The following is a 51,616-nucleotide window of genomic DNA, read 5'->3' as shown; positions in this document are numbered from 1 at the left end:
ACGCTCGCGGCCTCGGGCCTGACGAACAAGGCGATCGGCGAACGGCTGCACCTGTCCGCCCGCACGGTCGGCGGACACCTCTACAACGTGTTCCCAAAACTCGGCGTCACCGCCCGCGCCGGCCTGCGCGACGCACTCACTGCCCTCACGGCAAACGAGGAGCTGCCGCCTTGACGTCTCGCCGGACAAGTCCCGGCCCAGACCAGTCTCCGTCGAATCACGCCAAGACATCCGCACCTGTCCCATCGGGGCGGGCGAGAAGGTGGTTGATCCGCCTGAGCATCCAGCAGGATCTCGGACATCGCGTCAGTGTCGGCACCGTCGTCGCCGAACCATTCAGGCGCTGGCCCGACTTCGCCGGAGGCGGGCCGGCAGAGGCCGAGAAGGTCTGCCAGGGCCAGCAACCAAACGAGGGGCAGTTGGAACGCCTGATTGTCGGGTCGGCACAACAACCGTTCCCCTGCGGCCCCCAGTTGCGCGGCCGAGCGGGAGCCCGTTTGCATGGCGGCTCCACGCTTGGCCACCAAATGGCCACCACGTCATTCCGAACAAAGCGAGGCAGATCGACAGCAGGCGACAAAAGGCCAGTTCAAAGCCTTGCAGGGCGGAATCGCCACCGACCGTCAACCTGGAACCTACGCATTACGATGCACAGACCGCACGCGTCCGTTTAGCCCGAATTCCAAGGTCAACGAAAACAAGAAACCCCAGGTCACGGCGAGTGAGTCCTGGGGTCCCTCAGAGCCGCCTTCGGGATTCGAACCCGAGACCTACGCATTACGAGTGCGTTGCTCTGGCCATCTGAGCTAAGGCGGCGCGCTGTCCGCACCATGGTGCGATCAGCAACGTCGGAAAGTCTACACAGTTTCCGGGGGTGCTCCGTACACCCCCGGGCCGCACCCCCACCCCCAGCCGCGCCGACGCTACGAGCAGCGCTTTCCCTTCGTCGGCGCCGTCCCGCGGAGCAGATACGTGTCGATCGCGGAGTCGATGCACGTGCTGCCGCGGCCGTACGCGGTGTGGCCGTCGCCGACGTAGGTGAGGAGGCGGGCGGAGGAGAGCTGGCGGGCCAGGGACTGGGCCCAGCGGTACGGGGTCGCCGGGTCGCGGGTCGTGCCGACGACCACGATCGGGGCGGCGCCCTTCGCCTCGATGCGGTGGGGTTCGCCCGTCGCCCTGACCGGCCAGTACGCGCAGTTCAGGGAGGCCCAGGCGAGGCCCTCGCCGAAGACGGGGGACGCCTTCTCGAAGGAGGGGAGCGCCTTCTCGACCTGGTCGGTGGTGGAGAAGGCGGCCGGGAGGTCTAGGCAGTTCACGGCGGCGTTGGCGAACATCAGGTTCGAGTAGCGGCCGTCGGCGTCGCGCTCGTAGTAGCTGTCGGAGAGGACCAGCAGGCCGGCGCCGTCGTTCTCCTTCATCGCCGACGTCAGCGCCTCGCGCAGTTGCGGCCAGGCCGCCTCGTCGTACATCGCCGCGATCACGCCGGTGGTGGCGAGCGCCTCGCCGAGCTTGCGGCCGTCCGCGTCGCCGGTGGGGATCGGATGTGCGTCGAGTTTCCGGAAGAACGCCTTCAGGTTCGTCCCGACCCGATCCGGCGTCGTACCCCTGCCGCCGAGCGGGCAGTCCGGCTGCCGTACGCAGTCCTTCGCGAAGGACTGGAACGCCGTCTCGAAGCCCGCCGTCTGGTCGAGGTTCATCCGGCGCGCGGGGAGGGAGGGGTCCATCGCACCGTCCAGGACCACGCGGCCGACCCGGTCGGGGAACAGCCCCGCGTACGTCGCCCCGAGGAACGTGCCGTACGACGCCCCCACATACGTCAGTTTCCGGTCCCCCAGTACCGCCCGCAGGACGTCCATGTCCCGGGCCGCCTCGACCGTGGAGACATGGCGCAGCACGTCGGGCGAGTGGGCGCCGCAGCCCTCCGCGAACTTCTTGTACTCGTCGACGAGTCGGGTGGTCTCCCGCTTGTCGTCGGGGGTCGTGTCGGTCTGCGTGAACGTGTCCATGGCCCGCCCGCCGAGGCACTCGACCGGCTCGCTGCGGGCGACGCCCCGGGGGTCCATCGCGACCATGTCGTAGCGGGCGCGGACCGACGCCGGGTAGCCGATCCCGGCGTACTGCTGGAGGTAGCCGACCGCCGAACCGCCCGGCCCGCCCGGGTTCACCATCAGCGAACCGAGCGGCTTGCCCTTGCCCGTGGCCTTCTTGCGGGCGACCGCGAGCCGGATGTCCCCGGCGGTGGGCTTGGCGTAGTCCAGCGGCGCCTTCATCGTGGCGCACTCGAAGCCGGGGACCCCGCAGGTGCGCCAGCTGAGCTTCTGCCCGTAGTACCGCGTGAGCGTGGACGGTGTCGACTGCGGCAGCGCGGCCAGGACCACGGCCGCGGCCGGACTCGCCGCTGTGGTCGAACTCCCCGAGGAGCACGCGGAAGACGCGGACACGAGGAGCGCGGTGACGGCGAGCAGCGTGCCGCCGGTCCGACGGCTTCGGCGGGCCCGACCGGGCCGACTGGGTTGGCGGAGGGAGCGCCTGATGTACATCAGGCGATCGTAACGTTGCGCAATCGACTGAATGCTCTGTGCGCACAATCCGCCTCGGACGAGTTACGTCGTCAACCTCATGCCCGAAACACCCGAAGGATCAGCCCGCTCTGAGCGCCAAGGTCATCGCCTCCACCGCGAGCAGCGGCGCCACATTCCGGTCGAGCGCCTCTCTGCACGCGCCGATCGCGTCGATACGGCGCAGCGTGGACTCCGGGGAACCGGCGCGGGCCAGCCGCTCCAGGGCGTCCTCGGCATCCATGTTGGCGATCGCCACCCGCGAGCCGAGCTGGAGGGCGAGGACGTCACGGTAGAACGCGGTCAGGTCGGTCAGCGCGAGGTCGAGGCTGTCGCGCTGCGTACGCGTTCTCCGGCGCTTCTGCTTGTCCTCCAGGTCCTTCATCACGCCCGCCGTGCCCCGCGGCATCCGGCTGCCCTGGCCGCCGCCCATCGCCGCCTTCATCTCCTCGGTCTCCTTGCCGTCCACCTCCTCGGCCAGTTGCTTGGCGTCCTCCGCGGCGGCGTCGACCAGCTCCTGGGCGGCCTTGAGGCAGCCTCCGACGTCCTCGACGCGCAGCGGCAGTTTCAGCACGGTGGCCCGGCGCTCGCGCGCGGCCGGGTCCGTGGCGAGGCGGCGGGCCCGGTCGACATGGCCCTGGGTGGCGCGCGCGGCAGCCGCGGCCACGGCCGGTTCGATGCCCTCCCGGCGTACGAGCATGTCGGCGACGGCGTCCACGGAGGGCGTCGTCAGGTTCAGGTGGCGGCAGCGGGAGCGGATCGTGGGGAGGACGTCCTCGATCGAGGGGGCGCAGAGGAGCCAGACCGTGCGGGGGGCGGGTTCCTCCACGGCCTTGAGGACGGCGTTGGCCGACTTCTCGTTCAGCCGCTCGGCGTCCTCGACGAGGATGATCTGCCAGCGGCCGGTCGCCGGTGAGGTGAACGACTTGCGGACCGTGTCCCGCATGTCGTCGGCGAGGATCTGGGTGCCCACGGCGGCGACGGTGGTGACGTCGGCGTGGGTGCCGATCAGCGCCGTATGGCAGCCGTCGCAGAAGCCGCAGCCGGGGCTGCCGCCGAGCGCGCGGTCGGGGCTCACGCACTGCAGCGCGGCGGCGAAGGCCCGCGCCGCCTGGTTGCGTCCCGCGCCGGGCGGGCCCGTGAACAGCCAGGCGTGCGTCATCTTCGACGCCTCCGGCGGGGCCGTGCCGGTGGTCGCCGCGGTGACGAAGGCGTCGGCGTCCCGAGCGGCGGCGTCGAGCTGCTCGCTCACCTTCTCCTGACCCACCAGGTCATCCCACACGGTCATGGGTCACCGACCCTTTCGTCACGCTTCGGGTTACGCGATCCATTGTGCGGGCCACCACTGACAACGGGAGCCGGAGGCAGTCAACGGGAGCCAGGGGGCCGGGAGTACGAAGCCGGCCCCACCCCGTCGCCGTCAGCCCCCGCCCCGTCGCCGTCAGCCCCTGCGCCCCCGGCCGCGGCCCCGCCCGCGACCCGTGTCGTCGTCCGGGTCGAAGTCGCCGGCCTCGTGCGGGCCGAGCAGTTCGTCGGCCAGTGAGGGCAGGTCGTCCAGCGGAGTCTCCTCGGCCCAGTCGGGGCGCGGCCGGCGTCGCGGGGTGCCCTGTTCGTCGACCTGGGGCAGTTCGCGGGTGCGGTCCTCGGTCCGGTCGGCCCGACCGGCCGGACGCTCGTCGCGGAAGAACCCTTCGGGTACCCGGTCCGACGGGTTCTCCCCGCGCACCGGCGGCAGCACCGCGGTCTCGTCGGCGGCACCGACCGGCGGCAGCACGGCCGTCTCGTCGGCCGCACCGGACGGAACGGGCGGCAGTACGGCCGTCTCCTCGGCGGCGGACACCGGCGGCAGGACCGCCGTCTCGTCCGCGGCCCCCGCGGGAGCGGGCGGCTGCGGCAGCTCCGCCGTCGTCTCGGAGTCGGGCGCCTCGGAGTCCCCGGACACCGACCGCAGTACGGCCGTCTCGTCCCGGGAACCGGAATCAGAGCCGGAACCGGAAGCCACCGGCCGCAGCACGGCCGTGTCGTCCGCCGACCGCCCACCGGTACCCGCGCTCGCCGCCCCCGGCGGCTTCACCAAGGGGGTCTGCACGGTCGACGCCTCGGACCTGACCTCCGGGGCGGCGGGGATCACCGGAGCCGTCGGCTGCCGTGCGGCCACCTCGGCGGCGGCCGCCGCCTCCGCAGCCAACCGGCGTGCCTCCTCGGCCGCGAGCAGTGCCGCCTCGGCCTTGCGCTGCTTCTCGCGGCGCCGCTCCTCAGCCTCGGCGCGCAGCCGGGCCTCCTCCTCGGCCTGCTTGCGCAGCCGGTCCGCCTCGGCCCTGCGGCGGGCCTCCTCGGCGGCGCGGGCCTCTTCCTCGGCGAGGAGGCGGGCCTTCTCCTCCTCGGCACGCCTGCGGGCGTCCTCGGCACGCTGGCGGGCCTCCTCGGCCTGGCGTTCGGCCTCGCGGCGCTGTGCCTCCTCCAGCTCGCGCCGCTTGCGCTCCTCCTCCTCGGCGCGCAGCTGGGCGAGCCGCTCCTGGCGCTCGCGCTCCAGACGCTCCTCCTCCGCCTTGCGGGCGGCCTCTTCCTCGGCCTTGCGGCGGGCCTCCTCCTCGGCGGCCTTGCGCGCCTCCTCCTGGGCCTTGATCTCGGCCTCGGAGAGCGGCAGGACCGTGTCGAGGCGGTGCCTGATCACGGTGGTGACGGCCTCGGGCTCCTGGCCGGCGTCGACCACCAGGTAGCGGCCGGGGTCGGCGGCGGCCAGCGTGAGGAAACCGGACCGTACGCGCGCGTGGAACTCGGCGGGCTCCGACTCCAGTCGGTCGGGGGCCTCCGTGAACCGCTCGCGGGCGGTCTCCGGGTCGACGTCCAGCAGGACGGTCATGTGCGGGACGAGACCGTCGGTCGCCCACCGGTTGATGCGGGCGATCTCCGTCGGGGAGAGGTCCCGTCCGGCGCCCTGGTAGGCGACGGACGAGTCGATGTAGCGGTCGGTGATGACGACCGCGCCGCGCTCCAGGGCGGGCCGTACGACGGTGTCGACGTGCTCCGCGCGGTCGGCGGCGTAGAGCAGGGCCTCCGCGCGGTGGGACAGTCCCGCCGACGACACGTCGAGCAGGATCGACCGCAGCCGCTTGCCGACCGGGGTCGCTCCGGGCTCGCGGGTCAGTACGACCTCGTGGCCCTTGCCCCTTATCCACTCGGCGAGGGCCTCGGCCTGGGTGGACTTCCCGGCGCCGTCGCCGCCCTCCAGGGCGATGAAGAAGCCGCTGGTCGCGGGCACGGTGTCGGGGTCGTCGCCGCCGAGCAGCGCGTCCCGCAGGTCGTGCCGCAGGGGTACTCCGGAGCGGTCGTCGACCTTGGCCAGCACCAGGGCGGCGACGGGCAGCAGCAGTGCGCCGACCAGCATCAGCGTGAACGCGGCACCGCCGTGCGCGAACACGAACTTGCCGTTCTCCAGGCGGTGCGGGCCGATCAGCGCCGCCACCAGGGGGGCGATCAGCGCGCCGAGCGCCACGGAGACCCGTACGACCGCGTGCAGGTGCTCGGTCGTGCGGGCCCTGCGGTAGTCCTCGGCCTCCTGGTCCAGGAGGGTGTGCCCGGTGTTGGCGGCCACGCCCGCGCCGATGCCGGCCAGGGCGACGATCAGCAGCACGGTGGTGAGGTCCGGGACCAGGCCCGCGGCGAGCAGCGCGATGCCGGTGAAAGCGATCGCGAGCGTCAGCAGACGGCGGCGGGACAGCGTGGGCAGCAGGGCGGGCGCCGTACGGATGCCGACCACGACCCCGCCGGTCAGCCCGAGCACCAGCAGCCCGAAGGTCACCGGGCCGCCATGGAGGTCCTTGGCCTGGAGCACGGACACGGCGACGGCGGCCGAGATCGCCCCGGCGACGGCCGCGCAGGCGACCACGAGCAGCGCGATCGCGCCCGTACGGCCCTTGTCGACACCGGTGCCCGTCCTGGGGCGGCGCAGTCCTTCGAGCGGGGACCGCGCGCGCGGGGTGCGGATTCCGGGCAGTTCCAGGGCGGTCAGCACGGAGAGGGACGCGGCGAACAGTCCGGCGGCGACGTACGAACCGAGGGCGGCCTGGTGCTGGGCGAACCAGGCGACGCCCGTGCCCAGCAGGTTGTTGAGCAGCGCGGCCACGACGAGGGCGGCGGCGGCGAGGGGGATCGACACGAAGCTCGTGCGCAGCGACAGCCGTCGTAGGGCGTCCATGTGGTCGGGCAGGGGCCGGACCGTGGCGCCCTCCGGCGGCGGGGCCGGCAGCAGGGCGGGGGCCGCGCTCTCACGGCACACCGTCCAGAAGCGCTCGGCGACTCCGACGACGAAGGCGGTCACCAGGAGCAGGGCCAGCGCGTTGTCCGGAGTCCAGTCGATCCACAGGGGGGCGACGATCAGCAGCGCGGCCCGCAGACCGTCCGCGCCGACCATGGTCCAGCGCCGGTCGAGGGGGCCGTCCTGCGCGGTGAGCGAGGTGAGCGGGCCGAGCAGCACCGCCCCGAAGAGCAGTGTCGCCAGGATGCGCGCCCCGAAGACGGCCGCCACCGCGAACGCCACACCTCGATAGCCACCGCCGAACGAGCCCTGGGCGATCGCGGATTGGAGGGCGAGCACGACCAGGACCAACAGGGCGAGGGTGTCACCGACACCCGTCACCAACTGCGCGCTCCACAACCGCTTGAGCTGCGGCCGGCGCAGCAGGGCGCGGACGGCACGCTCGCGGGAGTCCGCGACAAGGGCGTCGTCGGGGGCCGGCTGGTGGGCCGTTGGCTGCTCGGCTGGCGTCATGCTTTCAGCCTATCGGCAGCCACCGACATCGAGCCGCGCCCGCCCGGACCTGCGCACACCCCGACACCAAAGTGATGCCGGGGCATTCGTTTCGAGACCTTGCGGTGCAGGAAGCGTGCGCGCCTCAAGGGCTCGGGCAACGGCTCGTCAGTCCTCGGACGCCACCTTGGAGGTGGCCGTCTTCTTGGCCGTCGCCGTCTTGGCGGCCGTGGTGGTCTTCTTCGCGGCCGTGGTCGTCTTCTTGGCGACGGTCTTCTTGGCCGTCGTCGTCTTCTTGGCGGGCGCCTTCTTGGCCGCCGTCTTCTTCGCCGGGGCCTTCTTCGCCGTCTTCTTGGCGGGCGACTTGGCCCGCTTCTCGGCGAGCAGCTCGTAGCCGCGCTCCGGGGTGATCTCCTCGACGCTGTCGCCGGAGCGGAGGGTCGCGTTGGTCTCGCCGTCGGTGACGTACGGCCCGAAGCGGCCGTCCTTGACGACGACGGGCTTCTCGCTGACCGGGTCGGTGCCCAGTTCCTTCAGCGGCGGCTTGGCGGCGGCCCGGCCGCGCTGCTTGGGCTGGGAGTAGATCTCCAGCGCCTCTTCGAGGGTGATCGTGAAGAGCTGGTCCTCGGTCTGCAGTGAGCGGGAGTCCGTGCCCTTCTTGAGGTACGGCCCGTAGCGCCCGTTCTGCGCGGTGATCTCCACGCCCTCGGCGTCCTTGCCGACGACACGCGGCAGCGACATCAGCTTGAGGGCGTCGGCGAGCGTCACCGTGTCGAGGGTCATCGACTTGAACAGCGAGGCCGTACGCGGCTTGACGGCGTTCTTGCCGGTCTTCGGGGTGCCCTCGGGGAGCACCTCGGTGACGTACGGGCCGTAGCGGCCGTCGCGGGCGATGATCTGGTGGCCCGACTCGGGGTCGGCGCCCAGCTCGAAGTCGCCGCTCGGCTTGGCGAGCAGTTCCTCGGCGTGCTCGACGCTCAGCTCGTCCGGGGCCAGGTCCTCGGGGACGTCGGCACGCTGGTGGTTCTCGGAGTCCTTCTCGCCGCGCTCCACGTAGGGGCCGTAGCGGCCGACGCGCAGCATGATGTCGTTGCCGACCGGGAAGGACGACACCTCGCGGGCGTCGATCGCGCCCAGGTCGGTGACGAGCTCCTTGAGGCCGCCCAGGTGGTCGCCGTCGCCGTTGCCGGCCTCGGCGGCGCCGCGCGCGTCACCCTCGCCGAAGTAGAAGCGCCGCAGCCACGGCACGGCCTGGGCCTCGCCGCTGGCGATGCGGTCGAGGTCGTCCTCCATCTTGGCGGTGAAGCTGTAGTCGACGAGCCGCCCGAAGTGCTTCTCCAGGAGGTTGACCACGGCGAAGGACAGGAAGGACGGCACCAGGGCGGTGCCCTTCTTGAAGACGTAGCCGCGGTCGAGGATCGTGCCGATGATCGACGCGTACGTCGACGGGCGGCCGATCTCCCGCTCTTCGAGCTCCTTGACGAGGCTGGCCTCGGTGTAGCGGGCCGGGGGCTTGGTGGCGTGCCCGTCGACCGTGATCTCCTCGGCGCTGAGCGCGTCGCCCTCGGCGACCTGGGGCAGGCGGCGCTCGCGGTCGTCCAACTCGGCGTTCGGGTCGTCGGCGCCCTCGACGTAGGCCTTCAGGAAGCCGTGGAAGGTGATCGTCTTGCCGGAGGCGCTGAACTCGGCGTCCCGGCCGTCGGAGGAGGTGCCCGCGATCTTCACGGTGACGGAGTTGCCGACCGCGTCCTTCATCTGGGAGGCGACGGTCCGCTTCCAGATCAGCTCGTAGAGCCTGAACTGGTCGCCGGTCAGGCCGGTCTCGGCCGGGGTGCGGAAACGATCACCCGACGGGCGGATCGCCTCGTGCGCCTCCTGGGCGTTCTTGACCTTCCCGGCGTACACACGCGGCTGCGCCGGTAGGTAGTCGGCGCCGTACAGCTGCGTCACCTGGGCGCGGGCGGCGCTGACGGCCGTCTCGCTCAGGGTCGTGGAGTCCGTACGCATATAGGTGATGTAGCCGTTCTCGTACAGCTTCTGCGCGACCTGCATGGTGGCCTTCGCGCCGAAGCCGAGCTTGCGGCTGGCCTCCTGCTGGAGGGTCGTCGTACGGAACGGGGCGTACGGCGAGCGTCGATACGGCTTCGACTCGACGGACCGGACGGCGAATTCGGTGTGCTCCAGGGCGGCGGCCAGCGCGCGGGCGTTGTCCTCGTCCAGGTGGAGGGTGTTCGCGCTCTTGATCTGCCCCAGGGAGTCGAAGTCGCGGCCCTGGGCGACCCGCTTGCCGTCGACGGCCTGGAGGCGGGCGACGAGGGACGACGGGTCGCTCGCGTCACCTGCCCGGCCGGTCCCGAAGGTGCCGGTCAGGTCCCAGTACTCGGCGGAACGGAACGCGATGCGCTCGCGCTCCCGCTCCACCACGAGCCGGGTGGCGACGGACTGGACCCGGCCGGCCGACAGCCGCGGCATGACCTTCTTCCACAGGACCGGCGAGACCTCGTAGCCGTAGAGGCGGTCGAGGATGCGGCGGGTCTCCTGGGCGTCGACCAGGGGCTGGTTGAGGTCGCGCGGGTTGGCGACGGCGGCGCGGATCGCGTCCTTGGTGATCTCGTGGAACACCATGCGCTTGACCGGGACCTTGGGCTTCAGGACTTCGAGGAGGTGCCACGCGATGGCCTCGCCCTCGCGGTCCTCATCGGTGGCGAGGAAGAGTTCGTCGGAGTCCTTGAGGAGGTCCTTGAGCTTCTTGACCTGGGCCCGCTTGTCGGCGTTGACCACATAGATCGGCGCGAAGTCGTGGTCGACGTCCACACCGAGGCGGCGCACCTCGCCGGTGTACTTCTCGGGCACCTCCGCGGCGCCGTTGGGAAGGTCGCGGATGTGCCCGACGCTCGCCTCGACGACATATCCGGGGCCGAGGTAGCCCTTGATCGTCTTCGCCTTGGCAGGGGACTCGACGATGACGAGTCGGCGGCCGCCGTGTGCGGTCTCGCTGGTCGGGGACAACTTCGCTCTTCTCTCCGGTCGACGCTGGGGCCTCCCCTGGGGCAAGCGGGGCCGCTTGCCCCAGGGTCGGGTCATGGTGACGCTGCGGAGTGTGACGGTACATCCCGCCCCCGTGTCAAACGGGAAAAGCCCGCAACGGCCACTCGAACGGTAACCCGACTACCGCCATTCCTGCCGCCCGGAGTCCCCACCGGCCTTTTCGGGGCCATCCGGAGGGTGATCCCCCGGTTACCCGTGCGCCGGCCCGGCCGCGGTGCTCAGACGTGCAGGAAGCACCAGGTTCCGAGGAGGAGCGCGGCGAGCGCGACGACGCCCGCGAGGGTCGCCGATGCGACCGGGTTCACACCTTGGGCCACGGGTTCGCGGTGCCGCACCCTCACCACGGTCCACAGCAGCAGCGCACCTCCGAACAGGGCGAACACCAACCCCGCGAAGATCGCCGGCCCACTCTCCATGTGTGTCCCCTCCCGACCCGGATACCCCGGTCCGGGAGGCTGGCAGCCGTGGGCGACGGGCGGGCCAACCCCCGGTGAATTCCCGGTGCACAGCCCTCAGGCGGCCGTGCCGGAGGACGATATCGCCCCGGTCGTCCTGGAGTGGTCCGCCTGGCCCACCGTGCATACGACCGAGTTGAATCCGGCCTTCCAGTTGTTCTCGTCGGACAGATATCCGTAGACGGACCGGTCGCTTCCGGGCGCCCAAGTCGACTCGAACTTGTTGCCGCACAGCTTGTTCCCCTGCTGCAGCGCCTCCTCGAACGCCATCGTCTTCGGGGCCGTCACGAAACCGATCACCTGGTCGGTGTGCTCGTCGGCGCAGTCGGTCAGGGTCGCGGTGAAGTACGTCTTGTGGTCGACGTACAGCCAGCAGTCGCCGACGCTCATCTCGGTGGTCCACACGTTCGCCCCGGTGTCGCGGAAGCGCCCTATCTCGCCGCCTATCGGCACATGACGGCCGAGTACGAGACACGCCGTACCGCCCCCGGCCGCCCCGAAGCCCGCCTGTGTCGGCGTGAGGGCGTAGACGTCCGCGTCGGCGAGGGAGTCGGCCGCCGCCTTCGCCTTGCCCGCGCAGCGCTCGGCCCCGTGGTCGCGGGCGTCGGCGAAGTCGCTCGCCGTGTCGACCGCCATCACCTGGCCGTCCGGAACGTCGTGCGCGCAGCTCACCACCCCGAGGTTGGGCCGCGACCGGAACGCCGTCCCGGTCCACACCGCGTGCACGCAATCGCCGGTCTGCAGCGCCTTCTTGAGACCGACCTCCTGGCCGTACGGATACTCGGAGCCGGTCGGCGACGCCGACACCGACGGGGATGCCTTCTTCGTCGCCGCGGTGTCCTTGCCGCCGGTCAGCGTGGTCACCGCCCACACCCCGCCGGCGACCACCAGCGCGACGGCCACCACGAGGGCGACGACCGCCGCGACCGGTTTCCGCCGTCGCGGCCCACCGCCCGGCGGACCCGCCGCGTGCCCCGGGCCGCCCGGATACATCGGCCCCTGACTGCCCCCGTACGGCGGCGGCACCGCGCCGCCCTGGTAGGGCTCCTGTCGGGCACCCGGATAGGCCCCCTGGTAGGACATCGTGGGGCTGTTCGCGTACGGATTCCACTGCCCGTACGCCCCGCCCGAACCGGCCTGCCCCTGCGGGGCGTACGGCGACGCGGGGCCGCCCGGAGTGTTCGGCGTGTTGGGGGTGTTGGGGGTGGGCGGCGCGCCCGGGGTCTGGGGGACGCCCGGGGTGTTCGGGGTGCCCGGAGTGGGCCGGCCAGCGGGCGTGAAGCCCCCGAAGGCGGCTGCGGGCCGGTCGCCGTACGGCGCGGGGCTCTGCTGGGTGGCCCCGGGGCCACCGCCTCCCGGTGTCCAGGAGTCGTAGGGACCGCCGCCCACGGCGTATCCGGGCGGCCCGCCCTGGACTTGACCCGGATGTCCGCCCTGGATCTGGCCCTGGGGTCCGCCAGGGACGTGACCCTGAGGTCCGGCGGGGACGTGGCCCGGCGGCCCGAAGTCGCTGCTGCCCGCAGGCCCGAAGTCGGCGTTGCCCGGCGGCCGTTCGGGGGTGGACCAGCCGACCGGTGCCGGGCCGAAGCCCTCCGGCACCGGCGTGTGCCCCGGGATCGGACCGGCCGACAGCGCGACCCGCTCCAGTCCGTGTGCCGCCGTCTCCGGTGTCGACCTCAGCACCGGGTCCTTGACCAGCAACCCCTGGAGCACGGGCGCCAGTTCGCCCGCGCGGACGGCGGGCGTGGGCTCCTCGCCGAGCAGGGCCGTGAGGGTCGCGTAGTCGCCGTGGCGGTCGAAGGGGCCGCGGCCCTCGACGGCGGCGTACAGCGTGGCGCCCAGGGAGAACAGGTCGGCGGCCGGAGTGGGCGGCTCGCCGCGGGCCCGCTCGGGGGCGAGGTAGCCGGGCGTGCCGAGGATGCCGGCGGTGGCGGTGAGCCGGGGTTCGCGGGACTCGGGCTGGAGCGCGATGCCGTAGTCGGTGAGCAGCACGCGCGCGTAGGGATCGCCCGAAGCGTTCGGCGCCAGAAGGATGTTGGCCGGTTTCACATCCCGGTGCAGGATGCCGATGCGGTGTCCGGCGGTGAGCGCGTCGAGGACGGCGAGGCCGATGCGGGCGACCTGTGCGGGCGGCAGCGGGCCGGAGCGCCGGAGGACCGCCTGGAGGTCGACGCCGTCGGGGACGTACTCCATGACGATCCACGGCAGACCCTCGTGGATCACCACGTCGTGCACGGTCGCCACATGCGGGTGGCCGCGCAGCCGGGCGGCGTGCCGGGCCTCGCTGCGGGCCCGCGCGATGCGGTGCGCGGGCTCGCTCGCGTCCCTCGGGACGTCCGGCAGCGAGATCTCCTTGATGGCGACCTCGCAGGCCAACTCCTCGTCGTACGCGAGCCATACGCGGCCCATCCCGCCCGCGCCGAGCGTGCGCAGCAGTCGGTAGCGTCCGTTGACGATCCTGCCTTCACCCTGCTCCGGCGTATCCCCGGCCATCACGCCTCCCCCGAGACGGCGCGCCTCCCCCGAGGACGCGTGGAACCTGTCTCCGAAGGTAGCCTCGCACCCGCCACTGACAAGAGGGCCTTTCCGTACCAATCCCACCGATCCCGCCGGGCGGCGACACAGGCGGCCCAGTGGTGCGGACAGGCCTCAGGCGTGACAGGTGCGGGCGCGGCGCGAGGCGGGAAACCCGGCGGGACGCGAGGCGGCGCAACCGGCGAACCGGCCGACGCGGGCGGTCGGTCGACAGGCTCAGTCGACGGGCTCCAGGAACCCCTGTTCCACCAGCAGCCGGATCTGCGCGGGCGTCCGGTCGCGGAGCAGGACCGGGTCCTCGCCCACGAGTTGGGCGATCGCGTCCAGGATGCGGCCCGCGCTCAGGCTGCCGTCGCAGACGCCGGCGAAGCCCGCGCCGACCGTGTCGACCTTGGTCGCCCGGCGCATCCCGCGGTGCTGGCGCAGCACGACGTGCTCGGGGTCCTCCGCGCCGGGCAGGCCGACCTGTTCCTGGATGACCTCGGCGGCGAGCCTGAAGTGAGCGGCGAGCAGGGCCGCGTCGTCGTGGGCGCGCAGATGGTCGACGCGGTCGAAGTGCGCGCGCACGGTGTCGCCGAGCGGCTGCTCGACCGGGTGCGGCCACTCCTCGACGGTGATCGAGGGTGCGTCGGAATCCGTCCTGCGCAGCGTGATCCAGCCGAAGCCGACGCCCTTGACCTTGCGCGCCTCGAACTCGTCGAGCCACGCGTCGTAGAGCGCCTCGTACGCGGCCGGGTCGCCCCGGTGGTCGCCGGCGTCCCTGAGCCACAACTCGGCGTACTGCGTGATGTCCTGGACCTCGCGCTGCACGATCCACGCGTCGCAGCCGCGCGGCACCCACGACCTGAGCCGGTCCTGCCAGTCCTCCCCCTCCACGTGCTGCCAGTTGGCGAGGAACTGCGCGAATCCGCCCTCGCGCAGTCGGTCCCCCGCCTGCTGAACGAGCGACCGGCACAGATCGTCCCCGCCCATCCCGCCGTCGCGGTAGGTCAGTCGGGCGCCGGGCGAGATCACGAAGGGCGGGTTCGAGACGATCAGGTCGTACGTCTCGTCGTCGCGGACCGGGTCGAAGAGGGAGCCCTCACGGAGGTCGGCCGCCGGGGCGCCGGAGAGCGCCAGGGTGAGCGCGGTGATGTGCAGGGCGCGCGGGTTGACGTCGGTGGCCGTCACGCGCGTGGCGTGCTGTGCCGCGTGCAGGGCCTGGATGCCGGAACCGGTGCCGAGGTCGAGCGCGGTGGCCACCGGCGTCCGTACGGTGATGCCCGCGAGGGTCGTGGACGCGCCGCCCACCCCGAGGACGACGCCTTCGTCGCGGCTGCCGATCCCGCCGGCCCCGCCGACCGCGCATCCGAGGTCGGACACGATGAACCAGTCCTCGCCGCCGGGGCCGCCGTAGGGCCGTACGTCCACGGTCGCGGCGACCTCGTCGCCGCCCACGGACGTCAGCCAGCCGCTCTCCACGCACGCGTCGACGGGCAGAACGTCCCGCACGCGCGCGTGCGGCACGGGCTGCTGGAGCAGGAACAGGCGGACCAGGGTCTCCAGCGGGGTGTCGCCCCGGGTCGCGCGGAGGGCCGGCACGGTCTCGCTGCGGGCCAGCGCCGCGTACGCGGGGGCGCCGAGAAGGTCGAGCAGTCCGTCGGCGGTGAAGGAGGCGCCGAGCAGGGCGTCCCGGAGCCGGGCGGCGACCTCCGGGCGGTCGGATGCGGGCAGCGTGGGCAGGGTGGAGTTACTCACGCCCCCATTGTGGCCGCTCCGGCCGACAACGTGCCCGCGCGTGCGAAGGCCCCGGCACGCACGCGTACCGGGGCATCTTTCAGTCACTGAAAGATCGCCGCCTACAGGAGGCGCCGTTCACCGGGCGAGGTCAGGTGGTCCCGGTCGAGGCCGACGCGGACGCCGACTTGCAGGCCTCCTGCTTGGTCATCGCCTTGCCGACATCGCCCTCTTCGAGGGTCTTCAGGGCGTCGTTCCCGCTGGTGCTGAGCTTGTCCAGCGAGGTCGCGATGCCTTTGAGGCCGTCGGCGAACTTCGCCTGGTCCTTGACGTCGAGCCCGTCGACCTGCTTCTTGAGGGCGGCGTACGACGCGGAGATGTCGTTGAGCTCCTTGACGGCGTTCTGCTGCTTCGTCGCGCCGTTGTCGACGTCCGGCGCCCCGGCGGAGTTCACGGCGGCCCCGATCGCCTTGTAGGCGTCGGACATGTCCTGGAAGGCCTGCGAGTCGGTCTGCCGGACCTGGGCCGGGGTGCTGTTGTCCGAGGTCTCCTTCTGGATCGCCGTGTTGGCGGCCTCGATCTTCTTCGCCTGCGGCTGCACCGCGACGCAGACCTGCTTGGCCCAGGCGTCCAGCTTGGCGTCCGTGTCGTCGCCGCTGCCACCGCATCCCGACAGCGCCAGTACCAGTACCGCACCGCCGGACAGTGCGGCCGCGAGCTTCTTGTTCACCGGATTGGTCCCTTCCATGGCTCTCGGCCCCGGAACATACACGGCGCACAGGCCGCACCTCCGAGCCGGAGGGCCGATAGGAACCTCTTTGGGACCATTTGCACCAAGCGAGAGAAGGCTCACGGCGAGGGACTGAACACACACAGAACGGGCGGGCGGCGCCCACAACTCGCGCCACCCGCCCGCCGGTTGAGCGGGACCTCGTAAGGCCCCCGAACCGGGCCCCGTAGGACCGCCTACGAAACCACCGCGGGATCCGCCTTCTTGGTCACCCGCTCGGCGTCGTCCTCGTCCCCCACGGCGATCCCGCGCCGCTTGGAGATGTACACCGCGACGACGATCACCAGGAACGCGAGCACCGAGATCGCGATGCGCACCCCGATGTTCTTGTCGTCGCCGTAGCTGAACTTGATGACCGCGGGCGCGATGAGCAGCGCGACGAGGTTCATCACCTTCAGCAGCGGGTTGATGGCCGGACCGGCGGTGTCCTTGAACGGGTCGCCGACCGTGTCGCCGATCACCGTGGCGGCGTGGGCCTCGCTGCCCTTGCCGCCGTGGTTGCCGTCCTCGACGAGTTTCTTCGCGTTGTCCCAGGCACCGCCCGAGTTCGCGAGGAAGACCGCCATCAGCGTGCCGGTGCCGATCGCGCCCGCGAGGAACGAGCCGAGCGCGCCGACGCCGAGCGTGAACCCGACCGCGATCGGCGTGAGCACGGCGAGCAGGCCTGGTGTGGCCAGTTCGCGCAGCGCGTCCTTGGTGCAGATGTCGACGACGCGCCCGTACTCCGGTGTCTCGGTGTAGTCCATGATCCCGGGGTGCTCGCGGAACTGCCGCCGCACCTCGTAGACCACGGCCCCCGCGGACCGCGAGACCGCGTTGATCGCCAGCCCCGAGAAGAGGAAGACGACCGCGGCGCCCACGATGAGGCCCACCAGGTTGTTGGGCTGGGAGATGTCCATCATCAGATTCAGTGGCGCGCCCGGGCCCGAGACCTTCTCGCCGACGTCGTTGGCGGCGGTGACGATCGCGTCCCGGTACGAGCCGAAGAGCGCCGACGCCGCCAGGACGGCGGTGGCGATGGCGATGCCCTTCGTGATGGCCTTGGTGGTGTTGCCCACCGCGTCCAGGTTGGTGAGCACCTGCGCGCCCGCCCCCTCGACGTCGCCGGACATCTCCGCGATGCCCTGCGCGTTGTCGGAGACCGGCCCGAAGGTGTCCATGGCGACGATCACACCGACCGTGGTGAGCAGTCCGGTGCCGGCCAGTGCCACCGCGAACAGCGCCAGCATGATCGAGGCACCGCCCAGCAGGAACGCGCCGTAGACGGCCAGACCGATCAACAGGGCGGTGTAGACGGCCGATTCGAGGCCGAGCGAGATGCCCGCGAGGATGACGGTGGCCGGACCGGTGAGCGAGGTCTTGCCGATGTCCATCACGGGACGGCGGTTCGTCTCCGTGAAGTAGCCGGTCAGCTGCTGGATCAGGGCGGCGAGCACGATGCCGATGGCCACGGCGACGAGCGCGAGGATCCGCGGATCGCCGTCCTTGACCTTGATCGCCGCGTCGGTGACGCCGTCGAGGTCGGCGTACTTCGACGGCAGATAGACGAAGACCGCGACCGCCACCAGCACGAGCGAGATCACCGCGGAGATGAAGAAACCCCGGTTGATCGCGGACATGCCGCTGCGGTCGGACCGGCGTGGCGCCACCGCGAAGATGCCGATCATGGCGGTGATCACACCGATCGCCGGCACGAGCAGCGGGAAGGCGAGCCCGGAGTCACCGAAGGCCGCCTTGCCGAGGATCAGCGCGGCGACCAGCGTCACGGCGTACGACTCGAAGAGGTCGGCCGCCATGCCCGCGCAGTCGCCGACGTTGTCGCCCACGTTGTCGGCGATGGTCGCGGCGTTGCGCGGGTCGTCCTCCGGGATGCCCTGCTCGACCTTGCCGACCAGGTCGGCGCCGACGTCGGCCGCCTTGGTGAAGATGCCGCCGCCGACCCTCATGAACATGGCGATGAGGGCGGCACCGAGGCCGAATCCCTCCAGCACCTTCGGCGCGTCGGCCGCGTACACCAGCACCACGCAGGAGGCGCCGAGCAGACCGAGCCCCACCGTGAACATGCCGACGACGCCGCCCGTGCGGAAAGCGATCTTCATTGCTTTGTGCGAGACGGCGGTGAGATCCTTTTCCGGCTCACCCTCCGCCGGAGTCGCTTCCCGGGCCGCCGCGGCGACACGGACATTACTGCGCACGGCGAGCCACATGCCGATATAGCCGGTGGTCGCCGAGAACACCGCGCCGATCAGGAAGAAGATCGATCGTCCGGCGCGCTGATTCCAGTCGTCCGCGGGCAGCAGCAGAAGCAGGAAGAAAACGATCACGGCGAATACGCCGACCGTGCGCAACTGCCGTCCCAGATAGGCGTTCGCGCCTTCCTGGACCGCTGCCGCGATCTTCTTCATGCTGTCGGTGCCCTCACCGGCCGCGAGTACCTGGCGGACCAGGATGCCCGCGACCACGAGCGCTGCGAGTGCCACGACGGCGATCACCATCACGAGGATGCGATTGTCGTGGGTCAGGACTGCGGCTGCGAAGGTTGTGGGGTGGTCCAACTGCTGAGGGGTAGAAAGCCCCGCCATTCGTCCTCCTTGACGCCTGTGCTGAGCTCAAGAGATGTGGACGGATTGTAGGTACCGGAACCTGATCAAAACAGTGCGCGGCAAACGGAATTGGCCTTCGCATAGTAATGCCTTAAAAGCATTGGCGCTTGATCAAATTTTCGGTGGATTGATCGTGAATGAATTCACGAAAAGGCTGCCGTGATCACTGTACGGCTGCCACCCGGGGCCGGACATGCCGAAGGGCCCTACTCAGTAGGGCCCTTCGGGGTAATGATATTGAGGCGGAACGGCTCAGAACTCAGGAGAGCGGCGCGGCCGGCGGTGTGGTCGGCCAGGTCATACGGATCGATCCGCCGTGCTCTCCCGCGGTGACCTCGACGTCGTCGACGAGCCCGCTGATGACAGCGAGACCCATCTCGTCCTCCTCGGTCTCCGCGTCCGGATCCTCGCCCAGCGCCCCGGGCGCCTTGTCGCCGGGGGCCGAGCGTGGTGCCTCGTCGCCGACCTCGATGGAGAACTGCTTCTCCTCCTCGATCAGCAGCACCTTCACCGGAGAGGTGATCCCGCCACTCTGGTGCAGCCCGACGGCACGGGTGCAGGCCTCGCCGACGGCGAGTCTCACCTCGTCGAGTACGGCCTCGTCCACTCCGGCCCTGCGCGCCACCGCTGCCGCCACCAGTCGGGCGGTCCTGACGTGCTCGGGCAGCGCGCTGAAGCGGAGTTCAACGGTGGCCATGCATCCCCCTCGGGACTACGGGCGTGCTGTCGGAGGGCCGGGCTGCCGAAAGCCCGGTCCACCGGTCGTCTATACGGCCGATCGGGGAGCGGTCGTTCACCGCTCCCTGAACGGTCGGTCAGTCGGTGGCCGCCACCGCTTCCTCGACCGAGGTGTGAATCGGGAACACCTTGGTGAGGCCGGTGATACGGAAGATCTTCAGAATGCGCTCCTGGTTGCAGACCAGGCGCAGCGAGCCCTCGTGGGCACGCACCCGCTTCAGGCCGCCGACCAGCACACCGAGCCCGGTGGAGTCGAGAAAGTCGACGCCCTCCATGTCGACGACGAGGTGGAAACTCCCGTCGTTCACCAGCTCGACCAGCTGTTCGCGCAACTTGGGCGCGGTATATACGTCGATTTCTCCACCGACCTCGACGACCGTACGATCGCCGACGGTACGGGTCGACAGGGACAGGTCCACGGATCCTCCAGCACCTTGCTATCGAGCGGTCATCCCATGGGACACCTCGGCAGAGCCCCCAGGACGGTTCGCCAGCCGCGATGGCATTCAATCACTTACCGCAGGGCGTGCACGACGCCTTGGCTCCATTGTCCGTCACGCCAGTGACACACTCGGTGCCGATGGCCAAGAATCAGCGATCCGATCGACCCTCGGCGAACCCCGTGTCCGGGCTCTCGCCGGGCACGGTTCTGGACCGGCTCGCGTCCGGACCGAGCCGGGCTTCGCGCATCACTCATACGGAGCACTTGCCCCCACGTGAGGGCCGCCATGCCGTCTGGCCTGACCGGATTCGTGCGGAGGTGATCGCCACCGTCCAGGAAGCCGGTATCGAACACCCCTGGGCCCACCAGGCACAGGCCGCCGAGCACGCCCTCGACGGCGAGTCAGTGATCGTTGCCACAGGCACCGCCTCGGGCAAGTCGCTGGCTTATCTGGTACCGGTCCTCTCGACGCTCCTGGACGGCTCCGAGGCGCCGAACGGCCGCGGCACCACCGCCCTCTACCTGGCCCCCACAAAAGCCCTGGCGACAGACCAGCTCCGTTCCGTGAAGGAACTTTCACAACCTCTGGGCAATGCCGTTCGCCCGGCCGTGTACGACGGCGACACTCCGTTCGAGGAGCGCGAGTGGGTACGCCAGTACGCCAACTACGTCCTGACCAACCCCGACATGCTCCACCGCGGCATATTGCCCTCGCACCCGCGCTGGTCCTCCTTCCTGAAGTCCCTGAAGTACGTGGTCATCGACGAGTGCCACACCTACCGGGGCGTCTTCGGCTCCCACGTCGCCCAGGTGCTGCGCCGCCTGCGCCGCCTGTGCGCCCGCTACGGCTCCTCCCCCGTCTTCCTGCTCGCCTCCGCGACCGCCGCCGAGCCCTCGGTCGCCGCCGGCCGCCTCACCGGCCTCCCGGTGGTCGAGGTCGCCGACGACGCCTCGCCGCGCGGTGAGCTGGTGTTCGCTCTCTGGGAACCCCCGCTCACCGAACTGCACGGCGAGAAGGGCGCCCCGGTCCGCCGTACCGCCACCGCCGAGACCGCCGACCTGCTGACCGACCTCACCGTCCAGGGCGTCCGCTCGGTGGCCTTCGTACGGTCCCGGCGCGGCGCCGAGCTGATCGCGCTGATCGCCCAGGAACGCCTCGCCGAGGTCGACCGCTCACTGGTCCGACGGGTCGCCGCCTACCGGGGCGGCTACCTCCCCGAGGAACGCCGCGCCCTCGAACGCGCCCTCCACTCCGGCGAGTTGCTCGGCCTCGCCGCCACCACCGCCCTCGAACTCGGCATCGACGTCTCGGGGTTGGACGCCGTCCTCATCGCCGGCTACCCCGGCACCCGCGCCTCCCTGTGGCAGCAGGCCGGCCGCGCCGGACGCTCCGGCCAGGGCGCCCTGGCCGTCCTGGTGGCCCGCGACGACCCCCTGGACACCTTCCTCGTCCACCACCCGGAGGCCCTCTTCGACCAGCCGGTGGAGTCCACGGTCCTGGACCCGGACAACCCGTACGTCCTGGCCCCCCACCTGTGCGCCGCGGCGGCCGAACTACCGCTGACCGACGATGACTTGGACCTCTTCGGCCCGGCCACGGCGGACCTGCTGCCACAGCTGGAGGCCGCGAAACTGCTCCGCCGCCGGGCGAAGGCCTGGCACTGGACGCGCCGGGAACGGGCCGCCGACCTCACCGACATCCGCGGCGGGGGCGGAAGCCCGGTCCAGGTCGTCGAGAACGGCACCGGCCGCCTGCTGGGCACGGTCGACGAGGCCGCCGCCCACACGACCGTCCACGAGGGCGCGGTCCACCTCCACCAGGGCCGCACGTACCTGGTGCGCGCCCTGGACCTGGAGGACTCGGTGGCCCTGGTGGAGGAGGCCAACCCCCCGTACTCGACGGTCGCCCGCGACACGACGGCAATCTCCGTCCTGGAGACGGACATCGAACTCCCGTGGGGCCAGGGCAGGTTGTGCTACGGCTCGGTCGAAGTCACCAACCAGGTCGTCTCCTTCCTCCGCAGACGTGTCATCACCGGTGAAGTCCTCGGCGAGTCGAAACTCGACCTCCCTCCTCGTACGCTGCGCACCCGCGCCGTGTGGTGGACGGTCACCGAGGACCAGCTCGACGCCGCCCGCATCAACCCCGAGATCCTCGGCGGCGCCCTGCACGCCGCCGAACACGCCTCGATCGGCATGCTCCCGCTGTTCGCCACCTGCGACCGCTGGGACATCGGCGGCGTCTCGGTCCCTCTGCACCCCGACACACTGCTGCCGACGGTCTTCGTCTACGACGGCCATCCCGGCGGCGCGGGCTTCGCCGAGCGCGCCTTCCACACCGCCCGCGCCTGGCTCACCGCCACCCGCCAGGCCATCGCCTCCTGCGAGTGCGAGGCCGGCTGCCCGTCCTGCATCCAGTCCCCCAAGTGCGGCAACGGCAACGAGCCGTTGCACAAGCGGGGGGCGGTGCGGTTGCTCACGGAGCTGTTGCGGGAGGCGCCGGTGCCGGAGGGGGAAGCGCTGGTCCAGGAGGGAGAGGTGCGGGTACCGGAGGGAGAGGTGCGGGTACCGGAGGCGGAACCGGCCCCGCAGGCCCCGCCCGTGCCCTGACCTCCGCCGCGAACGGTCCCAGGCCGGACGCCGCCGTCACGTCCGACGTCTCCCCCACGACCGCGCACCGCACCAGCCGCGTCCCCTGCGCCCGCGCCACCCGCTCCGCCCGGGCGCAGGCCCCCGTACCGCCCTCCGCCCAGTGGTCGGCCGCCGCGAGGGCCGCGAGATCCGCACCGCCGGCCGCGCGATGCCGGGCCACGACGGCCTGACCCAGGGCGAATACGACCCCGAACACGACGCACATCACGGCCATCGCCCCCAGGCTCCACACGGTGGCGGACCCACGGTCCGAGTCCGGGCCGGGGCGACGGAATCTCATGCGCCCCAGCACGGCGATACGACACCTCACGGCCCCGCCCTCCCCTCGCCGACCGTCTCCTCCGCCACCGCCACGGCCTCCTCCCGCACCTCGAAGGGCAGCCCGCCGAGCATCGGTGGCTTGGCGACCACGACCACATGGACCTGGTCGCCCTCCCGGGAGACCGCGATCCGCGCGTCGCGCGGTGCCGTGTCCCTGGCCACCCGGACGACCGCTTCGGCGGGATCCTGCCGAGCCGCCGCACGGGCGCCGGACCGCGCCGCGTCCACGCACTGGATCTGCGCGGCCACCACCAGCAGCCCCCACACCAGCGCCATGGCGAACATCACCAGCACGGGCAGGACCACGGCCGCCTCGGCCGTCACGAATCCCCCGTCGCCGCCCCGGCGTTCAGACCTTCGCATCGAGGGCCCGCTTCACGATGTCCTGGAGCTCCGTGCTGACCGCTCCGCTGGTCACCACCTTGTAGAGCACCACGGCGAACGCCACCGCCGCGACCAGGCCCATCGCGTATTCAGCCGTTGCCATACCGGCATCCCCGCGCGCGGCGCGGAGTCGCACCCGTACCCGTACCGCTCGGACCACCCGTACCGCCGCTGCCCGTACTCCCTGCACTGCCTTGTACATCTCAACCCCCGTGAGGTTCTTGTCTGTTCAGTTGCTTGATTGCTTGATTGCTCGGCTGCTCGGCTGCCTGGTTGCCTGGTTGTTGGATCAGCCACCTCCTCCCGTCGCCCCGCCCGCGAGCCCGATCACCACGGGCAGTACGCCGACGGCGATGAACGCGGGCAGGAAGCACAGCCCCACCGGTGCGGTGATCAGGACGGCCGCCCGCCGGGCCCGTGCCGTCGCGGTGCGGGTCCAGTCGGCGCGGGCCTCCGCCGCGAGCCGTGCGACCGGTCCGGCGGCGGGGAGCCCCGACTCGTCGGCCCGTTCGAGCAGCCTGGCCAACGGGCCGGCGCCCGGAAGCGCGGCCAACCTCCGCCAGGCGTCGGCCGGTTCGCCGCCGAGCCGTACCTCCGCCGCCGCACGCGCCAGCCGTTCCCCCACGGGTCCCGCCAACGCCTCGCCCACGGCCTGGGCGGCGATCACCGGAGAGGCCCCGGCGGCGATACAGGCGGCCAGCAGATCGGCGGCGAGAGGGAGTTGGCGTGCGGCGGTGGCCGCGTCGCGCTCGGCGCCGGTGTCGTCGGCCACCTGCCTACGGCGCCACCACCACAGCGCGAGTGCGACGGCCCCGCCCACCACGACTCCGGCGATCCCACCGACCAACACCCACCCGGCACCCACGACGCCCACCAACGGCAACCACCGCCGCGCGGCATCCCGAGCCTCGAACCGCCGCCCGGCAGAAGGCACTTCCACTTCCCGCGACTCCCGCGCCTCCCGAGGCAGCAGCCCGGCCAGCCGTCGCCGAGCCCGCCGCGCCCGCCGTAGCGCGTCCAGCCTCCGCACCAACCACGCCGCGGCCAGCGCCACCCCCAGGGCCACCCCCAGCCTGTGGACAACTTCCGTACTCACTCGGTCCTCCTTCTCCGACTCCGACTCCGGCTCCGACACCGGCTCCGACACCCGGCCGCCACGACTGCCCCGCTCACGCCGCCTCCACCCCGCCCACGATCCGCAGCGCCCACCACATCCCCAAGCCCTCCAGCAACCCCCCGACCACCAGGCACCCCAGTCCCGCCCCGCTGTGCAGCAGCACCCGCAGCGGGTCGGCGCCCATCGCCGCGCCGAGCAGCAGCCCGAGCACCGGCAAGCCGGCGAGCATCACGGCGGTGGCCCGCGCTCCGGCCAACTGGGCGCGCAGGTCGGCCCGTTGGTCCCGGTCCGCGCGCAACGCCCCTTCGAGCCGGTCGAGTCCCGCGGCGAGCCCGGCTCCCTGGTCCACGGCCACCCGCCAGCACGCGGCGAGCCCCAACAGGCCTTCCGCGCCCGGCTGTCGGGCCGTCGAGGTGAGCGCACCCGGTACGTCCCCGCCGAACCGCGCCGCCGCCAGCACCGCGGCCTGTGCTTCCCCGAGCCCCTCGGAGTCGAGCGCGGCCCGCAGCAACGCCTCGCCCGGCTGCCGCCCCGCGCGCACCTCCCCGGCGAGCGCCGAGCACAGCGCGATCACCGCGTCGCCGCGCGACTCCCGCGCCCGCCGGGCCTCACCGGCCAGCCGCACCCGTCGTAGCAACGGCACTCCGACCGCCCCCGCGACGGCCGGAACCACCGAAGCCCCCAGTACCGCGACCACCAGTCCGACGCCCAGTGACCACCACTCGGCCCGCAACCGGCCCCGGATCCGGCGCAGTTCGTCGGCGGCCCGCTCCCACGAGGGCGGTCCGACGCCCACCGCCGCGCCGCCCGCGAACAGCAACTGCGCCCGCCGCGCCCCGGACTGCCGCCCGCCCATCAGCCAGACCAGGGCCCCGACACACACCGCGGCCACCCCGACCGACATCTCACCCGTTCCCACGTCCATCACCGCTCCCGTTCGCCGTCACCCGTCCCGCACTAGGCCCGTCAACTCCCTTCACCCGCACCCCTGATCAACTCCCGCAGCCGCTCCCACCCCCGCTCGTACGCGAACGCCTCCGCGCCCCAGCGCAGCGCCGGTACCGTCCGCACCAGGCCCGACGGGTCCCGTTCCAGGACGTGGACCTCGGCGATCCGTCGCCGTCCGGCGCGGTCCCGTACGAGGTGCAGGACCACCGACAGTGCCGCCGCCAACTGGCTGTGCAGCGCGGCCCGGTCGAGGCCCGCGGCCGTACCCAGGGCCTCCAGGCGGGCCGGGACATCGGCCGCGGCGTTCGCGTGCACGGTTCCGCAGCCGCCCTCGTGGCCCGTGTTGAGCGCGGCGAGGAGGGCGACGACCTCGGGTCCGCGCACCTCGCCGACGACGAGCCGGTCCGGCCGCATCCGGAGGGCCTGGCGGACTAGGTCCTGGAGGGTGACGAGGCCGGCGCCCTCCTGGTTGGCGGGTCTGCTCTCCAGCCGTACGACGTGCGGATGGTCCGGCTTCAGCTCCGCCGAGTCCTCGGCGAGCACGATCCGCTCGCCCGGCCCGACCAGTCCGAGCAGCGCGCTCAGGAGTGTCGTCTTGCCACTGCCGGTGCCGCCGCTGATCAGGAAGGACAGCCGGGCCTCGATCACCGCCCGCAGGATCCGGTCGCCGCCCGGCGGCACCGTGCCCGCCGCGACCAGTTCGCCGAGCGTGAAGGCGCGCGGTCGTACGACGCGGAGTGCGAGGCAGGTGCAGCCGACGGCGACCGGGGGCAGTACGGCGTGCAGGCGGGTCCCGTCGGGCAGCCGGGCGTCGGCCCAGGGCCGTGCGTCGTCCAGTCGGCGTCCGGCCACCGCGGCCAGGCGCTGCGCGAGGCGTCGTACGGCCGCCGCGTCCGGGAAGGTGACGGCGGTCAGTTCCAGGCCGCCGCCCCGGTCGACCCATACCTGGTCCGGGGCGGACACGAGCACATCGGTCACCAAGGGGTCGGCGAGCAGGGACTCCAGTGGCCCGCTGCCCACCAGTTCGGACCGCAACTGCTCGGCCGCGCCGAGGACTTCGGCGTCCCCCAGCACCCGCCCCTGTTCCCGCAGCGCCTGCGCCACCCGCGCGGGCGTCGGCTCGCCCCCGCTCTCGGCCAGCCACCGCCGCACACCGTCGAGCATCCCGACGGGCATGCCCGGAGCCGGACCGAACCCACTCCCCACCAGCTCGCTCATACGCCACCCGCCTCGACCAGCGCCCGCTCCCAGAACTCCCGGCAGAACCGCGCCAGCGGCCCCCTCCCGGCCGCCCCCGGCGGCGCCTTGCCGTCGTGCGGCCGCAACAGGCCCGATTCGAGCGGCACTTCGCCCGCCAGCGGCAGTCCGAGGAGGCGGGCCACCTCCCGGTCGTCGAGGCCGGGGGCGTACGGCCCGCGGACGGCCACCCGGAGATCGCGCAGGACCATGCCGACGGCGGACGCGACCCGGCCGGCCGCGGCGACGGCGCGCAGTTCGGCGGGGACCACCAGGAGGCCCACGTCGAGTTGGGCGAGGGTCTCGGCGACGCCGTCGTCGATGCGGCGGGGCAGGTCGACGACGACCGTGCCGCCGCGCCTTCTGGCCGCGGCGAGCACCGCGCGGACGGCCTGCGGCGAGATGGCGACGCAGTCGCCGCGGTCCCAGCTGAGCACCCTGAGCGAGTGGAGTTCGGGGAGGGACTCCTCCAGGGCGCCGCCGCCGACCCGGCCGCGCGAGGCGGCGAACGCGGGCCAGCGCAGGCCTTCCGCGCTCTCTCCGCCGAGGAGTACGTCGAGTCCGCCGCCGAGAGGATCCGCGTCCACCAGGAGTGTGCGCAGTCCCTCCCGCGCGGAGGTGACGGCGAGGGCGCACGCGAGCGTGGACGCTCCGGCCCCGCCGCGGCCCCCGATGACGCCGACGGTGAGCGCGGGGCGGCCGACGCCCTCGGCCACGTCGGCGATGCGGTCGACGAGCCACTGCTCGCCGTCGGGCAGCATCAGGACGTGATCGGCGCCGATCTCGACGGCGCGCCGCCAGACCCCGGAGTCGTCCTGGTCCCGGCCGACCAGCACCACCCCGTTGCGGCGGGCGGCCCCGCGCACCCGTCGTGCCGCGTCGTCGCCGACCAGGACGAGCGGCGCCGTCTCCCAGCCGCCCCGGCGCTCCGGGACCCCGGGATGGACCTCGGGTGTCGCGCCGGCCGCCGCGCACAGGCGCAGCAGGTCGTCGAGGAGTTCGGCGTCCTCGGTGACGATCAGCGGTCCGCCCTGGCGTCCGCCGGCGGCGGGTGGCGGATCGTGTGTGACAGTTCCGGCCATTCTTTCCATCCCCCATCGATGTGTCTCTCGCGTGGCCCCTGCGGTCCCGCGATTCCCAAACGTGTGAAGAACCGGCGATCGGCCTCCATATGCACGGCCGACAGAAACCGGCCGAACGCGTCCGACAAACGGAACCGGCCATGAACTCGCCGCGAGCGAGGACGCGTTGGAATCACGGTGCGGGCATCACGGAAATCGTGTGGATCTTGGTCGAAAACTGTGGACAACGCAGGGCCTGTGAATATCGCCGTCACCCATACCGGTGACCCCCGTACTGGCCTCTGTACGAGTCCCGCAGCGCAGCCCCGCGACTACACGCAGTGACGGGCCCTGGGCATGAAAAAAGGCGGCCTCGGCCGCCTCGCGATGGCCTCATGACCACGCACGGAAAGGGAAAACGGGTCCGGACATGCGACGACCCCCACCGGGGGGGAGAGTGGGGGTCGCCTTCACGGCCGACTCGGGGGGGGAGGAGCCGGGCCGCGTTAGCACGGTCGCGAACGATCCGTGACTTCCATGGTGTACCCGAGAGCCCTCTCAGGCAAACCCACGCGCCACACCTTACGCCGAATGGGCTGCGCCTATGCTCTGGGTTGTGGAAAACCACTCCTTGCCCCGCACAGCAGCCTTCTTTGACCTGGACAAGACGGTCATTGCGAAGTCGAGCACGCTCACCTTCGGCAAGTCCTTCTACCAAGGCGGACTGATCAACCGCAGGGCCGCGCTGCGGACCGCCTATGCGCAGTTCGTCTTCCTCGCCGGCGGCGCCGACCACGATCAGATGGAGCGGATGCGCAAGTACCTGTCCTCGCTCTGCCGCGGCTGGAACGTCCAGCAGGTCAAGGAGATCGTCGCCGAGACCCTGCACGACCTGATCGACCCGATCATCTACGACGAGGCCGCCTCACTCATCGAGGAGCACCACCGCGCCGGCCGCGATGTGGTGATCGTGTCCACGTCGGGCGCCGAGGTGGTCGAGCCGATCGGTGAACTCCTGGGCGCGGACCGGGTGGTGGCGACCCGCATGGTGGTGGGCGACGACGGCTGCTTCACGGGCGAGGTGGAGTACTACGCGTACGGCCCGACGAAGGCCGAGGCGATCAAGGAGCTGGCCCAGTCCGAGGGGTACGACCTCGACCGCTGCTACGCCTACAGCGACTCGGCGACCGATGTGCCGATGCTCCAGTCCGTGGGCCGTCCCTACGCCGTGAACCCGGACCGGACACTCCGTAAGGAGGCACTCGCGCGCGGGTGGCCGATTCTGGACTTCAACCGCCCGGTCCGGCTCAAGCAGCGGCTGCCCACGCTCTCCGTGCCGCCCCGCCCGGCGCTCGTGGTGGCGGCGGCTGTGGGCGCCGCGGCGGCCACAGCGGGGCTCGTCTGGTACGCGAGCCGGCGCAAGGCGGCGACCGTTTACGCCGGTTAGTGTCCCTTTGAGCGCAAAAGTAAAGAAGCGCGGCGAGGGGTTCCACTTCCTCCGGCGCGGGAGTACAAAGGATTCAACGGCCCGCGAGACCAAGGACATCCGAAAGGATCACCTTAATAACGCATTTGGCCCCACGGACCGCGCATGAACACCGAGCACCCACGCGACGTCGACCCGTCGATTACGGGCCAGCCGCACCAGGTGACGGGCAATGTTCCCGACCTGATGGGCAATATTTCGAGGACGCTTGGTAACCCGGTGGAACATGCCAGCGGCGGTACGAATCCTCGTACCGCCGCAACCCGTAACGGCCCCCTCCGTAGGGGGCCGTTTTCCTGTGTCAGGCCGCTCCGCGCTGCAGCGCCTCGCACACCGCCGTCGACTCGCGCGCCCCCAGCTCGACGGCGCGCCCGCAGTGCGTGATCCACGCGGCCATGCCCTCCGGGGTGCCGGAGACATAGCCGTCCAGCGCCGCCAGGTAGGCCGCGCGCCCGAGTTCGGCGTGGCCGACCTCCGCCGGGCACACGGACTTCGGGTCGAGACCGCTGCCGATGAGGACGATCCGCTCCGCCGTGCGCGCGACGAGCCCGTTGCGGGAGGTGAAGGGGCGCAGCGCGAGCAGTTCGCCGTGCACGACGGCGGCCGTCACCAGCGCCGGCGCCGAACCGCCCGCGATGATCAGCTCCGAGAGCCCGTCCAGCCGCCCGGAGACCTCGGCCGCACCGGGGAGCGGCAGTTCGACGAGCGGCTCGTCGACCGGCTCCCCCTGCTGACGCGGCCGTCCGACCTCGTCCTCCTTGCTCGCGGCGGCCACCAGGTGCAGCCGGGCGAGCACCCTGAGGGGCGACTGCCGCCAGATGGACAGGAGTTGGCCCGCCTCGGCGGACAGCCGCAGGGCCGCGCCCATCGTGCGGGCCTCGTCGTCACCGCTGAAGTCGGTGCGCCTGCGGACCTCTTCGAGTGCCCAGTCGGCCCCGGAGAGCGCGGCGGAGCCACGGGCCCCGCGCAGTGCCGCCTCGGCGGTGATCTCGTTGCTGCGGCGCCGCATGACCCGGTGCCCGTAGACGCGGTCCACGGCCTTGCGCATGGACTCGACGGACTCGGCCACTCCGGGCAGCGTGCCCAGGGCCGCGAGCGGATCGGCGGTCGCACCTGTCGTACTCATGAGTACGACAGTAGCCATCCCGGCGGCGCACCCCACGATGGAGTGGTCTTCTTCACGCACACCTGCCACATACAGCTACAGCACGACTACTCTTCGTGAACATGAAAATTGCTTTCGTCGGGAAGGGCGGCAGCGGAAAGACCACCCTGTCCTCCCTGTTCGTCCGCCACCTCGCGGCCACCGCCCAACCCGTCGTCGCCGTCGACGCGGACATCAACCAGCACCTGGGCCCCGCGCTCGGCCTGGACGAGGCGGAGGCCGCCGCACTGCCCGCCCTGGGCGAGCACCTCCCCCTGATCAAGGACTACCTGCGCGGCAGCAACCCGCGCATCGCCTCCGCAGAGACGATGATCAAGACCACCCCGCCCGGCACGGGCTCCCGGCTGCTGCGGGTGCGCGAGAACAATCCGGTCTACGACATCTGCGCGCGCTCGGTGGAACTCGACGGCGGCGCCGCCCGTTTGATGGTCACGGGACCTTTCACGGACGCCGACCTGGGGGTCTCCTGCTACCACTCCAAGACGGGAGCGGTGGAACTGTGCCTGAACCACCTGGTGGACGGGCGCGACGAGTTCGTCGTGGTGGACATGACGGCGGGCTCGGACTCCTTCGCCTCCGGCATGTTCACCCGCTTCGACATCACGTTCCTGGTGGCCGAGCCGACCCGGAAGGGGGTCTCCGTCTATCGCCAGTACAAGGAGTACGCCCGCGACTTCGGAGTCGTCCTGAAGGTCGTCGGCAACAAGGTGCAGGGCCAGGACGATCTCGACTTCCTCCGCGCCGAGGTCGGGGACGACCTGCTCGTGACGGTGGGGCACTCGGACTGGGTGCGCGCCATGGAGAAGGGCCGCCCGCCCCGGTTCGAGCTCCTGGAGGACGTCAACCGCCGCGCCCTGCGCATGCTGGAGATCGCCGCCGACGCGACGTACGAACTGCGCGACTGGGAGCGCTACACGCAGCAGATGGTGCACTTCCACCTGAAGAACGCCCGGAGTTGGGGCAACGAGCGCACCGGGGCCGACCTGGCGGCGCAGGTTGACCCCGGGTTCGTGCTCGACGAGAGCATCACCGCACCGGTGTGAGGCGCGCCCCCTGCCGACCCGCTACTGCTTGACCGCCGGCGCCCCGGGCACGCCCTTCGGGGCCGGCGCGGGGCGGCCGGTCAGGAAGGACGCCCAGCCCGGCTTCGGCGCCTCGCCGACGTTGAGGGTGCGCAGCTTCGCCAGGGTCCCCGGGTCCTGGGCGTCCAGCCAGTCGGCCAGCTGCCGGAAGGAGACACAGCGCGTCTCGGGCTTGTTGCAGACCTTCTCGATGACCTCGTCGAGGGCACGCATGTAGGTGCCGCCGTTCCAGGACTCGAAGTGGTTGCCGATGACCAGGGGCGCGCGGTTGCCGTCGTAGGCCCGGTCGAAGCCCTTGAGCAGGCCGTCACGCATCTCGTCGCCCCACTGCTGGTACTTGTCGGGGTCGCCCTGGGTCTGGGTGCCGGACTGGTTGACCATGAAGTTGTAGTCCATGGTCAGCTGCTCGTAGGAGTGGCCGGGGAAGGGGACGAGCTGCATGGACAGGTCCCACAGCCCCTCCTTCTTCTTGGGCCAGATCTGGTCGTTGACCCCGCTGGTGTCGTAGCGGAAGCCCAACTGGCTGGCCGCCTTCATGAAGTTGGCCTGGCCCTCCAGGCAGGGCGTGCGGGCGCCGACGAGTTCTTTGTCGTAGTCGAAGGGCAGTGAAGAGGCCTTCTTCATCCCGGAGTTGGTCTTCCAGGTCTTCACGAACTGCTTCGCCTGGGCGATCTCGCTCTTCCACTCGGCGACCGACCACTCGCCGACCCCGCCGTTCTTGCCGCAGAAGTGACCGTTGAAGTGGGTGCCGATCTCGTTGCCCTCCAGCCACGCCAGGCGCAGCTGCTTCACGGTGTCGGAGATGCCCTGTTCGTCGTTGAAGCCGATGTCCGAGCTGCCCGGCGAGTGCTCCGGGGGCTTGTAGAGGTCGCGCTTGTCCTCCGGCAGCATGTACACGCCGCTGAGGAAGTACGTCATGTTCGCGTGGTTGGCCTTGGAGACCTTGCGGAAGTGGGAGAACAGCTTCTGACTGTCCTCGCCGGCTCCGTCGAAGGAGAAGACCACGAACTGCGGGGGCTTCTGACCGGGCTTGAGCCGCTCGGGTCTGGGCAGATGCGGCTGCGCCCCGGTGTACGACGTGGAGCCGTCCCCGATCAGGCGGACTCCGCTCTTGGGTGCCGGGGCGGGCGCCGCCTTGTGCGGACCGTTCGCTCCGTGCGGGGAACCGTTGTCACCGATCGCGCAACCGGCGAGCGACGCGGCACAGGCCGCGGCGATCACGGCGCCCGCGGTGATCCTCTGGGTGGCGGCCATGTCCGCCCACCTTCTTCCTTCGTTCGGACCGACGCCGATCAGGGCGTTTTCTGGCGATGTGCCGGGATTCCCGGCAGCGCCGCCAAGGTCGCACGGGGCCGAAGGTGGGATTAGTACGACAAGCCGATGAAATTCTCACTTCACTCTCCGAGGTGACTTATTAACCCATTTGCCCGGAAAGTCTATGCTTGACCTTTACTCTGCATTACTATCCATTTACCGAGCGTTGAGATATCCCGCCGCTGCACGCCGTGACCCACGGCCGCGACCGACCCCCGCCATCGACGGGGACCACCAGTTCCGCGACCGCGCCGCCCCGGAGGAGACGGGAAGACATGTCAGCCTGCGTACCCACCCGCGCCACCGACTCGAACGCCGATCGGACGAAGCGCGTCCACCCGCCCCACAGCCCCCCGCCGCCGCACCGCCGCTTCCGCATCGCGGGCGCCGATGTGTCGGCCTCCATCGCGGTCTTCCTGATCGCCCTGCCCCTGTCCCTCGGCATCGCGCTGGCCACCGGCGCGCCCCTCCAGGCCGGCCTGGTCGCCGCCGCCGCGGGCGGCCTGGTCGCCGGACTGCTCGGCGGCTGCCCCCTCCAGGTCAGCGGCCCGGCCGCCGGACTCACCGTGGTCACCGCCGACCTGATCCACCGTTACGGCTGGCGCACGACCTGCGCGGTCACCGTCCTCGCGGGCCTGGCCCAACTCGCCCTGGGCTGCGTGCGCGTGGCCCGTACCGCGCTCGCCGTCAGCCCCGCGATCGTGCACGGCATGCTCGCCGGCATCGGTGTCACCATCGCCGTCGCCCAGCTGCACATCGTCCTCGGCGGCACCCCGCAGAGCTCGGTCCTCGCCAACCTCCGCGCGCTGCCCGCCCAGTTGGCGGACCTGCATCCCGCCGACGTGGCGATGAGCGCGCTGACGCTGGCCCTACTGCTGCTGTGGCCGCGCGTCCCCGGCCGGCTCGGGCATCTGATGCGGAAGATCCCGGCCGCGCTCGTCGCCGTCGCCGGGGCCACGCTCACCGCGTCCCTCACCGGGCTGACCCTCGCCAAGGTCGACCTGCCGTCCTGGAGCAGCCACGCGCTGGCCGGACTGCCCGAGGGCCCGGTGCTCGGCCTCGCCGCCGCCGTCCTCACCACCACGCTGGTGTGCAGCGTCCAGTCGCTGCTCGGCGCGGTCGCCGTGGACAAGCTGGTCGCGGGACGGCCCGGGCTCTCCGCCCGCGTCGGCCGCTCCGACCTCAACCGCGAACTGCTCGGCCAGGGCGCCGCCAACATCGTCTCCGGCGCGCTCGGCGGACTGCCGGTCGCGGGGGTGGCCGTACGGAGTTCGGCGAATGTGCAAGCAGGTGCCGTGAGCCGGAACTCCACGATGCTGCACGGCGTTCTCGTAGTGATCGCCGCGCTGCTGATGGTCCCCGTGCTGGAGCTGATCCCCCTCGCTTCGCTCGCCGCACTCGTGATGGCCGTCGGCATCCAGATGGTGTCCCTGCACCACATCCGCACGGTGACCCGCCACCGGGAAGTACTGGTCTACGCCGTCACCACCCTCGGCGTGGTCCTCCTCGGCGTCCTGGAGGGCGTGCTCCTCGGGGTCGCCGTGGCGGTCGCCGTCGCCCTGCACCGCCTCACCCACACCCGCATCACGCACGACGAGAAGGAAGGAGTCCATCACGTACACGTCCGAGGGCAGTTGACGTTCCTCGCGGTGCCGCGGCTCAGCCGCTCCCTGCATCTCGTACCCCAAGGCGCCCACGCCGTCGTGGAGTTGGACGGTTCGTTCATGGACCACGCGGCGTACGAGTCACTGCAGGACTGGCAGAACGCGCACACCGCGCGGGGAGGCTCCGCCGAACTGACGGGCCGCCGTACGGGAGTCAGTGCCGGCGCGACGGGCGCGGAAGCCTGCCGCTGTCACCCCTGGACGCCGTGGCGCGAGCACCGGTGCGAGCGACCGCGGTCGGCGCCCCGTGGTGGCGGTCCCGCCTCCGGGCATCAACTCGCCCGTGGCATCAGCGCGTTCCAGCGCAACACCGCGCCCCTGGTGCGGGACGAGCTGGCCCGGCTGGCCAGGGAGGGGCAGCAGCCCTCGCAGCTCTTCCTGACCTGCGCCGACTCGCGGCTGGTCACGTCGATGATCACCTCCAGTGGTCCCGGCGACCTGTTCGTCGTGCGGAACGTGGGCAACCTCGTGCCGCAGCCCGGCGAGGAGAGCGGCGACGACTCGGTGGCGGCGGCGATCGAGTACGCGGTGGACGTGCTGCGCGTGAGATCGATCACGGTGTGCGGGCACTCCGGGTGCGGGGCCATGCAGGCGCTGCTCAACTCCCGGCCCGGGGAAGCCCGTTCGCCGCTCCAGCGGTGGCTGCGGCACGGGCGGCCGAGCCTGGAGCGGATGGCCGCCGACAACCGGCCCTGGGCGCGGCTCGCCACCAGGGCACCCGCCGACGCCGTTGAGCAGCTGTGTCTGACCAATGTGGTGCAGCAGCTGCAGCATCTGCGGGGGCACGAGTCGGTGGCGCGGGCCTTGCGGGACGGGGAGTTGGAGCTGCACGGGATGTACTTCCACGTGGGTGAGGCGCAGGCGTATCTACTGAGCGAGGAGGACGAGTTGTTCGATCGGGTGGGGGTGGTGGACGTCTCGGCCTGAACCTCGTTCACCCGGTGTCCGTGGGTACGAAAGACCCACGCCACGCAGATCGCCCCCGAGTCCGATGACAGGTCTAAACCAATATTTCGGCGACCCTTGTCATCGGACCCCCGGGTCTGATGAGCTGGCCCGGGACACAACGGACACCCTGGGAAAGGCAGATGCCGTGAGCAACGAAAGCCTGGCCAACCTGCTCAAGGAAGAGCGCAGGTTCGCACCCCCCGCGGACCTGGCGGCGCACGCCAATGTCACGGCGGAGGCGTATGAGCAGGCCAAGGCTGACCGGCTCGGCTTCTGGGCCGCGCAGGCCCGCCGCCTGAGCTGGGCCAAGGAGCCGAGCGAGACGCTGGACTGGTCGAACCCGCCGTTCGCCAAGTGGTTCAAGGACGGCTCGCTCAACGTCGCGTACAACTGCGTGGACCGGCACGTCGAGGCGGGCAACGGCGACCGGGTCGCCATCCACTTCGAGGGCGAGCCCGGCGACAGCCGCGCGATCACCTACGCCGAGCTGAAGGACGAGGTCTCCAAGGCCGCGAACGCCCTGCTGGAGCTGGGGGTTCAGAAGGGCGACCGGGTCGCCGTCTACATGCCGATGATCCCGGAGACGGCGGTCGCGATGCTGGCCTGCGCGCGCATCGGCGCCGCGCACTCGGTGGTGTTCGGCGGCTTCTCGGCGGACGCGCTCGCGACCCGGATCCAGGACGCGGACGCCAAGGTCGTCATCACCTCGGACGGCGGCTGGCGGCGCGGCAAGCCGTCCGCGCTCAAGCCGGCCGTGGACGACGCGGTCGACCGCCCGGACAGCGGCGTCGAGCACGTGCTCGTGGTCCGCCGTACGGGCCAGGACGTGGCCTGGAACGACGAGCGGGACGTGTGGTGGCACGAGGTCGTCGACCGGCAGTCGACGGAGCACACCCCGGAGGCGTTCGAGGCGGAGCAGCCGCTGTTCATCCTCTACACGTCCGGTACGACGGGTAAGCCCAAGGGCATCCTGCACACCTCCGGCGGCTATCTCACCCAGGCCGCGTACACCCACCACGCGGTCTTCGACCTCAAGCCGGAGACCGACGTCTACTGGTGCACGGCCGACGTCGGCTGGGTCACCGGCCACTCGTACATCGTCTACGGCCCGCTCGCCAACGGCGCGACGCAGGTCATGTACGAGGGCACCCCGGACACCCCGCACCAGGGCCGCTTCTGGGAGATCGTCCAGAAGTACGGGGTGACGATCCTGTACACGGCGCCGACCGCGATCCGTACGTTCATGAAGTGGGGCGACGACATCCCCGCGAAGTTCGACCTGTCCTCCCTGCGCATCCTGGGTTCGGTCGGCGAGCCGATCAACCCCGAGGCGTGGATCTGGTACCGCAAGCACATCGGTGCGGACAGGACGCCGATCGTGGACACCTGGTGGCAGACCGAGACCGGCGCGATGATGATCTCGCCGCTGCCGGGCGTGACCGCGACCAAGCCCGGTTCCGCGCAGACCCCGCTGCCCGGCATCTCCGCGACCGTGGTCGACGACGAGGCCAACGAGGTCCCGAACGGCGGCGGCGGTTACCTGGTCCTCACCGAGCCGTGGCCGTCCATGCTGCGCACGATCTGGGGCGACGACCAGCGGTTCCTGGACACGTACTGGTCGCGGTTCGAGGGCAAGTACTTCGCCGGTGACGGCGCGAAGAAGGACGACGACGGTGACATCTGGCTGCTCGGCCGGGTGGACGACGTGATGCTCGTGTCCGGGCACAACATCTCCACCACCGAGGTCGAGTCGGCGCTCGTCTCCCACCCGTCCGTGGCCGAGGCGGCCGTGGTCGGCGCGGCCGACGAGACGACCGGACAGGCGATCGTCGCGTTCGTCATCCTGCGCGGCACGGCGAACGCCGAGGACGAGAACCTCGTGGCCGACCTGCGCAACCACGTCGGCGCCGTCCTCGGCCCGATCGCCAAGCCCAAGCGGGTCCTCCCGGTGGCCGAGCTGCCGAAGACGCGCTCCGGCAAGATCATGCGCCGACTGCTGCGGGACGTGGCGGAGAACCGTCAGCTCGGCGATGTCACGACCCTGACGGACTCCACCGTCATGGACCTCATCCAGGCGAAGCTCCCGGCGGCCCCGAGCGAGGACTGAGCAGTACGCAACCCAGCGGTCCAGCGATGAGGGGTGCCCGGCGCAACGCGCGCCGGGCACCCCTTTTAGGTAAACTAAGCAAAACGTGACCCTCATGGTGTGCCGGGAAGTCTGGTCGGCGAGTAGTTCCGTCCTGCCCACCGACCGGAGGTCCCCCCGATGGCCGCGCCCCGCCCCACCCCCGCCCGCAAGGTGCTCGGACGCCTGTCCCTGCCCGAGCGGAACTTCGTCGCGGAGGCGCTGCGCACCGAGACCGTCGGCGGTGTCCTGCTCCTGGCAGCCGCGGTCACCGCGCTGATCTGGGCGAACGTCCCCGCCCTGCACGACAGTTACGAGAGCGTCAGCCACTTCCACCTCGGCCCCGCCGCCCTCGGCCTGCATCTCTCGATCGCCCACTGGGCCGCCGACGGCCTCCTCGCGATCTTCTTCTTCGTCGCCGGGATCGAGCTCAAGCGCGAACTCGTCGCCGGTGACCTGCGCGACCCGAAGGCCGCCGCCCTGCCCGTCGTGGCGGCCCTGTGCGGGATGGCCGTACCCGCACTCGTCTACACACTCACCAACCTCACCGGCGGCGGCTCTCTGGACGGCTGGGCGGTCCCCACCGCCACCGACATCGCCTTCGCGCTCGCCGTCCTCGCGGTGATCGGCACCTCCCTGCCGAGCGCCCTGCGCGCCTTCCTGCTCACCCTCGCCGTGGTCGACGACCTGTTCGCGATCCTGATCATCGCGGTCTTCTTCACCGACCGGATCGACTTCGCCGCGCTCGCGGGCGCGGTCGTGGGCCTCGCCGTCTTCTGGCTGCTGCTGCGCCGGGGCGTGCGCGGGTGGTACGTGTACGTCCCGCTCGCGCTGGTGATCTGGGCGCTGATGTACAACAGCGGCGTCCACGCCACGATCGCCGGCGTCGCGATGGGCCTGATGCTGCGCTGCACCACCCGCGAGGACGAGGACCACTCCCCCGGCGAGCATGTCGAACATCTCGTACGGCCCCTGTCGGCGGGCCTGGCCGTCCCCCTGTTCGCGCTGTTCAGCGCCGGGGTCGCGATCTCGGGCGGCGCGCTGGGTGACGTGTTCACGAAGCCCGAGACCCTCGGCGTGGTCCTCGGGCTGGTCGTCGGCAAGGCGGTCGGGATCTTCGGCGGGACCTGGCTGACGGCCCGTTTCACCCGGGCCTCGCTCAGCGACGACCTCGCCTGGGCGGACGTGTTCGCGGTCGCCTCGCTGGCCGGCATCGGCTTCACCGTGTCCCTGCTCATCGGGGAACTCGCGTTCGACGGCGACCAGGTGCTCACCGACGAGGTCAAGGCGGCCGTCCTCGTGGGCTCCCTGATCGCGGCCCTGTGCGCGACCGTGTTGCTCAAGCTGCGCAACGCCCGGTACCGCAGGATGTACGAGGACGAGGAGCGCGACGAGGATCTCGACGGCATCCCCGACATCTACGAGCAGGACGACCCGGCGTACCACCTGCGCATGGCCGGACTCCACGACCGCAAGGCCGCCGAGCACCGCAGGATCGCCGCGGAGATGGCCGCCGAACAGCGGCGCGGGCCCGCCGAAGTGGCGGGCGGGGCGGGCGAGGACAAGGACGGTCCGGCATGATCTGACGAGACGGTACAAACACATGCCGGAACACACACATGCGGAAGAGGGAGTACGCGATGAGCGCACCCGACGGCAGCCCGGTCGGCGCCGAACGCAGCATCGGCCAGCTGTTCGCCTCGGCGACGACCGAGATGTCCGCGCTGGTGCACGACGAGATCGCGCTGGCCAAGGCGCAGCTCAAGCAGGACGTCAAGCGCGGGGCGGTGAGCGGCGGCGCGTTCACCGTCGCCGCGGTCGTACTGCTGTTCTCCCTGCCGATGCTCAACTTCGCGCTGGCGTACGGCATTCGCACCTGGAGCGGCTGGAACATGGCGCTCTGCTTCCTGCTCTCCTTCGCGGCGAACGTGCTCGTCGCGGTCGTCCTCGGCCTGGTCGGCGTGCTCTTCGCGAAGAAGGCCGCCAAGAGCAAGGGCCCGCAGAAGGTGGCCGCCTCGGTCAAGGAGACCGCCGGAGTCCTGGGCAACGCCAAGCCGCATCCGCGCCCGGCGATCGAGGACCGTGTCCCCGAAGCCATCGAGGCTGTGGCACGCTCGTCCTCATGACGGACCCCGCCCATCCCTGGGCACAACCTGCTTCGGTCGTACGGCTCGACATTCCCGGCGGGCGCGAGGTGACCCACCGGGATGTCGCGGCCAACGGCGCGCGCTTCCACATCGCGGAGGTGGGCGACGGACCGCTGGTGCTCCTGCTGCACGGCTTCCCCCAGTTCTGGTGGACCTGGCGGAACCAGCTGGGCGCGCTGGCCGACGCCGGGTTCCGGGCCGTCGCCATGGACCTGCGGGGCGTCGGCGGCAGCGACCGCACCCCGCGCGGCTACGACCCGGCCAACCTCGCCCTCGACATCACCGGCGTGATCCGCTCCCTCGGCGAGCCCGACGCCGCGCTGGTCGGCCACGACCTCGGCGGCTATCTCGCCTGGACGGCCGCGGCGATGCGCCCCAAGCTGGTGCGCCGGCTCGCCGTCTCCTCGATGCCGCACCCCCGGCGCTGGCGCAACGCGATGCTGTCCGACGTCAGGCAGTCCGCGGCGAGTTCATACATCTGGGGGTTCCAGCGCCCCTGGCTGCCCGAGCGGCAACTCCTCGCCGATGACGCCGAGTTGGTGGGCAAGCTGATCCGGGACTGGTCCGGCCCGCAGCTGCCGGACGACGACGCGATCGAGGCGTACCGGCGGGCGATGCTGATCCCGTCGACCGCGCACTGCTCGATCGAGCCGTACCGCTGGATGGTGCGGTCGATGGCCCGCCCGGACGGCATCCAGTTCAACCGGCGGATGAAGCGGCCGGTGCGGGTGCCGACGCTGCATCTGCACGGCTCGCTGGACCCGGTGCTGCGCACCCGCAGCGCGGCGGGATCCGGGGAGTACGTCGAAGCGCCGTACCGCTGGCGGCTGTTCGACGGTCTCGGGCACTTCCCGCACGAGGAGGACCCGGTGGTCTTCTCGACCGAACTCGTCAACTGGCTCAAGGATCCCGAACCCGATCGGTGACCGAGCCGTCGCGCCCGGTATCCGGACCTGAACACCTGTACTACGAACGGCCACTTGCCCCGCGCATACGCCAATTGGGGCCCCAAGGGGTGGTTATCGACCTTGGGGCAGGGGCAGAGGTCGGGGTATGGGCTGGACGCACGACTACAGTGACGCAGCACGCAATCGCCGCTCGGACCACGGTCCGGGCTCCCACCAGCGAGGCGCCCCGCAACTCCAGGGCACAGACCTCAGGGTGGGGATCCCGCGCATTCTGCGCCGCCGGGCCCGCTGGGTCTCGGTACGGCTGCGTCATCCACGGGGCTGACGCACCCACCTCCTACTGAGCCGGGCTCACAGCGCGCAACTGTCGCTGTCCACCTGCTCGTTGGCACTGCGCCCCTTGACGATGTCCTCCCGGATCTCGTCCGCGGTGAGCGCGTACCCGGTGTCGGGGTCGTCCAGGGACTTCGCGAAGACCACGCCGTACACCTTGCCCTCGGGTGTGAGCAGCGGGCCGCCGGAGTTGCCCTGGCGGACGGTCGCGTAGAGCGAGTACACATCGCGGCGGACCGTGCCGCGGTGGTAGATGTCCGGGCCGTTGGCCGTGATGCGTCCCCGCACGCGTGCGGCCCGGACGTCGTACGACCCGTTCTCCGGGAAGCCGGCGACGATCGCGCTGTTGCCGCTGTCCGCGTCCTTGGTGGCGAACTGCAGGGAGCGCGCCTTCAGGTCCGGTACGTCGAGTACGGCGATGTCGCGGTGCCAGTCGTAGAGGACGACCTTGGCGTCGTACTTGCGGCCCACGCCCCCTATCTGGACGGTGGGTTCGTCGACGCCGCCCACGACGTGCGCGTTGGTCATGACACGGCGGTCGCCGAAGACGAAGCCGCTGCCCTCCAGGACCTTGCCGCAGCTCTGGGCGGTCCCCATGACCTTGACGATGGACTGCTGGGCGCGGGTGGCGACCGCGCTGGAGGCGAGGGCCGGGTCGGGCGGCTGGACGTCGTTGATCGGCTCGTTGGCGAACGGGCTGAAGACCTGCGGGAAGCCGTTCTGCGCGAGGACCGAGGAGAAGTCTGCGAACCAGGTGTCGGCCTGCGCGGGCAGCGCCCGGGACACCCCCAGCAGCACCTTGGAGCTGCGGACCTCCTTGCCGAGCGTCGGCAGGGTGGTGCCGGCCAGCGCCGAGCCGATCAGCCAGGCCACCAGGAGCATCGCGAGGACGTTGACCAGGGCGCCGCCGGTCGCGTCCAGGGCGCGGGCCGGGGACCAGGTGATGTACCGGCGCAGCTTGTTGCCGAGGTGGGTGGTCAGGGCCTGGCCGACGGAGGCGCAGACGATGACGACGACGACCGCGACGACGGCCGCGGTGGTGGAGACCTCCGCGTTGTCGGTCAGAGCGTCCCAGATGACGGGCAGTGTGTAGACGGCGACGAGACCGCCGCCCAGGAAGCCGATCACCGACAAAATGCCGACGACGAACCCCTGGCGATAGCCCACGATCGCGAACCACACGGCGGCGACCAGCAACAGGATGTCCAGCACATTCACGACGGACACCTTGTCATGACCGCCAGTCGAGGGGGACCTGCTTCTCGCGGTCCCAGGGGCGCTCCCAGCCCGAGTAGTGCAGGAGGCGGTCGATGACTCCGGCCGTGAAACCCCAGACAAGTGCCGATTCGACCAGAAATGCCGGACCCAGGAAGCCGCTGGGGTGCGACACCGTGACCCTGTTGGCCGGATCCGTGAGATCCGCCACGGGGACCGTGAACACCCGGGCCGTCTCGTTCGGATCGACCACCCCGACCGGTGTCGGCTCCCGCCACCAGCCCAGCACCGGGCTCACCACGAAGCCGCTCACCGGGATGTACAGCTTGGGCAGCACCCCGAAGAGCTGCACTCCGGCGGGGTCGAGCCCGGTCTCCTCCTCGGCCTCGCGGAGAGCGGCCCGCAGCGGGCCGTCGCCCGTCGGGTCGCCGTCCTCGGGGTCGAGGGCGCCACCCGGGAAGGACGGCTGCCCCGCGTGGGAGCGCAGCGAACTCGACCGCTCCATGAGCAGCAGCTCGGGCCCCCGATCGCCCTCCCCGAAGAGGATCAGCACCGCGGACTGCCGGCCCCCGCCGTCCTCCGGCGGCAGGAACCGGCTCAGCTGGAGCGGCTCGACCGTCTCCACCGCGTGCACCACCGGATCAAGCCAGTCGGGCAGCCCCTCTTTGCTGAGCCCCACACCCTGGGTATTGCTCGCGTGTGTCATCCCCCACCCCCGTTCCCACTGATCAACGCCCGATACCTCCGAGATCGTTCCGCGATCCGGCCCCCGATACCGGCGTCATGGCCACCGCCACGGCCGCCGTCACGCCGATCCCAGCGGCGGCGCCGGTTTGCCGCCCGCGTCCAGATAGGACTGCGGCGGGTTGAGGCGCTGGCCCGGATAGCCGCCCTTCTCGTACTTGAGCAGCTTCTTCGCCTTCTCCGGGTCGGTCTCGCCCTCGCCGTACGCCGGGCACAGCGGGGCGATGGGGCAGGCGCCGCAGGCGGGCTTGCGGGCGTGGCAGATGCGGCGGCCGTGGAAGATCACGTGGTGCGAGAGCATCGTCCAGTCGCTCTTCGGGAAGAGCGCTCCCACGGCGGCCTCGATCTTGTCGGGCTCGGTCGCCTCGGTCCACTTCCAGCGCCGTACGAGCCGCTGGAAGTGCGTGTCCACGGTGATGCCGGGGCGCCCGAAGGCATTGCCCAGCACCACGAAGGCGGTCTTACGGCCGACACCGGGCAGCTTGACAAGGTCTTCGAGCCGCCCCGGGACCTCACCGCCGAAGTCCTCGACGAGCGCCTTGGAGAGGCCTATCACCGACTTCGTCTTGGCCCGGAAGAACCCGGTCGGCCGGAGGATCTCCTCGACCTGCTCCGGGTCGGCGCCGGCCAGGTCCTCGGGGGTCGGGTACTTGGCGAACAGGGCCGGGGTCGTCTGGTTGACCCTGAGGTCGGTGGTCTGGGCGGACAGGACCGTGGCGACCACGAGCTGGAAGGGGTTCTCGAAGTCGAGCTCCGGGTGGGCGTACGGATAGATCTCGGCCAACTCGCGGTTGATACGGCGGGCACGGCGGACGAGGGCGGTGTGCGACTCGCCCTTCACAGCAACCACGCCTTTTGCTCCCTTTGCCGCTTTCCTGCCGCCGTCAGGGCTCTGTTCGCCCACGGCGGAATCACGAGGTACAACCATCCGCCCAGCCCCCTTGGCCTGTGCTCTCACCGGCGATTTGGACACCCGGCCAGCCTAGAGCCCGCCACTGACATCCGCCCCGGCCCCCGAAGATCAGCCCCCAATTGGACCCCTGCCGCTTACCTCGGGACACCTGTACGGCATCCTTGTGACAGATCACACTGTTTGGACGGTCCGGCAAAATGGGGAGCACGGTCCCCTGGTACCAAGGGGGAGCACCATCCCCTGAGCAGGTCGACAAGGAGAGAACTCGTGGACGACGTTCTGCGGCGCGCCCCGCTCTTCGCGGCGCTCGATGACGATCAGGCCGCGGAGCTGCGCGCCTCCATGAGTGAGGTGACCCTCGCGCGCGGGGACTCGCTCTTTCACGAGGGCGACCCGGGCGACCGGCTCTACGTGGTCACCGAGGGCAAGGTGAAGCTCCACCGCACCTCCCCCGACGGCCGCGAGAACATGCTGGCCGTCCTCGGCCCCGGCGAGCTGATCGGCGAGCTGTCGCTGTTCGACCCGGGCCCGCGCACGGCCACCGCCAGCGCGCTGACCGAGGTCAAGCTGCTCGGCCTGGGCCACGGTGACCTCCAGCCCTGGCTGAGCGCCCGCCCCGAGGTCGCCTCCGCGCTGCTGCGCGCGGTCGCCCGCCGGCTGCGCAAGACCAACGACGCGATGTCCGACCTGGTCTTCTCGGACGTCCCCGGCCGTGTGGCCCGCGCCCTGCTGGACCTCTCCCGCCGCTTCGGCGTGCAGTCCGAGGAAGGCATCCACGTGGTGCACGACCTCACGCAGGAGGAACTGGCCCAGCTGGTCGGCGCGTCCCGCGAGACGGTCAACAAGGCCCTCGCCGACTTCGCCGGCCGCGGCTGGCTGCGCCTGGAGGCCCGCGCGGTGATCCTGCTGGACGTCGAACGCCTGGCGAAGCGCTCGCGCTAGATCAAAACGCACGTCTTCTTACTGAAGGGCCCTGCCGCACGGCGGGGCCCTTCAGTGCATCGCCAGGCGGGGGCCTAGGGACAGGGGGGCGGTAATGCACGAGGACTACGAGGACAAGGCGCCGGACTGGGGCTGGGCGGGGCGACCGGGGCGACGCCGGTGGTCGCGCAGACCGGTGTCCGCGCGGCTGCTGTGGCGGAGCAAGCGGGAGAACGGGAGCCCGGGGGCACCGCTGGGCACCTGGGCGGTGGACGGAACGCTCGCCCTGACCCGCCCCGACGGGATACGGGCGTACGGGCTGACGACCGGCGAGCCTCTATGGAACTGGCAGCCGCCCGGGGACGGCGCCCAGGTGATCGCCCACGTCTCGCAGGACACGGTGGACGGCGTCGTCGTCGTACTGCACCACGACGGCGGGCATGAGGGCGGGCACGAGGACGGGCGCGAGGGCGACGGGCGCAGGAACGACGGCCCTGAGGGCGACCGGCACAGGGACGACGAGGGCACGGACGACGGGGACGGGGACGATCGGCGCACGAACCACGGCCACGGGGACAACGGGCCCACGGACGGCGAGCACGAGGACGATCGGCGCACGGACGACAGTCGCGGGGTCGACCGGCGCGCAAACGACGACCCCGAGGACGATCGACACCAGAACAACGGCCCCGTGGACGACAGGCGCACGAACGACGGGCACACGGACAACGGCCACGAGAACGACCGCCACACGAACGACGGGCACGCGCGCGTGCTGCGTGTCCGGCTCACCGGGTTGGATCTCCGCGCGGGCACGGTGGTCTGGACGCGCGAGCAGCGCGCCGACGAGTTGGGGTCCGTCGGCGCGGACGCGCCGGACGTGGCGCTCGGCGGCGGCCGTATCGCGGTCGTGGCCTCCCGGGCCCGCGACGGGGGCACGGAGACCACGGTCCGGGTGCTCGACGCGCGCACCGGTGCCCTCCAGTGGGAGCGGCCGCTCCCCGCGGGCCGACGGGACGCCTTCGTCCTGACGGGAGGGCCCGTCGTCGTGTACACCGCCGGACCGGAGGATTCCGCTTCCCCGCACGCTCAACTCCGGCTCCACGTAGTGGGCGAGGACGTCCGACAGGCGATCGACCTGCCACCGTTGCACGAGGCGTTCGGCGCCCAACCGGTGGTCGTCGGTGACACGCTCGCCGTCGAACTCGTCCCGCCCCAGCCCTACGACACGGAGCACATGGGAAGCACCCTGCGCGTGGTCTCCGCCGCGACGGGCGAGTTCCGCTGGTCGTGGTCCAGCACGTACGGCCGGACGATCTTCCCGCTGGCCCACCGGGGCGCTCTCGTGGTCCTGAACGGCTACGGCGACCGGGCGACCGTGCTCGATCCCACCGACGGCCGGGTCGTGGCCGAGCGCTCCCTGCCCGGCTACAGCTACCAGGCGCGACTCGTCGCCTCCGGGGACTGCCTCGCCGTGGTCTGCACGGCGCCGCGCACCCCCACACGCGTACGCGTGTTCCGCTGGAAATGACGTGTCCCCGACCTCGATCGGCTGCACAGTGGTGCCATGCCGAACAAGGGGCTGGACGCCCAGGGACACATCGAGCGCGAGGGCTCCTTGGGGCGCGTCCCGCACGTCTTCCGGCCGGTCGTCGCCGCGGCGCGGGACCGGCTGCTCGACGTCTACGGGGGACGCCTCGACAGCGCGTACCTCTACGGGTCGATCCCGCGCGGCACCGCGCGCGTGGGACGCAGCGATCTGGACCTGCTCGTGGCGACCCGGTGGGAGCCGACCGAGGCGGACCGGGACGTGGCCCGCGGTCTGGGCGAGGCGCTCGACAAGGAGTTCCCGGAGATCGACGGCGTCGGCATCCTCCTGTACGGCCGCACACGGCTGCTGAGCGAGCTGGAGACGTACGACCTGGGGTGGTTCGTCGCGTGCCTGTGCACACCGCTGCTCGGGGAGGACCTCGCCGAGTACCTGCCCCGCTACCGCCCCGACTCGCTGCTCGCCCGGGAGACCAACGGCGACCTGGCGCTGCTGCTCCCGCGCTGGCGTGAGCGGATCGCCGCCTCCGAGGACACCGACGAGGCCCGCAGGCCCCTCGTCCGCTTCCTGTCCCGGCACCTGGTGCGCACCGGCTTCACCCTGGTCATGCCCCGCTGGAACGGCTGGACCAGCGACCTCGGGGAGATGGCCGAGGCGTTCGGCGCGTACTACCCCGGGCGGGCGGAGCAGCTGCGCACGGCGGCCGTCCTCGGACACGAGCCGACCGGCGACGCACGCGTCCTGCGGTCGTACGTCGACGACCTCGGCCCGTGGCTGGCCGACGAGTACGCGCGCGTGCACGGCGTGAAGGCACCGCGCCCGGACGGCATCGCCTAGATCAGGCCGTCAGATCAGGCCGTGTTCCTTCAGGTAGTCCAGCTGGGCCAGTACGGACAGTTCCGCCGCCGGCCACAGTGAGCGGTCGACGTCCGCGTATACGTGGGCGACGACCTCGGCCGGGCTCCGGTGGCCGTTCTCCACGGCCGTCTCGATCTGGGCGAGCCGGTGGGCGCGGTGGGCGAGATAGAACTCGACGGCGCCCTGGGCGTCCTCCAGGACCGGTCCGTGCCCCGGCAGGACCGTGTGGACGCCGTCGTCGACCGTGAGGGAGCGCAGCCGCCGCAGCGAGTCCAGATAGTCGCCCAGGCGGCCGTCAGGATGCGCCACCACGGTCGTACCGCGCCCCAGGACGGTGTCTCCCGTCAGGACGGCCTGATCGGCCGGGAGATGGAAGCACAGGGAGTCCCCGGTGTGCCCGGGCGTGGACACGACGACCAGCTCCAGGCCACCGACCCGGATGACGTTGCCTGCGGCCAGGCCCTCGTCCCCGAGGCGCAGCGCCGGGTCGAGCGCGCGGACCTTCGTGCCCGTCAGCCCGGCGAAGCGGACGGCGCCTTCCGCGTGGTCGGGGTGTCCGTGCGTGAGCAGGGTCAGGGCGATCCGCTTGCCCGCCTTCCCGGCGGTGTCGACGACATTGCGCAGATGCCCCTCGTCCAGGGGCCCCGGGTCGATCACCACCGCCAGCTCGGAGTCGGGCTCCGAGACGATCCAGGTGTTCGTCCCGTCCAAGGTCATCGCGGACGCGTTGGGCGCGAGGACGTTCACGGCACGCGCGGTGGCGGGGCCGGTGAGGACCCCGCCTCGTGGCTGGCCGGGAAGCGCGGCTGCGTCGGTCATGCGGGGGCTCCACCGGTCGGGAGGTCGGTCGCGATGTGCTTGGTGAACTCCTCGTGGCCCGGCCAGGACAGGACGATCTCGCCATGCTCCAGGCGGGCCTGTGCGAGGACGGGCGTCAGATCGCGCTCCGGGGCCGACGACAGGGCCTCGGCCGCGCTGCCGTACGGGACGAGTCCGCGCAGGGTCGCGATGGTCGGCGGCATCATCGTCAGGTCACCCTTGTCGTACCCGGCGGCCGCCTCGCCGGGGGCGATCCACACCGTGTGGTCGGCCTCCGTGGAGGCGTTGCGGGTGCGCTGCCCCTCCGGGAGGACGGCGACGAAGAACCAGGTGTCGTAGCGGCGCGTTTCGAACTCCGGGGTGATCCAGCGGGCCCACGCGCCCAGCAGGTCGGAGCGCAGCACTATGCCCCGCCGGTCGAGGAACTCGGCGAAGGACAGGTCACGGGCGACCAGGGCGGCGCGGTCCGCCTCCCAGGCCTCGCCCGTGGTGTCGCCCACCACGGAGTCGGGGGTGGGTCCGGCGAGAAGGACGCCCGCCTCCTCGTAGGTCTCCCGTACGGCCGCGCAGACGATCGCCTGGGCGGCCGTCTCGTCGACGCCCAGCCGGTTCGCCCACCACGCGCGCGTGGGGCCCGCCCAGCGGACGTGACGGTCGTCGTCGCGCGGGTCGACACCGCCGCCCGGGTACGCGTACGCGCCCCCGGCGAAGGCCATGGAGTCGCGTCTGCGCAGCATGTGGACGGCGGGACCGGTGTCGGTGTCCTTCAGGAGCATCACGGTGGCCGCCCGTCTGGGCACGACCGGCGTGAGCGCGCCCTCCGCGAGCGCGCGGATGCGCTCGGGCCACTCCGCCGGGTACCACTGACCGTTCGCCATGGGCGGAGGCTATCCCGTAGCGCGCGGATGTTCGAGAGGCAACAACGCGCACCCCGGGACGGCGAACTCCATGGCTACGCCTATGTCAGCTCCACCTGGATCTCGACCTCGACCGGCGAGTCCAACGGCAGCACCGCCACGCCGACCGCGCTCCGCGCGTGCACGCCCTTGTCGCCGAGGACCTCGCCGAGGAGTTCGCTGGCGCCGTTGATCACGCCGGGCTGGCCGGTGAAGTCGGGGGCCGAGGCGACGAAGCCGACGACCTTCACCACGCGCGCGACGCGGTCCAGGTCACCGGTGACGGACTTGACGGCGGCGAGGGCGTTCAGCGCGCAGGTGCGGGCCAGTTCCTTGGCCTCCTCCGCGGTGACCTCGGCGCCCACCTTGCCGGTGACGGGCAACTTGCCGTCCACCATGGGCAGCTGGCCGGAGGTGTACACGTAGACACCGCTCTGCACGGCGGGCTGGTACGCGGCGAGCGGCGGGACGACCGCCGGCAGGGTCAGGCCGAGTTCGGCCAGCCGGGCCTCGACGCCGCTCATGCCTTCTCCCGCTTGAGGTAGGCCACCAGCTGCTCGGGGTTGTTCGGCCCAGGCACGACCTGGACGAGCTCCCAGCCGTCCTCGCCCCAGGTGTCCAGAATCTGCTTCGTGGCGTGGACGAGCAGCGGCACAGTCGCGTATTCATACTTTACGGGTGACACCATGGTCCTCATGTCTTCTGAAGTCGCGAACGGAATGACCGTCCGCGCAGCGAGCTACACGCGGCAGTCAGCCGCCCGAGCGAACAAGAGCGAGGCTAGCCCGGCATCGCAGCGTGCCGCCAACAAGGCCCGGTTTGATCAACTCCCCGGCGACCCCGAGTGGTGTGGGCACTACGAGGACATCGGCATCAGCGCCTTCACTGGCGCGGTGCGCCCCGCGTTTGAACGGCTCCTGAGTGACTGCCGCGCTGGTCACGTGAACGTCGTGATCGTCTACTACGTGTCACGGCTTTCTCGCATGGAACCCCTGGATGCGATCCCGATCGTCACAGAGTTGCTGAACCTTGACGTAGTGATCATCAGTGTCTCAGAGGGCGAGTTCCGCAAGGGCAACCTGATGGACTTGATCCACTTGATCATGCGCCTTGACTCTGCCCACCAGGAAAGCAAGAACAAAAGCGTCGCAGTAAAGGACGCAGCGAAAGAAGCCCGTGAATTAGGGGGCTACGTCGGCGGAAAAGCACCCTACGGCCGGAAGCTAAAGCAAGAAATCCGCATCAACGCGGAAGGCAAGCCAATCGCCGTACAGCTCCTTGAAACTGACGTTCCCCAAGCGAACGCGATCAAGGATGTATGGAAAACCATCAAGCGCCACAACCACATTCCGAGCGTCGCCGTAACGGGACGAGCCGCCCCGGGTAGCGTCGGGAACATCGTTGCGCAAATCAATCGCGATCAAGTCCCGACGCAAGGAGCCTCACGCAACAAACGCACCAAGAACAGCCAGTGGCACGACAGCACTCTCATGAGGATTCTTCGACACCCGCATTTGGCTGGCTTCCTGACCGAGCCGATATACGAGGCTCAGAAGAATAATCCAGCAAGGATGCGAGTCGTCGGACACAAAATCATCCGGGACGAGGAAGGGAATCCAATACAGGCTTGGGCACCAATCCTTGATCCTGCCGAATGGTTCGAGTTGCAAGCATGGCTCGAAAAGCGACCTCAACGGAAGTGGGAAAGCCGAACCACAACCCTTCTCAGCTCTCAAGAACTCCTGTACTGCGGATGCGGCCGGCCTATGAGTGGGGCAGCTTCCAAGAGGCCGCGTGGAGGCACGTATTCATGTAGCCGCAAGCGAGGGGTTCAGCCTAAGGATGGCGAACATGAAGGAGGAGTATCCATCCTGCAAGCAGCTCTGGACGAATACGTTGCGAGGCGCATCTTTGCAGTAATCCAGACAGCAGAAGGCGACCCTGAATCACTCGAAATCATCAGGGCCGCAACCAAGTTGTACGGGATGGCACGGGAAGCCCCGGAACGAGCACAAGAGCGCCGCACCCTTGTCGCAGAACGGGCGGACGCCGTACGAGCCCTTGAAACCCTCTACGACATGCAAGCGTCATACATGGGCAACGAGGTTGGCCGCCGACGCTTCGCAACAGAGGTAGCAGCCCAGGAAACCCGCATGACGGGTGCGGATCAACGCATCGATGAACTAGCTTCTCTTGATTCCCCAATGTTGCCTATCGGGGAGTGGCTGAACCTGCAAGACCCTCAAGCGGACCCAATCGGCCCAGGTTCCTGGTGGTATAACGCTGACCTTGCCGACCGTCGAGCCTTCGTGGCGTTTTTCGTCCAACGGATCATCGTTCGAAAGGCCCTTCCTCACGAGAAGTCACGAGGAAAGAATGCCCGATCGGAAGTCGCAGCGCGAACCACAATTCATTGGGTCACCACACCAAAAGACGAACGCTAGACAGTAACCAAAGGGCCCGGAATTCAAAACAGCTTCCGGGCCCTTTGTCGCGACTAGCTTTTCAGCACATCTACAGCCGGACAGAAATAACTCAGATTGGCGCCCGCCGCAGACTCCAATTCAACAACCTCGATGGAGAGTTCACACAAAGTTTCACGACCACCCTCAACAATCAAGCTTCTGAGAGTATTCGCCGCATCGAATAGGCTCCACGAGTTCGACCGATAAGAGAATAATCCCAGTTCCGGGAACCTGGCCACCCTAAAGCGAATCTGCGTACTCGGCTGCGGACCCACCCCTTTCTTCGCCTCACTTTTCCGATCTTCAATTCTCTGGGGACAACCACATGAGATTCCGCGCAGCTCTATCGGCGAGAGATACTCCTCCCCATCACAATGATGAATAACGCCGGAGTGATCCCATAGAATCATTTCCAGTCGTACGGAATCCGACCCATCCAATAGGATTTCAACGCGCTCGACGTCAGTAAGTATTTCGATACCGCACGCTTCCTTAGCGTCACACTTTTCAACAACACCGCCGAGTGCATCACTAATGAGCCTTTTCCAACCTCAGCTCGTTGCGTGGTGAAGGACGAGGACGGCCTTCACCATGTCGGTGATGCGGTTGGTGCTGCAGCGGAGCTTTCGGAGCAGTCGCCAGCCTTTTAGGGTGGCCATGGCCTGCTCGCCGAGGCACCGGATCTTGGCGTGGCTGCTGTTGTGCCGACG

The 51,616-nt window shown here is 70.7% G+C and carries 42 protein-coding genes, 1 tRNA gene and 1 pseudogene; 14 read left to right on the top strand and 30 right to left on the bottom strand.

Translation table 11 applies throughout. The features are described from left to right. On the top strand, positions 1 to 174 hold a 174-nt coding region (locus tag ACIBJH_RS46890), incomplete at its 5' end, for a response regulator transcription factor (RefSeq protein WP_399123162.1). Between the two features lie 568 nt (positions 175 to 742). On the opposite strand, the gene ACIBJH_RS46885 is transcribed toward ACIBJH_RS46890, so the two are convergent. The 12 genes from ACIBJH_RS46885 to bldG form a co-directional block, all read right to left on the bottom strand. Further along, positions 743 to 816, bottom strand: a tRNA-Thr gene (locus tag ACIBJH_RS46885). Between the two features lie 107 nt (positions 817 to 923). Beyond that, positions 924 to 2,540, bottom strand: coding sequence for an alpha/beta hydrolase (locus tag ACIBJH_RS46880; protein ID WP_399123159.1), 1,617 nt, complete (start codon positions 2,538 to 2,540; stop codon positions 924 to 926). Between the two features lie 100 nt (positions 2,541 to 2,640). Beyond that, positions 2,641 to 3,846, bottom strand: coding sequence for a DNA polymerase III subunit delta' (locus ACIBJH_RS46875; RefSeq protein WP_399123158.1), 1,206 nt, complete (start codon positions 3,844 to 3,846; stop codon positions 2,641 to 2,643). Between the two features lie 153 nt (positions 3,847 to 3,999). Continuing rightward, positions 4,000 to 7,329, bottom strand: a complete 3,330-nt coding sequence (gene tmk / locus ACIBJH_RS46870; protein WP_399123157.1) for a dTMP kinase — start codon at positions 7,327 to 7,329, stop codon at positions 4,000 to 4,002. A gap of 147 nt (positions 7,330 to 7,476) precedes the next feature. After that, the gene (topA, locus tag ACIBJH_RS46865; protein ID WP_399123156.1) at positions 7,477 to 10,317 is read right to left on the bottom strand and encodes a type I DNA topoisomerase; all 2,841 of its coding nucleotides are present in this window, start codon (positions 10,315 to 10,317) and stop codon (positions 7,477 to 7,479) included. Between the two features lie 257 nt (positions 10,318 to 10,574). Next, positions 10,575 to 10,772: a hypothetical protein gene (locus ACIBJH_RS46860; RefSeq protein ID WP_399123155.1), complete on the bottom strand. Its 198-nt coding sequence runs from the start codon at positions 10,770 to 10,772 to the stop codon at positions 10,575 to 10,577. 96 nt (positions 10,773 to 10,868) lie between these two features. Further along, positions 10,869 to 13,304 carry a protein kinase gene (locus ACIBJH_RS46855; protein WP_399123153.1) on the bottom strand — a complete coding sequence of 812 codons (2,436 nt, stop codon included), beginning with the start codon at positions 13,302 to 13,304 and terminating at the stop codon, positions 10,869 to 10,871. 258 nt (positions 13,305 to 13,562) lie between these two features. Further along, positions 13,563 to 15,083 carry a methyltransferase gene (locus ACIBJH_RS46850; protein WP_399123152.1) on the bottom strand — a complete coding sequence of 507 codons (1,521 nt, stop codon included), beginning with the start codon at positions 15,081 to 15,083 and terminating at the stop codon, positions 13,563 to 13,565. A gap of 130 nt (positions 15,084 to 15,213) precedes the next feature. After that, positions 15,214 to 15,810 (bottom strand): small secreted protein, encoded by a 597-nt coding sequence (locus ACIBJH_RS46845; RefSeq protein ID WP_399123150.1) that lies wholly within the window; start codon positions 15,808 to 15,810, stop codon positions 15,214 to 15,216. A 218-nt stretch (positions 15,811 to 16,028) separates the two neighbouring features. After that, positions 16,029 to 18,434: a sodium-translocating pyrophosphatase gene (locus ACIBJH_RS46840; RefSeq protein ID WP_399123149.1), complete on the bottom strand. Its 2,406-nt coding sequence runs from the start codon at positions 18,432 to 18,434 to the stop codon at positions 16,029 to 16,031. Between the two features lie 280 nt (positions 18,435 to 18,714). After that, complete coding sequence (locus ACIBJH_RS46835; protein ID WP_362982874.1) at positions 18,715 to 19,152, bottom strand: ATP-binding protein; 438 nt, start codon at positions 19,150 to 19,152, stop codon at positions 18,715 to 18,717. Between the two features lie 118 nt (positions 19,153 to 19,270). Next, positions 19,271 to 19,612 (bottom strand): anti-sigma factor antagonist BldG, encoded by a 342-nt coding sequence (gene bldG / locus ACIBJH_RS46830; protein ID WP_003975386.1) that lies wholly within the window; start codon positions 19,610 to 19,612, stop codon positions 19,271 to 19,273. Positions 19,613 to 19,692: 80 nt separating this feature from the next. On the opposite strand from bldG, the gene ACIBJH_RS46825 reads away from it, so the two are divergent. Then, a complete protein-coding gene (locus ACIBJH_RS46825) occupies positions 19,693 to 22,245 on the top strand; it encodes a DEAD/DEAH box helicase (RefSeq protein WP_399123148.1) in 2,553 nt (850 codons plus the stop codon). On the opposite strand, the pseudogene ACIBJH_RS46820 reads toward ACIBJH_RS46825, so the two are convergent. The 7 genes and pseudogenes from ACIBJH_RS46820 to ssd form a co-directional block, all read right to left on the bottom strand. Next, a pseudogene (locus ACIBJH_RS46820) lies at positions 22,187 to 22,567 on the bottom strand (Rv3654c family TadE-like protein); the annotation flags it as partial. The gene ACIBJH_RS46825 and the pseudogene ACIBJH_RS46820 sit on opposite strands and share 59 nt — an antisense overlap. 26 nt (positions 22,568 to 22,593) lie before the next feature. Beyond that, positions 22,594 to 22,971 (bottom strand): TadE family type IV pilus minor pilin, encoded by a 378-nt coding sequence (locus ACIBJH_RS46815; protein WP_399123147.1) that lies wholly within the window; start codon positions 22,969 to 22,971, stop codon positions 22,594 to 22,596. Next, on the bottom strand, positions 22,958 to 23,194 hold the full coding sequence (locus ACIBJH_RS46810; RefSeq protein ID WP_399123146.1) for a DUF4244 domain-containing protein: 237 nt from the start codon (positions 23,192 to 23,194) through the stop codon (positions 22,958 to 22,960). The genes ACIBJH_RS46815 and ACIBJH_RS46810 overlap by 14 nt, the downstream gene beginning before the upstream one ends. An 87-nt stretch (positions 23,195 to 23,281) precedes the next feature. Further along, complete coding sequence (locus ACIBJH_RS46805) at positions 23,282 to 24,088, bottom strand: type II secretion system F family protein (protein WP_399123145.1); 807 nt, start codon at positions 24,086 to 24,088, stop codon at positions 23,282 to 23,284. A gap of 73 nt (positions 24,089 to 24,161) precedes the next feature. After that, complete coding sequence (locus ACIBJH_RS46800) at positions 24,162 to 25,034, bottom strand: type II secretion system F family protein (protein WP_399123144.1); 873 nt, start codon at positions 25,032 to 25,034, stop codon at positions 24,162 to 24,164. Between the two features lie 41 nt (positions 25,035 to 25,075). Continuing rightward, the gene (locus ACIBJH_RS46795) at positions 25,076 to 26,275 is read right to left on the bottom strand and encodes a TadA family conjugal transfer-associated ATPase (protein ID WP_399123143.1); all 1,200 of its coding nucleotides are present in this window, start codon (positions 26,273 to 26,275) and stop codon (positions 25,076 to 25,078) included. Beyond that, complete coding sequence (ssd, locus tag ACIBJH_RS46790) at positions 26,272 to 27,375, bottom strand: septum site-determining protein Ssd (protein ID WP_399123142.1); 1,104 nt, start codon at positions 27,373 to 27,375, stop codon at positions 26,272 to 26,274. Before ssd ends, ACIBJH_RS46795 begins: the two co-directional genes overlap by 4 nt. Positions 27,376 to 27,958: 583 nt before the next feature. On the opposite strand from ssd, the gene ACIBJH_RS46785 reads away from it, so the two are divergent. Beyond that, positions 27,959 to 28,801 (top strand): HAD family hydrolase, encoded by an 843-nt coding sequence (locus ACIBJH_RS46785; RefSeq protein ID WP_399123141.1) that lies wholly within the window; start codon positions 27,959 to 27,961, stop codon positions 28,799 to 28,801. A gap of 340 nt (positions 28,802 to 29,141) precedes the next feature. Here ACIBJH_RS46785 and ACIBJH_RS46780 read toward each other — a convergent pair whose 3' ends face one another. Further along, the gene (locus tag ACIBJH_RS46780; RefSeq protein ID WP_399123140.1) at positions 29,142 to 29,966 is read right to left on the bottom strand and encodes an oxidoreductase; all 825 of its coding nucleotides are present in this window, start codon (positions 29,964 to 29,966) and stop codon (positions 29,142 to 29,144) included. A 101-nt stretch (positions 29,967 to 30,067) separates the two neighbouring features. Here ACIBJH_RS46780 and ACIBJH_RS46775 point away from each other — a divergent pair, with 101 nt between their 5' ends. Continuing rightward, positions 30,068 to 31,048, top strand: coding sequence for an ATP-binding protein (locus ACIBJH_RS46775; RefSeq protein WP_399123139.1), 981 nt, complete (start codon positions 30,068 to 30,070; stop codon positions 31,046 to 31,048). Between the two features lie 21 nt (positions 31,049 to 31,069). Here ACIBJH_RS46775 and ACIBJH_RS46770 read toward each other — a convergent pair whose 3' ends face one another. Next, positions 31,070 to 32,341: a hypothetical protein gene (locus tag ACIBJH_RS46770; RefSeq protein WP_399123138.1), complete on the bottom strand. Its 1,272-nt coding sequence runs from the start codon at positions 32,339 to 32,341 to the stop codon at positions 31,070 to 31,072. A 335-nt stretch (positions 32,342 to 32,676) separates the two neighbouring features. On the opposite strand from ACIBJH_RS46770, the gene ACIBJH_RS46765 reads away from it, so the two are divergent. The 6 genes from ACIBJH_RS46765 (at position 32,677) to ACIBJH_RS46740 (ending at position 40,518) form a co-directional block, all read left to right on the top strand. Beyond that, on the top strand, positions 32,677 to 34,992 hold the full coding sequence (locus tag ACIBJH_RS46765; RefSeq protein WP_399123137.1) for a SulP family inorganic anion transporter: 2,316 nt from the start codon (positions 32,677 to 32,679) through the stop codon (positions 34,990 to 34,992). A 166-nt stretch (positions 34,993 to 35,158) separates the two neighbouring features. Continuing rightward, positions 35,159 to 37,120 (top strand): acetate--CoA ligase, encoded by a 1,962-nt coding sequence (gene acs / locus ACIBJH_RS46760; RefSeq protein WP_399123136.1) that lies wholly within the window; start codon positions 35,159 to 35,161, stop codon positions 37,118 to 37,120. 159 nt (positions 37,121 to 37,279) lie between these two features. Beyond that, on the top strand, positions 37,280 to 38,719 hold the full coding sequence (gene nhaA / locus ACIBJH_RS46755; RefSeq protein WP_399123134.1) for a Na+/H+ antiporter NhaA: 1,440 nt from the start codon (positions 37,280 to 37,282) through the stop codon (positions 38,717 to 38,719). 59 nt (positions 38,720 to 38,778) lie between these two features. Continuing rightward, positions 38,779 to 39,264 carry a phage holin family protein gene (locus ACIBJH_RS46750; protein WP_399123133.1) on the top strand — a complete coding sequence of 162 codons (486 nt, stop codon included), beginning with the start codon at positions 38,779 to 38,781 and terminating at the stop codon, positions 39,262 to 39,264. Next, the gene (locus tag ACIBJH_RS46745) at positions 39,261 to 40,211 is read left to right on the top strand and encodes an alpha/beta fold hydrolase (protein WP_399123132.1); all 951 of its coding nucleotides are present in this window, start codon (positions 39,261 to 39,263) and stop codon (positions 40,209 to 40,211) included. The genes ACIBJH_RS46750 and ACIBJH_RS46745 overlap by 4 nt, the downstream gene beginning before the upstream one ends. Before the next feature lie 127 nt (positions 40,212 to 40,338). After that, on the top strand, positions 40,339 to 40,518 hold the full coding sequence (locus ACIBJH_RS46740) for a hypothetical protein (RefSeq protein WP_078532502.1): 180 nt from the start codon (positions 40,339 to 40,341) through the stop codon (positions 40,516 to 40,518). A 26-nt stretch (positions 40,519 to 40,544) separates the two neighbouring features. On the opposite strand, the gene ACIBJH_RS46735 is transcribed toward ACIBJH_RS46740, so the two are convergent. From ACIBJH_RS46735 to nth, 3 genes are all read right to left on the bottom strand, one after another. Continuing rightward, positions 40,545 to 41,744 carry a MarP family serine protease gene (locus ACIBJH_RS46735; protein WP_399123131.1) on the bottom strand — a complete coding sequence of 400 codons (1,200 nt, stop codon included), beginning with the start codon at positions 41,742 to 41,744 and terminating at the stop codon, positions 40,545 to 40,547. Positions 41,745 to 41,757: 13 nt separating this feature from the next. Then, the gene (locus ACIBJH_RS46730) at positions 41,758 to 42,447 is read right to left on the bottom strand and encodes an NUDIX hydrolase (protein WP_399123130.1); all 690 of its coding nucleotides are present in this window, start codon (positions 42,445 to 42,447) and stop codon (positions 41,758 to 41,760) included. A gap of 99 nt (positions 42,448 to 42,546) precedes the next feature. After that, positions 42,547 to 43,413: an endonuclease III gene (nth, locus tag ACIBJH_RS46725; protein WP_399123129.1), complete on the bottom strand. Its 867-nt coding sequence runs from the start codon at positions 43,411 to 43,413 to the stop codon at positions 42,547 to 42,549. A 252-nt stretch (positions 43,414 to 43,665) separates the two neighbouring features. Here nth and ACIBJH_RS46720 point away from each other — a divergent pair, with 252 nt between their 5' ends. The 3 genes from ACIBJH_RS46720 to ACIBJH_RS46710 all read left to right on the top strand — a co-directional run bounded on the left by ACIBJH_RS46720 (position 43,666) and on the right by ACIBJH_RS46710 (position 46,705). Continuing rightward, positions 43,666 to 44,340 carry a Crp/Fnr family transcriptional regulator gene (locus ACIBJH_RS46720; protein WP_019063754.1) on the top strand — a complete coding sequence of 225 codons (675 nt, stop codon included), beginning with the start codon at positions 43,666 to 43,668 and terminating at the stop codon, positions 44,338 to 44,340. Between the two features lie 94 nt (positions 44,341 to 44,434). Continuing rightward, entirely contained in the window at positions 44,435 to 45,850 is a 1,416-nt protein-coding gene (locus ACIBJH_RS46715; RefSeq protein ID WP_399123128.1) for a PQQ-binding-like beta-propeller repeat protein, read from the top strand. Between the two features lie 36 nt (positions 45,851 to 45,886). Continuing rightward, complete coding sequence (locus ACIBJH_RS46710; RefSeq protein ID WP_399123127.1) at positions 45,887 to 46,705, top strand: nucleotidyltransferase domain-containing protein; 819 nt, start codon at positions 45,887 to 45,889, stop codon at positions 46,703 to 46,705. A gap of 9 nt (positions 46,706 to 46,714) precedes the next feature. Here the strand turns inward: ACIBJH_RS46710 and ACIBJH_RS46705 are convergent, their stop codons facing one another. From ACIBJH_RS46705 to ACIBJH_RS46690, 4 genes are all read right to left on the bottom strand, one after another. Next, positions 46,715 to 47,545 (bottom strand): MBL fold metallo-hydrolase, encoded by an 831-nt coding sequence (locus ACIBJH_RS46705; protein WP_399123126.1) that lies wholly within the window; start codon positions 47,543 to 47,545, stop codon positions 46,715 to 46,717. Next, positions 47,542 to 48,423 carry an NUDIX hydrolase gene (locus ACIBJH_RS46700; protein WP_399123125.1) on the bottom strand — a complete coding sequence of 294 codons (882 nt, stop codon included), beginning with the start codon at positions 48,421 to 48,423 and terminating at the stop codon, positions 47,542 to 47,544. Before ACIBJH_RS46700 ends, ACIBJH_RS46705 begins: the two co-directional genes overlap by 4 nt. Positions 48,424 to 48,503: 80 nt before the next feature. Beyond that, entirely contained in the window at positions 48,504 to 48,965 is a 462-nt protein-coding gene (locus tag ACIBJH_RS46695; protein ID WP_399123124.1) for a RidA family protein, read from the bottom strand. Continuing rightward, positions 48,962 to 49,129, bottom strand: coding sequence for a DUF4177 domain-containing protein (locus tag ACIBJH_RS46690; RefSeq protein WP_352183978.1), 168 nt, complete (start codon positions 49,127 to 49,129; stop codon positions 48,962 to 48,964). Before ACIBJH_RS46690 ends, ACIBJH_RS46695 begins: the two co-directional genes overlap by 4 nt. 7 nt (positions 49,130 to 49,136) lie before the next feature. On the opposite strand from ACIBJH_RS46690, the gene ACIBJH_RS46685 reads away from it, so the two are divergent. Beyond that, positions 49,137 to 50,885, top strand: coding sequence for a recombinase family protein (locus ACIBJH_RS46685; RefSeq protein WP_399123123.1), 1,749 nt, complete (start codon positions 49,137 to 49,139; stop codon positions 50,883 to 50,885). Positions 50,886 to 50,938: 53 nt separating this feature from the next. On the opposite strand, the gene ACIBJH_RS46680 is transcribed toward ACIBJH_RS46685, so the two are convergent. Then, the gene (locus ACIBJH_RS46680; RefSeq protein WP_399123161.1) at positions 50,939 to 51,379 is read right to left on the bottom strand and encodes a hypothetical protein; all 441 of its coding nucleotides are present in this window, start codon (positions 51,377 to 51,379) and stop codon (positions 50,939 to 50,941) included. 78 nt (positions 51,380 to 51,457) lie between these two features. Beyond that, on the bottom strand, positions 51,458 to 51,616 hold a 159-nt coding region (locus tag ACIBJH_RS46675), incomplete at its 5' end, for a transposase family protein (RefSeq protein WP_399123160.1).

The organism is Streptomyces sp. NPDC050548, assembly GCF_044457385.1.
Lineage (GTDB): Bacteria > Actinomycetota > Actinomycetes > Streptomycetales > Streptomycetaceae > Streptomyces.
This window is presented reverse-complemented; position numbering and strand designations above follow the sequence as displayed.

Coding starts and splice junctions, on each gene's coding strand:
- ACIBJH_RS46880 (WP_399123159.1), bottom strand. CDS start 2,540: ATGTACATCAGGCGCTCCCTCCGCCAACCCAGTCGGCCCGGTCGGGCC.
- ACIBJH_RS46875 (WP_399123158.1), bottom strand. CDS start 3,846: ATGACCGTGTGGGATGACCTGGTGGGTCAGGAGAAGGTGAGCGAGCAG.
- tmk (WP_399123157.1), bottom strand. CDS start 7,329: ATGACGCCAGCCGAGCAGCCAACGGCCCACCAGCCGGCCCCCGACGAC.
- ACIBJH_RS46860 (WP_399123155.1), bottom strand. CDS start 10,772: ATGGAGAGTGGGCCGGCGATCTTCGCGGGGTTGGTGTTCGCCCTGTTC.
- ACIBJH_RS46855 (WP_399123153.1), bottom strand. CDS start 13,304: ATGGCCGGGGATACGCCGGAGCAGGGTGAAGGCAGGATCGTCAACGGA.
- ACIBJH_RS46845 (WP_399123150.1), bottom strand. CDS start 15,810: ATGGAAGGGACCAATCCGGTGAACAAGAAGCTCGCGGCCGCACTGTCC.
- ACIBJH_RS46840 (WP_399123149.1), bottom strand. CDS start 18,434: ATGGCGGGGCTTTCTACCCCTCAGCAGTTGGACCACCCCACAACCTTC.
- ACIBJH_RS46835 (WP_362982874.1), bottom strand. CDS start 19,152: ATGGCCACCGTTGAACTCCGCTTCAGCGCGCTGCCCGAGCACGTCAGG.
- ACIBJH_RS46825 (WP_399123148.1), top strand. CDS start 19,693: ATGGCATTCAATCACTTACCGCAGGGCGTGCACGACGCCTTGGCTCCA.
- ACIBJH_RS46815 (WP_399123147.1), bottom strand. CDS start 22,971: ATGCGAAGGTCTGAACGCCGGGGCGGCGACGGGGGATTCGTGACGGCC.
- ACIBJH_RS46810 (WP_399123146.1), bottom strand. CDS start 23,194: ATGTACAAGGCAGTGCAGGGAGTACGGGCAGCGGCGGTACGGGTGGTC.
- ACIBJH_RS46800 (WP_399123144.1), bottom strand. CDS start 25,034: ATGGACGTGGGAACGGGTGAGATGTCGGTCGGGGTGGCCGCGGTGTGT.
- ACIBJH_RS46795 (WP_399123143.1), bottom strand. CDS start 26,275: ATGAGCGAGCTGGTGGGGAGTGGGTTCGGTCCGGCTCCGGGCATGCCC.
- ssd (WP_399123142.1), bottom strand. CDS start 27,375: ATGGCCGGAACTGTCACACACGATCCGCCACCCGCCGCCGGCGGACGC.
- ACIBJH_RS46785 (WP_399123141.1), top strand. CDS start 27,959: ATGCTCTGGGTTGTGGAAAACCACTCCTTGCCCCGCACAGCAGCCTTC.
- ACIBJH_RS46780 (WP_399123140.1), bottom strand. CDS start 29,966: ATGAGTACGACAGGTGCGACCGCCGATCCGCTCGCGGCCCTGGGCACG.
- ACIBJH_RS46775 (WP_399123139.1), top strand. CDS start 30,068: ATGAAAATTGCTTTCGTCGGGAAGGGCGGCAGCGGAAAGACCACCCTG.
- ACIBJH_RS46770 (WP_399123138.1), bottom strand. CDS start 32,341: ATGGCCGCCACCCAGAGGATCACCGCGGGCGCCGTGATCGCCGCGGCC.
- ACIBJH_RS46765 (WP_399123137.1), top strand. CDS start 32,677: ATGTCAGCCTGCGTACCCACCCGCGCCACCGACTCGAACGCCGATCGG.
- nhaA (WP_399123134.1), top strand. CDS start 37,280: ATGGCCGCGCCCCGCCCCACCCCCGCCCGCAAGGTGCTCGGACGCCTG.
- ACIBJH_RS46750 (WP_399123133.1), top strand. CDS start 38,779: ATGAGCGCACCCGACGGCAGCCCGGTCGGCGCCGAACGCAGCATCGGC.
- ACIBJH_RS46745 (WP_399123132.1), top strand. CDS start 39,261: ATGACGGACCCCGCCCATCCCTGGGCACAACCTGCTTCGGTCGTACGG.
- ACIBJH_RS46740 (WP_078532502.1), top strand. CDS start 40,339: ATGGGCTGGACGCACGACTACAGTGACGCAGCACGCAATCGCCGCTCG.
- ACIBJH_RS46730 (WP_399123130.1), bottom strand. CDS start 42,447: ATGACACACGCGAGCAATACCCAGGGTGTGGGGCTCAGCAAAGAGGGG.
- nth (WP_399123129.1), bottom strand. CDS start 43,413: ATGGTTGTACCTCGTGATTCCGCCGTGGGCGAACAGAGCCCTGACGGC.
- ACIBJH_RS46715 (WP_399123128.1), top strand. CDS start 44,435: ATGCACGAGGACTACGAGGACAAGGCGCCGGACTGGGGCTGGGCGGGG.
- ACIBJH_RS46710 (WP_399123127.1), top strand. CDS start 45,887: ATGCCGAACAAGGGGCTGGACGCCCAGGGACACATCGAGCGCGAGGGC.
- ACIBJH_RS46705 (WP_399123126.1), bottom strand. CDS start 47,545: ATGACCGACGCAGCCGCGCTTCCCGGCCAGCCACGAGGCGGGGTCCTC.
- ACIBJH_RS46700 (WP_399123125.1), bottom strand. CDS start 48,423: ATGGCGAACGGTCAGTGGTACCCGGCGGAGTGGCCCGAGCGCATCCGC.
- ACIBJH_RS46695 (WP_399123124.1), bottom strand. CDS start 48,965: ATGAGCGGCGTCGAGGCCCGGCTGGCCGAACTCGGCCTGACCCTGCCG.
- ACIBJH_RS46690 (WP_352183978.1), bottom strand. CDS start 49,129: ATGGTGTCACCCGTAAAGTATGAATACGCGACTGTGCCGCTGCTCGTC.
- ACIBJH_RS46685 (WP_399123123.1), top strand. CDS start 49,137: ATGTCTTCTGAAGTCGCGAACGGAATGACCGTCCGCGCAGCGAGCTAC.